Origin of the sequence: Pedobacter jeongneungensis (assembly GCF_000633455.1) — a bacterium.
GTDB classification, from domain to species: Bacteria; Bacteroidota; Bacteroidia; order Sphingobacteriales; family Sphingobacteriaceae; genus Pedobacter; species Pedobacter jeongneungensis_A.
On record NZ_AYMG01000013.1, the window covers coordinates 288,358 to 346,028 of the forward strand.

Genomic DNA, 57,671 nt, shown 5'->3' on the forward strand with positions numbered 1-57,671 from the left:
TGATGCAGATGAATGGCAAAATTTAAAACACCGTCAGTTTACAGTGAAGATAACCGAGTTTCCCGATTATTGTAAACTGGTGAGTATAGTTCCATCCAAAATTGATTTCATAGTAGAAAAATAATGTATAAAGTAGGCATAACAGGGGGCATAGGTAGCGGGAAAACAACTGCCTGCAAGGTTTTTGAAGTATTGGGGATTCCTGTTTTTTATGCCGATACCGTGGCTAAAGAAATTATGACCCAGGATGCTTTATTGATAGCAGGTGTTAAAGCCGCTTTTGGTAACGAAAGTTATTTTGAAGACGGAAAACTAAATAATAAACATATTGCCGGCATTGTATTTAATAATGAGCAGGCACTTGCGCAATTGAATGCCCTGGTGCATCCGGCCGTTTTCAGGGCCTTTGATGCCTGGGAAGCAACTATTCCTTCAACAGTTTCTTATACGCTAAAAGAAGCTGCAATATTGTTCGAAAGCGGTTCTTATAAACTTTGTGATACTACAATTTTGGTTACTGCCCCTTACGAAATTAAATTAAAGCGTTTAATGCAACGCGATGGTGTTACAGAAGAGCAAGTAAAAGCCCGCATGGATAAACAGCTCAGCGATGAAGAAAAGACAAAAATGGCCAATCATTTTATCGTTAACGATGAACAGCAGTCTATCATAGAGCAGGTTTTAGCTTTACACCAGCAATTACTTAAGTCGGCAGAAGCATTTAAAAACACCAATGTTTAATCTACTTTAATCATACTATCCTTAAATCCTTTCATCCTGATCATGATTTTAGAAGATTTTATTACCATTACCCCAACAGGTTTATATTGTATTTACGGCGATTTTTACCTCGATCCGCAACAACCTGTTAAAGAAGCTGTGGTTTCTCATGCTCATGGCGACCATGCCATTGGGGGAAGCCAGAATGTATATTGTACGGCTGCTACAGCAAGCTTCATGATGCACCGATACCGCAAATTTGCTGCTGTCGATTTTTTTACCAAAAGCTATCACGAAATTTTTAAAATAAAGGATGTATCCATTACTTTTTATGCTGCCGGACATATTTTAGGTTCTGCGCAGGTTTTAATGGAATATAAGGGCATTAAATACCTTTACACAGGTGATTATAAGATAGAACCCGATACAACCTGTGAGCCTTTTGAGTTTATAGAGGCCGATGTATTGATTACAGAGAGTACCTTTGCCGATCCGGAAACTAAACACCCCTCGCCGGTAGATGAAATCAAAAAACTGAACGAAACCAATGCCAATATCATGCTTGGTTCTTATGCCTTAGGTAAAAGTCAACGGATTATTCAACTACTGAACGAACATTGCCCAACTAGGAACATTATGGTTCACTTTAGCATTATGCCTTTTAATAAAATATATGAGGATTATGGCATGAAGCTGGGCAATTATAAGATGTACGACCGTAAAGTGATGAAAAACAACCACGAAAACCAGGTATATATTGTTCCGCCTATGGTATTTCACAGCTATCATAAAGCAATTAATGTGGTGCGTGCTTTTGCTTCTGGGTGGAAAAACCTTCAACAGCAAAACGGAATATCACTTTATATTTCTGATCATGCAGATTGGGATGCGATTTTAGAAACTGTCGAAAAAGTAAAACCTAAACAGGTATGGACTTTGCACGGTGATGGCAAGCAGCTTAAAGATTATTTTAAAGGTAAACTGGAGGTTAGAATATTAAATTAGAGAAGGATAGAATGGTTGATTGCATAAACTGAAACATTCACTCATTCGAAATTCAATCATTCAAAATTAACAATGAAAGAAGGGGAAGATTTTTATTTTAATGAAGATGGATTGATGGTTTTTACCGAAGCTTATCACCTAAAACGTGGTTATTGTTGCAAAAATAAGTGCAAGCACTGTCCATGGGGATATGGAAAGAAGAAAGAAAAGAAGTAATTTAGTTAATGGTTGGCAGTTTTTGGTTCCCAATTTTTAACTTAAATAATCATTTTCCACTGTTATAGAGAACATGCTCATAAATATCGCTTAAGGCTACATCAAATCCCATAGAAACTAAAGTTAAGGTATCAGAAATCTCTTTGTGCTGATTAAGTACCCAATTCTTTTCTTCATTAATATAATAAGCCTCCACCGAAACCGATTCCGAATCGATCATAATGTACTCTTTTAACAAAGGAATATCTTTATATAGGTTAAATTTTTTGCCTCTATCATAGTTTTTGGTTGAAGGCGAAAGAATTTCGATGATTACAGTTGGTAAAATAAAGGTTTCTTCATCAATATCAATATGTTTTATGTCGTTACAGTAGATAGAGATATCCGGATAGGTGAATAAGCTATTCTCTGGAATGTTCATTCGCATATCACTCCCAAAAATGCGGCACAACTTCCCTTTTAACTTATTGCCAACTGCCAGAAAAATATTGGAAAACAAAATGTTATGATTATAACTAGCACCCGACATCGCAAATATCTCACCTTGGTAATATTCATGTTTAACTGTAGCTTCTTTTTCCATCTCCAGATATTCTTCCACGGTGTAACGTCTTTTTTGATAGGCTACTGCTGGTTCATTTACAATTTCGTCCATATACGAATTTACCTTATTTTTTATAGAGCCTTTAAAATTTAAACGATTAAACGTTTAAAAAGGATGTGTGTTAACTTGTTGTTAAACAGGTGTTTTAACAATTAAAATAAAGTTAAGATCTCCGATTTCAAAAGGTAACATGCTCATAAATATCGCTTAAGGCTATATCGAATCCCATCGAAACAAAGGTTAATGCCTCAGAAAACTCTTTATATTGATTGAGCGCCCAATTCTTTTCTTCATTAATATAGTAAGCCTCCACAGAAACCGATTCCGAATCGATCATAATGTATTCTTTTAACGAAGGAATATCTTTATACAGGTTAAATTTCTTGCCTTTATCGTAGTTTTTCGTTGATGGAGATAAGATTTCGATAATTATTGTGGGTTGCAGAATAGTATCATCATCTTCATTTAAATGTTTGATTTCGTCACGGTATATTGAAATATCCGGATAAGTAAACAAAGTATTTTCTGGGATATTCATCCTCATATCACTTCCAAAAGGAATACATTTCGAACCTTTTAGTTTGTGAAAAAGAAGTCCGAAAACATTTGAAAATATGAGATTATGGTTAAAGCCAGCACCCGACATGGCGAATACCTCACCCTGAAAATATTCATGCTTTTCTGTTGATGCCTTTTCCATTTCCAGATACTCCTCAACAGTGTAACGTCTTTTTTGATAGGCTACTGCTGGTTCATTTACAATTTCGTCCATATACCAATTTACCTTATTTTTTATAAAGCCTTTAAAATTTAAACGATTAAACGTTTAAAACGGATGTTGTGTTAACTTTTTGTTAAACAGGTGTTTGAATTTGTGTTGTATCAATTAAAATAAAGTTAAGATCTCCGATTTCAAAAGGTAACATAGTAATAAATATCGCTTAAAGCTATATCGAATCCCATTGAAACAAAGGTTAATGCCTCAGAAAGCTCTTTATGTTGATTGAGCGCCCAATTCTTTTCTTCGTTGATATAATAAGCCTCCACCAAAACCGATTCCGATTCGATCATAATGTATTCTTTTAACGAAGGAATATCTTTATAAAGGTTAAATTTCTTCCCTTTATCATAATTTTTGGTTGAAGGAGAAAGAATTTCGATAATTATAGTCGGTAAGATTGAAGTATCATCATCAAATTCGCTATGTATTAGACCATTGCAATAGATGGATATGTCAGGATACGTGAATAATGTATTCTCTGGAATGTTCATCCGTTTATTACTTCCATAAGGTCTGCAGGGTTTACTTTTCAGTTTGGTACATATTTCTCCAAAAACATTGCTAAAAATCTCATTATGATTATCACCGGCACCCGACATTGCAAGTACCTCACCCTGGAAATATTCATGTTTAACTGTTGATGCCTTTTCCATTTCCAGGTATTCCTCAACAGTGTAATGCCTTTTTTGATAAGCTACAGCGGGTTCATTCACAATTTCGTCCATATACGAATTTACCTAATTTTTTATAGTAGCTGTAAAATTTAAACGATTAAACGTTTAAAACGGCTAGCAGGTGAATTTTTTGAAATGGTTACGAATGGTTAATCGGTTAACTGTTTAAATCGGTTAATCGACATGTTACTAACTGAAAACTGTCAACCGGTATTGACCAACTGAGAACCGAAAACTACCAACTGACTTAGTGTCCGGCAAAGAATCCGATCAACGCCACGCCAATTCCCAATAAAACGGCAATCATTTTACGCGTATTGATTTTATGGTCTGCGCTCGATTCGAATAGGATAGTGGTAGAAATATGTAAGAAAATACCGATTACAATGCCCATAATCTTATTAAAATAGGCATCTAAACCACCAATGGTTCCGTTGCTTAAACCTACGCTTACGTAAAAGCCCAATGGCGCCATTACCGCAAATAAAATGAGGTAAAGTATAATGCTGCCTTTCTTAAAGTGGTTTTGCATTAATATACTCGCTAATGCAAAAGCGGCAGGAATATGGTGTAATGAAATTCCAAAAATCAATTCATTATGCTGCTCTTTTGCCAGTGGCATTCCTTCTAGAAAAGCATGTAAACACAAACTGATCATAATACCAAAAGGGAAAACATGCCCATCATGATGTTTATGGATATGCCCATGTTCTACACCTTCTGAGAATTGCTCTAAGAAAATTTGAAATAAGAATCCAATGAGTATAAACACCCCGATTTGCCATTTATCTGGCCCGCTGTAAGCATCTGGAATCAAATGCAGAACCGTTATTGCAAATAAATAAGCCCCGCTGAAAGATAAAATCAGTTTGAGGAGTTTAGATTTATCACTTTTTACCAGAAAGATAGCTGTTCCACCTAAAAAGGCACAAAAAAAGAGCACACAGAGTTTCCAGATTTCCATAGGTTAAAAATCAGGTTGTAATTTTTTAAATATTCTTGAACAGATTATCCCGATGGTAATGCCCAGCAAAGCGCCAGTAGTTACATCAACAGGATAATGTACGCCTACATAAACCTGCGCGAAACTGATGATGAACGCCCAAAATATGCCAATGGGTAAAATAGGCTTCCATCTGCTGTAAAAAATGCAAATTAAAAACACGGCTATCGCAAAGTGATTGGTGGCATGAGCCGATGGAAAACTCAAGCCACTGCCGCAGGGCACCCGGTGGATAATATCGTTGGCCAGGCTCATATCGTTGCACGGCCTCACTCTCTGTACCCAGGGTTTTACTACCCTTGATGCAATTAAATCGCCCATGGCAAAGGTAAAAAGCAACATGCCGATAATGTAATAACCTTGTTTTTTGTACTGTTTGATGCAAAAAATAACAATAAACAGATAAAGCGGCGACCAAAAGAAACGGTTGCGCATTAAAGGCATTAACCAGTCAAAAAAGCTGTTTGAAAGTCCGCGGTGGATTTTCAGGAACAATTCTACATCAAATTGCTGTATGCTTTCTATCATGCTTTTTTACAGATTAAAATTAATCGGTCGGAAGTAGAATGATCAAAATCTTCCAGAGCGTAGCTACCAAAGGTTTTTTCGATCCGCATTCCTGCTTTGGTAAGCATGCGCTGAAAATCGTCGAAACTAAATGCCTGCACCCGTTCTTCGAAATTATATACCTTATGTTGATCTTCAAAATTTATCTTTTTGATGATTTTTCCATCAACAACATTTTTGGTGATGTTAAAGGTGATGCCATCGAGCGATTTTACTTCACAGGAATTTAAGTTGCGTATAATTTTTTCAGTGTTGAAATAATCCAGTACCAAAATACCATCTGCAGTTAAACATTTCCTAAAGGTTTTAAGTACATTTACATGGTCTTTTTCCGTATCAAAATAACCGAAACTGGTAAACAGGTTTAAGGCCACATCAAAATAGTTGATGTAAAACAGGCGGCGCATATCGTGCACCAGAAAATGTAGTTTACTGTTTTCGAACTGTTTGGCGTATTTGATACTCTGTTCAGAAAGGTCAATCCCGGTAACATCAAAGCCTTTTTTGTTCAGGTAAATGGAGTGCCGGCCTTTTCCACAAGCAATATCAAGCATTTTCGCTTCGGCTTTTGGATGAAGGTAATCCGTCAGTTTATCAATGAAGAATTCGGCTTCAGCATCATTTCGTTGTTGATAGAGAATATGATAATATGGCGAATTAAACCAATATTGAAACCACTTGCGCTGCATATAAAAGCCGTTTGTATCTTAAAAAGATGCAAATATAAGGTTTTACAACCGCTAGTAAAGTCAGAATATGCTTTTATGCAATAAAGTTGCAAGAATATTATGATTTGGGTTTTTATACCATTATAAATGAACACTAAAACCGAACAATATTTTCGAAGTAAAACAGACGTTTGATTGTAATCACCTTGCTAATTTCTACCAAATACATCGTGTACCTAGATATAAAAACAATGTAAATTTGCACCGCAAAACGTTGCTGAATAGCGGCTATCTTGTTTTTTTTGTTATTTTTGAGCCTCAAATAAATTATACACGGTGACTTTAATAAAATCGATTTCAGGAATACGCGGAACCATAGGCGGAAGGGCTGGCGACGGCTTAACCCCATTTGATATTGTGAAATTTACAGCGGCCTTTGGTAGCTGGGTAGTACAAAAAACAGGTAATAAACGTATCGTTCTAGGTCGCGATGCCCGTATTTCGGGAGAAATGGTGAATAACCTTGTTATTGGAACTTTACAGGGCTTAGGCATTGAAGTAATCGACCTGGGATTATCAACCACGCCAACTGTAGAGGTTGCAGTACCAGATGAAAATGCAGGTGGCGGGATCATTTTAACGGCGAGCCATAACCCAAAACAATGGAATGCTCTAAAATTATTAAACGCCAGTGGCGAATTTATTAGCGATGCAGACGGTAAAGAGGTTTTAGATTTAGCTGAAAGTGCCGATTTTGATTTTGCTGATGTAGATAAATTAGGAAAAGTAATTAAAAACGACTCTTACCTTCAAAAACATATCGATAAAGTTTTGGCATTACCATTGGTTGATGTTGAAGCGATTAAAAAAGCCGATTTTAAAGTGGTTATCGACTGTGTAAATTCTACAGGAGGTATTTTTATTCCTGCTTTATTAAAAGCTTTAGGCGTAAATAAAGTGGTTGAATTATATTGTACACCCGACGGACATTTTCCACATAATCCTGAGCCGCTACCAGAAAATTTAACAGAGATATCGAAAGAGGTTCAAAAACAGAATGCCGATTTAGGTATCGTGGTGGACCCTGATGTTGATCGTTTATGTTTTGTAAATGAAGATGGCAGCATGTTTGGCGAAGAATATACGTTGGTTGCTGTTGCTGATTATGTATTAAAAAATACACCAGGAAATACCGTTTCAAACCTTTCGTCAACACGTGCTTTACGTGATGTAACGGAGAAAGCAGGATCAGAATACAATGCATCAGCCGTGGGCGAGGTAAATGTGGTAAACAAAATGAAGGCTACAAATGCCATTATTGGTGGTGAAGGAAATGGTGGAATCATTTACCCTGAATCACATTATGGCAGAGATGCTTTAGTAGGTATTGCTTTGTTTTTAACGCATTTGGCTAAATTTGGCAAATCGATTTCCGTATTAAGGGCCAGTTATCCTCAATACCACATTTCTAAGAACAAAATTACGCTTACACCAGAAATGGATATCGATAATTTGTTGAAACAGGTAGAAGAGAAATACAAAAATCAACCCTACAGTACCATCGATGGCTTGAAAATAGAATTTGATAAAACTTGGGTACATTTACGCCGTTCGAACACTGAACCGATCATCAGGATTTACAGTGAGGCCGAAAATGAAACCATTGCCGAGAATTTGGCAAACAAGATCATTTCTGACATTAAAGAAATATTACACCTTTAATTCTAAAAAAATTAAAGAATAAAATAGCGGCCAGGATTTACCAAAACTAAATCCCGGCCATTTTAAAAGAAGATGTTGATGAGCAGACATCTTTGCAACACAAAACTTATAAATATTCATAGAAATGAAAAGGGTCTATTTAGATAATGCGGCCACAACGCCTTTAGATGCGGCAGTAATTGCAGAAATGACAAATGTGATGGAAAATTATTTCGGTAATCCATCTGCCATTCATGCGCTCGGTCGCGAAGTGCGTACGCTTGTGGAGAAAGCCCGTAAAACCGTTTCAGGCTTATTAAATGCATCACCTTCTGAAATATTCTTTACTTCTGGTGGTACCGAGGCCGATAATACGGCTATCCGTTGCGGCATTGCCGCTTATGGTATTAAACATGCCATTACCTCAAAAATTGAACATCACGCGGTTGAGCATACTTTAAATACGATGCTTAAAAACGGCGAGATCGATAAATTGAGTTTCGTTAATATTGATGGGAAAGGCAATGTTGATTACAATCATTTAGAAGAACTCCTTCAAAATAACGAGCGTACTTTTGTATCGTTAATGCATGCCAATAACGAATTGGGTACCTTAACCGATATGATTAAAGTGGGTGATATCTGCGAGAAATATAATGCCATTTATCATGCAGATACAGTGCAAACGATGGGGCATTACCCACACAATGTAAGGGAGCTTAAAGCACATTTCATTGTTTGTGCTGCACATAAACTTCACGGACCAAAAGGTGTTGGCTTTTTATACGTAAACAGCAATATCAAAATTCCGCCAATGATTTATGGTGGTGCACAGGAGCGCAACATGCGTGGCGGTACCGAAAATGTGTACGGTATTGTTGGTTTGGCTAAAGCTTTAGAAATAGCTTACGCAGAAATGAACGAGCACCAAACGCATATTCAGGGCTTAAAAGATTATTTAAAAGCACAATTAATTACCGAAATACCAGGTATTGGCTTTAATGGCGAAACGGATGCTGCTAAAAGCCTTTACACCGTACTAAATGTTTCTTTCCCTGAAATGGACATGGCCGATATGTTATTGTTCAACCTGGATATCAATGGTATCTGCGCTTCGGGCGGTAGTGCCTGTTCTTCAGGTTCAAATATTGGTTCGCACGTATTAAATGGTATTAATGCAGACCCAAACCGTCCATCGGTGCGTTTTTCATTTAGTAAATATACCACTAAAGAAGAGCTCGATTACGTAATCGAAAAAGTTAAAATGGTAGTAAAGCAAAATGCGTTAGTATAAAAAATATCATTAACCAAATAGGAGAGTCCCGGTGTAAATCGGGACTTTTTTGTTCGGATACTGCCGATAGAAAAATAATCCATTGATTTTTTAGAAAGCAGGGTCTGCATTTCATTTTAATATTAGCCCTGCTTTTCGCTCATACGACTGCAGGCCTTAATCGCTTGGCCGGTATCCGCTTCAATCAGGTTTACACACAATAAGCAGTTGCTGCTATTTAAGGTTGTATGATGCAAGAAAAGAATTCATATTTATAAACAAATTCTCTGCTCCCTGCAACCCCAAATCGTATTACTGGCTGCGCCACCTAAACCTAATCGTAGTGTTTCCGACTTTACGTCGGGAAGAAACGAAGAGCAGGACTATATTTCCCCAAATGCCATTACAACTGATTTCAAAAAAAAACATCACTTTTTAAATTTTTCGCATATTATCACCTGAAAACCAAAAAAATAACTTGCAAAACTCAAAAATTAAACTTATATTTAATCAAACATAAGGCAATCCATGCCATTTTACCTGTTGTTCCAGAACGAAACCTTATCAAACACCCCATGGTATAAGGTTAAGCAAATTTTAAAATAGCTTTTTATTATTATTAAAATTGTTAACCCTGAAAGCCCGATAGGTTTTCAATAATCTATATCATCATGGAAACGAACCGCAACACTCAAAATCTGGAAAACGCAAAACTGGAAGAAAAATTAAGCGAAGAAAGGAAACACATTTACAAATTTATCTTCAATCCGTTTTCTTTCGAATCTTCAAACCATTTCAATAAAATCCATAAAAGGAGGTTTCATTCTTTTGGCTGTATCCATGAGTTAGGAAAACTACCAGGGGCGATGTTGTAAAATCTGGTCTTGAAACACTGTCATTTCGGTTTTGAATTTATTGCATCAATCAATATGACAGAAGAGTCCTAACGCAGATAAGCGCCAAAATTGCGAGGAGGGCTTTTTCAGCCGACGAAGCAATCTTTCTTGCCAGGATCACAAGCAGAAAAGATTGCTTCGTCGTTCCTTCTCGCAATGACGACACTTTTTATTGAAACTCTGCAATGAATAATCCTTTAGTTCCTTGGGTGATATATGAACAATCATGAAATTTGCTTTTGCCAAATCCCATTCCCCAAACAACTATTAAAAACAATCTTATTTTTTGCTTGTTGCTATAGTAAATCAATTTACAATTACTATGGAAACGAATAAAGAAAAAGGTAAAGTTGTTGAGAACGATTTACTGGATAAAACTGCCGAAGATATTAAAGAAGATAGGACTCTAGATGAAAATAAATCGTCGAAAGTAACTACTAATCTGTTTAACAAAGATAAAGACAGGAAGAATAATTCCTTTGGTCCGGGGCATGAGCCAGGTACCACACCAGGTTCTGGTATATAATTTGTTTTTTCAGAATCTAAATTATTAAATTTAAACCACAGCATTCGCTGTGGTTTTTTTAGCTTATCCCAAAATGGAAAGAAGAAATTTTATCAAAAATTCAGCATTGGCCATGGCCCTGCTTTCGATTTATAAAACTGATGTTTTTGCACAGCAAGATATGTTCCGTGCTTATAATTTTAAACCGCTTCGCAATGATGTGGGGATATTTACCGAGCAGGGTGGAACCATTGGCTGGTTAAATTCTAGCAATGGTTTTGTGGTGGTAGATGCGCAGTTCCCGACTACGGCACCACATGTAATTGAAGAATTGAAAAAACTGAGCGAAAAACCTTTCAAATATTTGATCAACACACATCACCATGGCGATCACACCGCCGGGAATATTTCTTTTAAAGGATTGGCAGAAAAAGTGGTTGCACATCAAAATTCACTGGTAAACCAGAAAAGAGGTGCAGAGAAAGCAAATAATTTAGATAAACAGCTTTTACCTGATACCACTTTTGGTACAAAATGGGCTGCAAAAGTTGGCAACGAAAATATCAAAGCTTATTACTATGGCTCGGGCCACACCAATGGCGATGCCGTTTATCACTTTGAACATGCCAATATTGTGCATGTGGGCGATTTAGTATTCAACCGTAAATTTCCTTATATCGATAGGGAAAATGGCGCACACATTGGCAATTGGATTACGGCATTGGATAAAATCATCAACCAGTTTGATAATGATACCTTATTTATCTGGGGACATAGCCTTGATCCGGAAAAAGTAACCGGAAATAAAGCCGATGTTAAAGCTTATCAAAATTATCTTCAAAACCTGTTAACCTTTGTAGGCGGGGAAATTAAAGCAGGAAAAAGCAAAGAGGATATCTTAAAGGCAACCACTATCCCGAATGCCCCTGAATGGCAGGGAGAGGGTATCCAAAGAAGTTTAACAGCAGCTTATGATGAGTTGAAAGGAGCTTAACCTCCCCAACCCCTCCTGAATTAGGAGGGGAGCTGGATTTCGTTTTGAAATGATAAATGGGTAAATTTTGTGTCTTCTGTGTTTTCGTGGCAATCCTTAACTCCGCTACCATAAGCAGAATCCATTAGCACGGCCGTCATCCGATAGCTATCGGATCCCGCGCAGGCGGGAATCTTAAAGCGCTTGCATTACGATTCCCAATCGACCCGATAGCTATCGGGTTGGGAATGACGATCTCGCGCAGCCTACCATTTTGCCAAAAAGATCTGCCTTTTATATTGATTTTATGAAATAATTAACCCTCAGGATGACTATCCTAATATTTAGTGTTCCCGCAGCAAAGCCCTCCAAATTTTTTTTCAATTTATAAACGTTCTATATTTAAAATAATCCTTTCAACGTCATTGAATTACCGTAGGCTTTAGTGTTTAACAACTATATTTGTTACAATTCAAAATCTACAGCCCATGGATGATTTTATAGCAGCCCGTTCGCAGATGGCCTTATCGTTAGGCTTTCACATTATTTTTTCCTGTATCGGCATGGTGATGCCTTTCTTTATGGCCGTATCACATTATAAATGGCTTAAAACAGACGATGAGGTATATAAAAATCTTACCAAGGCCTGGAGCAAAGGGGTAGCGATATTTTTTGCCACAGGTGCGGTATCGGGTACAATGCTATCGTTCGAGCTGGGCCTGCTCTGGCCAAAATTTATGGATCATGCCGGACCGATATTTGGAATGCCGTTTTCCTTAGAAGGGACAGCCTTTTTTATCGAAGCAATCGCCCTTGGCTTTTTCCTTTATGGCTGGAACAAATTGAATAAGTGGTTCCACTGGTTTACAGGAATGGTAGTGGGTGTGAGTGGACTTGCTTCCGGTATACTGGTAGTAGCCGCCAATGCCTGGATGAACAGTCCGGCGGGTTTTGATTTTGTAAATGGACAATACCTCAATATCGATCCGATACAGGCCATGTTTAATAAAGCTTGGTTTAGTCAGGCTTTGCACATGTGTTTGGCCGCATTTACCGCCACAGGTTTTGCTGTGGCTGGTGTACACGCTTTAATGATCTTACGAAACAGAAATGCAGGATTCCATTTAAAAGCTTTTAAAATTGCTGCTATATTTGCCTGTATTGGTGCTTTATTGCAACCTTTAAGTGGAGATATCTCTGCGAAAGACGTTGCAAAACGTCAGCCAGCTAAATTGGCTGCTATGGAAGCGCTATACAAAACTGAAAAACCAGCACCGCTTTTGATTGGTGGTATCGTAAACGAAAAAGATAAAACGGTAAAAGGCGCAATCAAAATTCCTGGCGCTTTAAGTTTTCTGGCACATGGCGATTTCAAAGCAGAAGTTAAAGGCTTGGATCAGATCCCGGAAAATGAACATCCACCAGTCGCTATAACACATTACGCTTTCCAGATTATGGTGGGGATAGGTACACTATTACTTTTGGTAGCGTTAACCTATTTTTTCATCCTTTTTAAAAAGAAACCTTTAACTGAAAAACGTTGGTTGTTAAAACTATTTGTTTTTGCTATTCCGCTTGGTTATCTCGCTTTGGAGGCAGGTTGGGTGGTTACAGAGGTTGGCAGGCAGCCATGGATTATTTATGGCGTTATGCGTACTAAAGATGCGGTAACACCGATGCCTGGCATTGCTTACTCCTTTTATATCTTCTCGGCAATTTATGTGTCGTTGAGCGTTATCGTAACCTTTTTACTTTACCGGCAGATTAAAATGGTACCTCTATTATACAATAAAACAGGAGCCAACAACAATTAACTACAGATTGACTTATAATCGGTGAAATCAAAACATCGGTGTAATCATTTTCAGATATGAAAGAAGTTGTAATTACATTTTTATGCATGGCCATTCTGCTCTACTTTTTATTGGGTGGGGCCGATTTTGGCGCAGGAATTATAGAACTGTTTACTTCAACAAAAAACAGGAGCAAAACCCGTAAAACCATGTATCAGGCCATTGGTCCGGTTTGGGAAGCCAACCACATGTGGCTAATTATTGCCATTGTTATCCTTTTTGTAGGTTTTCCGCACATTTATACCACCATGTCGGTGTATCTGCATATCCCACTGGCCATTATGCTTATTGGGATTATTGCCCGCGGTACTGCTTTTGTATTCCGCCATTATGATGCCGTTAAAGATGATATGCAGTGGTTATACAACCGGATTTTCAGGTATTCGAGTTTTGTTACCGCTTTATTCTTAGGCATCATTGCCGGAAGCCTGATTTCGGGCCATATTGACACACAGGCGACTGATTTTTATACTGCCTATATATCGGGCTGGTTAAACTGGTTTTCTATCGCTGTGGGCTTTTTTACCGTTGCGCTTTGTGGCTTCCTGGCGGCGATTTATCTTATTGGCGAAACGAATGAATACCATGATAAACGCCGTTTCATTAAAAAGGCCGAATTTATGAATATCGCTGCGGTAGTTTTTGGTGCCATGGTATTTATTGCTGCCCAACGGGATAAGATTCCGTTGATCGATTGGGTTTTCAAGAGTACAGTGGGTTTATCAGCCATTGTTCTGGCGAGTTTATCTCTTATTTTATTATGGTACTTGTTGATTAAAGGTAAAACAAAGATTTTACGCGTTTTAGCGGGCTTCCAGGTAACGATGATCCTTCTGGCGATTAGTTATGCCCACTTTCCAAACTTTATCCGTTTAAAAAGCGGAAATGCGATTTCGCTGTTAGAAACCATTGGACCAGAGAAGACCATTTACAGTTTGGGTTTAGCCCTTTTATTGGGAAGTATATTGATTTTACCTTTTTTAGGGTATTTGTTTTACAAGTTTCAGAAGAAAGAGGAGTAATGCCGCATTTTGTCATGCTAAGGTACGAAGCATCTGCAACCAATGAAACAGATGCTTCGTGTCTCAGCATGACAGCATATCTAGGGTTGCTGCCAGAAAAAAGAGCACCTGTTTCCAAATGCTCTTTTATAAATCAATTCAAAATTCTTAGCTACAAACCACCTTTTCTATTCGATTTGGTTTGAACTGGCCAGGTTGAAGGCTTACCAGTACGTTCGTTTACAGGTAAATCGATTGCTTTTTCGGTTGAGGTTTTTTCAGGATCTTCTGATGCCATGTAAACCATAATGGCAGCTAAAATTACATTACTTCTAATTTCGTCGAAAACTAGTTTATCGTAACTGTCGCGGTTGGTATGCCAGGTGTATGTGCCGTAATCCCAACTGGTAGAACTTAATGAATAACCTAATGCCCCGGCAGCTACAAATGAAGCAAAATCTGATCCCCCTGCACCCGGTGTTCCAGGGAAACTGGTTTTGATCTGATTTTTAATCGTATCGGGTACTGCAGCCAACCAACGGGTGATATAATCTTTTGATTTTGCAAAACCCTGTCCGCCAATGTTAACCACACGACCTGTTCCGTTATCCTGGTTAAACAAAGCCTGAAGGTTATTCACAATCTCCGGATGATCTTCTACAAATGCACGCGATCCGTTTAAGCCCTGTTCTTCACTTCCCCAATGGCCAACCAAAATGGTGCGTTTTGGGTTAGGATAAATTTTCTTTAAAATGCGCATGGCTTCCATCATTAAGATGGTACCAGAACCATTATCAGTAGCACCGCTTGCGCCATCCCAGGAATCGAAATGCGCTGAAAGCATCACATATTCGTTTGGTTTTTGTGTTCCTTTAATTTCAGCGATGGTATTAAAAGTAGGTACTGCACCTAATTTTTTAGAATCTGCTTCGATTTTCAGTTTAGGTTTATCTCCATTTAGTGCCAAACGGTAAACTAAACCATAATCTTCAACCGATAAATCTAAAGTTGGCACCTTTGTAGTGTTTGCACCAAAAATTTTATCTACACCAAAACCCTGCGACCAATTATTGATTACTACAGCCACTGCGCCAGCGTTTTCTAAAGCTACAGGAAGTGTTTTCGCGGTTAAACCTGTCTTGGCCAGACTAGCTGCCCATGCTTTTGCTGCTTCGGCTTTTTCTTTTTTAAATTTTTCGAAAAGATCTTTCGTAGCAAATTCTTCCCAGTTTTTTTCTGGTCGTCCAGAGAGTTGATTCATCGAAATCAGCACGATTTTACCTTTTACGTTCGGTAACCATTTCTGAAAAGATACTGAATCGGTAATTTCCGGAAGGATAATCGCTTCTGCATTAATGGCTTTGCCATTGGTTGACGGACTCCAGGCCAGTTGTGTGCCTTCTAAAGTGCGTACCCGCGGACTTACTAAATCGATATGGGTAATGCCTCTTTCCCAGCCGGCCCATTCGCCCCATTTTTCATTTTTGGCAGAAATGCCCCAGTCGCTATATTTTTTAATTGCCCAATCGTTCGCCTGTTTCATTTGTGGCGAGCCAACCAAACGCGGACCAACAACATCTAAAAGTTCGTGTGCGAGTTTCTCTAATTGAGAGTTTTCGTTTACTTCTTTAACGATATTGTCGATTATTTTTTTGTCTTGTGCAAAAACACTGGCCGAAGCGCACAGGAATAGTGCAGAAAATAGTAGTTTTTTATTCATAATTAGTTAGGGTTGATTATTTGATGCGCTAATTTATGGAATAAGGGGTAGGATTGAGGGATGTTAATGGAAATGTTGCACTGAGCGTGTTTGAATTATATTAATTTATTTTTTTGATGCTCATATTTTTCCATATTTTATGCAAAATTTGTAAATGATGAAAAAAACGGTCTCTTTGTTATTGTTACTGCTAGTTGGGCAATTTACCTTTTCTCAACAGAATGTTATTGCCAATGCCAAGCGTACAGCCCAGTTGATGATAGATGATTATTTGAAAAAAAAATACGAAAACTATGTCGATTTTTTGTACCCTACAGAAATTAAATATAGAGGTGGCAAAGATAAATTTGTAAGCTTGTTAAAAGCTAACGATGAAAGTGATAAACTATTTAACTTAAAAAGGGTTAGTCAAAAAATAATAAGTACTTCAAAAGTTTATCAGGCCGGAAAAGAGCTTCATTGCGCTATTTCTGTGGAAAACAAAAGCCGTAGCGATATGGGCACAACGATTTTAAGGACAACGTTACTTGCCATCAGCGCTGATCAAGGTAAAAGCTGGAAATTTATTACCACTGGAGATAAAACCCCTACTCAAGTGCATAAAATGGTGCCTAAATTTAATGAAGATCTGATGTGGGATGCAGGCTCTTTTAAGACATTGAAAAAATAGTATGAAAACTGTTAAATAAACTGAAAGGTCAGATGGTAACATCTGACCTCACTATCATAACTTCTCCTTGTTTTCCGTGCATCCGTGGCTATACAATTCTAAAAACTAATCTTCTGTATTTTATCATGAAACGGTAAATACTCAGCAAGTGCAGCCGATCCGTACCAGTTGTATAATTCTGGTTCTAACAATTTGGCTTTAATTGCCGGGTCGCTTTCCAATAACTGTTTGGCTTCTTCGATCGATTTCGTATTTAAAATGAAAATGCCACGGTAATTTTTATCGTTTTTACCCATCGGTCCGGCAACTACAAGTTTTTGCATCTCGACCATTTTGCCCATATTTGCCATGTGGCCTGCAAATAAACTATCGGTTTTTGCTTTGGTTTCAATGGTATTTGAGCCTGATTTTAAGATCACGAGCACATACATCTTCATTCCATAATTATCGGCACCGAGTTTTTTGGCCAAAGCTTCATCATAAGGTACTTTAGGTTTTTTCTCTTGTGCCTGAACAGCAATAATAGCGGTGATGAGGAAAGAGAGTAATAATAACTTTTTCATCTTATTTTTAGTTTGGTTAAACTAAAAATAAGAAAAATTGTGATATTCCCCTCCTTTGGAGGGGTGCCCGCAGGGCGGGGTGGTTATAACACTCGCCAGGAACTGCCATACCAAAGAATTACAGGCCTGCGGAATATAAACCTGATTGCAGTGAAAAGCCCGGAGTGTAACGAGGACTTGAAACGAAAAGCAGGACTGAATTAACCGAAGTTCTCCAAGCCCTGCTTTTCTTATTATCGTTTACTGGTTCATTTGTCATTTGTTTATTGGTCGATTTGCACTAATGAACCAATGCCTAATGAACTATTGAACCAATTTAATTATTCATCATTTTGATAAAAGCACCCAATTTTGCCTTCATTGCCCTTCTATCAACGATAAAATCAAGGAAACCATGCTCCAGAACGAATTCGGAAGTTTGGAAACCTTTCGGTAAATCTTTTTTAATGGTTTCTTTAATTACCCTCGGACCAGCAAAACCGATTAATGCGCCTGGTTCGGCAATATTGATGTCGCCAAGCATGGCATAAGATGCGGTTACACCACCAGTAGTTGGATCGGTTAATAAAGAAATGTATGGAACTTTAGCCTGAGCTAATAAAGCCAGTTTAGCCGATGTTTTAGCCATTTGCATCAATGAAAATGCGGCTTCCATCATCCTTGCGCCACCTGATTTTGAGATCATCAGGAAAGGAACTTTATGTTTGATACTGTAATCGATTGAACGTGCAATTTTTTCGCCCACAACCGAGCCCATAGAACCGCCGATGAAAGCGAAATCCATACAGGCAATAACCAGATCCTGACCTTCAATTTTACCAACACCTGCACGGATAGCGTCTTTTAAGCCTGTTTTAGCCTGACTTTCTTTAATTCTATCGGTATAAGGTTTGTTATCGTTAAAGTTTAAGGGATCGCCTGATGTTAAATTAGGGAAAAGTTCTTTGAACTCGTTATTATCAAATAAAACCTCGAAATATTCTTTTGAGCCTACTCTCAGGTGGTAATCGCAGTAGTGGCAAACGTATTTGTTTTCCTGAAGTTCTGCCTGATGTAGCGGTTTCTTACAATTTGGACATTTATTCCACAAACCATCTGGTGCTTCTTTTTTCTCTTCAGTTGTGGTAATGATACCTTTATTCTCTCTTTTGAACCAAGCCATATAATTTTTTAAAGAATTGGATTGCAAAGAAACGAAAAATAAAATAAAGTCGAACCTTATTTAGATGTAAAAATAGTCAATGGTTAGTTGGTTGATAGTTGATTGCCAATTGTAAAGGTAATTGGAAACTCATATTTGCTTATGGCCAACTGCGAATTGAAAACTGTAGTGTGTCTTTTTTACACTAAGGATAATGTGTTTTTTACACTAAATAGGCCTTATTTTGCTGTTAGGCAAATAATTCTGTTGTTACAAAAGCTTGTAATGTTATTTTTTTTTATAACTTCGGACTTAATAAAATTAACAAGAAATGAGTTTAAAAGGCTACAAAGGCGTAATTTACGGAGATGCCGTTCAAGAATTGTTTGAGCAGGCTAAAAAACATCAGTTTGCTTTACCAGCAGTAAACGTAACCGGTACCAATACGGTTAACGCGGTATTGGAAACTGCAAAGGCAGTAAATTCGCCTGTTATGATTCAGTTATCAAATGGAGGTGCACAGTTTTATGCTGGTAAATCGTTAGATAATGAGAAATTGCAAGCATGTATCTTAGGAGCTGTATCGGCTGCTAAACATGTACATTTATTGGCAGAGCATTATGGTGTTGCCGTGGTTTTACATACCGACCACGCCGCTAAAAAATTATTGCCTTGGATTGATGGACTTTTAGACCACGGTGAAAAATTCTTCGCTGAAACCGGAAAACCTTTGTTTTCATCACACATGCTTGATTTATCGGAAGAGCCGATTGAAGAAAACATGGAAATTTCTGCAAAATATTTAGCGCGCATGGCTAAAATGAACATGACTATCGAAATCGAGCTTGGTGTAACTGGTGGTGAAGAAGATGGCGTGGATAACAGCGATGTAGACAGCTCTAAATTATATACTCAACCTAGCGAAGTGGCTTATGCTTACGAAGAATTAAGCAAAGTTTCTCCTCGTTTTACCGTTGCTGCTGCATTTGGTAACGTACATGGTGTTTATAAACCAGGTAATGTAAAATTGCAACCTGTAATTTTGAAAAATTCTCAGGATTTCATCAAAGAAAAATTCAATTTAACTGCTGAAAAACCAATTAACTTCGTTTTTCATGGTGGTTCTGGTTCTTCTCAGGAAGAAATCAGAGAAGCAATTTCTTACGGTGCAATTAAAATGAATATTGATACCGATATGCAATGGGCATTTTGGGAAGGTATTTTAGAATATTATAAAAAGAATGAGGCTTATCTTCAAGGTCAGATCGGTAACCCTGATGGTGATGATAAACCAAACAAAAAATACTACGATCCACGCGTATGGTTGCGTAAAGGTGAAGAAACTTTTGTGAAGCGTTTAACTACTGCTTTCGAAGATCTGAACTGTATTAACGTTAACGATAAGCTTTAACGGAGTTGAAATGTTTTAAGGTTGGAATGTTGCAACGTTGAACTTTTCAACCTTACAATTGCAAAGCAAAAGCGCCATGGGTTTAAAAACTTATGGCGTTTTTGTTTGTTTTATGGTTATATTTAAGCAAACAAATTGTGATGGCAAAATCTAAAAATGAAACCAGGAAAAATAATTTTTTCGAGAAATTCGCGAATGCGGCAACCAAGTTTACAGGCAGTTCTGTTGCATTTATTGCTGCAACCGCTATTGTAATTATTTGGGCAGTAACCGGACCTTTGTTTAATTATTCTGAAACCTGGCAGTTAGTGATTAACACAGGCACTACCATTATTACTTTTTTAATGGTTTTCCTGATTCAGAAAGCGCAGAATAAAGATGGAAAGGCCATTCAGTTAAAACTGAATGAACTGATTGCAGCACAGCAGGGGGCAAGTAACCGGATGGTAGATATTGAAGACCTGAGTGAAAAGGAACTGGATCAGTTACATAAATTTTACGTTACGATTGCCACACTTGCCAAAAAAGAGGCCGATATTCATTGTTCGCATTCGATAGATGTAGCCAAAGAGCTAAATGAATTGAAATTAAAATCGAATAAACACTTTAAACACCACGATAATGAGTCTACTAGTTCAAAAAGTTAACCACCCAGAAGATTTAGATAAAGTATTTGCTATACGTAAAATTGTATTTGTAGACGAACAGAATTGTCCGCCGGAGCTGGAGTGGGAGCATGAAGATGAATCCACACATTTCCTTGCCACCAATAACGGACAGCCTTGCGGTGCCTGCAGATGGCGTAAAACCGATGCTGGCTATAAGCTGGAGCGTTTCGCTGTTTTAAAAGATTTTAGGGGACAGGGTGTAGGTCGCGCATTAATTGCCGAAGCTTTATCTGACCTACCTGAAGATGCACATTATATTTACTTAAACTCGCAACTGGATGCCATGAGTCTGTATGCCAAATTTGGTTTTGTAGCTGAAGGAGATCAGTTTGAAGAAGCTGGTATACAGCATTTTAAAATGGTGAAGAAGGTTTAATTAGGTAATTGTAATACATTTTGTTTGAATCTATATTTCAAATATTTTGATAAAACTTTTTATAATTAGTTTTGCTGAAAATCTACTAAATGGAAATTAATATCAGGGCGGCTCAACAAGAGGAAATAGAGGTGTTATTTGAATTTGAAAAGGGAATTATTGAAGCCGAGCGCCCTTTTGATACCACTTTAAAAGATGGAAAAATTCATTATTATGATTTATCAGAACTAATAAAATCACCCGAATCGGAAGTTGTTATTGCGGTAGCCAATGGCCAGATTGTTGGCTCGGGATACGCTAAGGTTAAAATTGCAGAACCGTATTTAAAACATACTCAATTTGCATATCTGGGTTTTATGTATGTAAACCCGAATTTCGAGGCAAAGACATCAATAAAATGATATTAAAAGCATTAATAAATTGGGCAAAAACCAAAGGCCTTTCAGAAATTAGACTTGAGGTTTATGATGAAAACATTGCAGCAAAAAAAGCATATTTAAAGGCAGGGTTTAAGCCTAATTTATTGGAAATGAGAATGGAAGTTTAAATTGTCAATGAAATATCTTCCCCGATAATGCCATCGCCTCATTCCATTTACCTATATTTAAATTGAGGTTTTCGCCTTTTGCATTCAAATAGTCAATAACATCTTCAGTAGCGATGTTTCCTGTTAAATCATCAGCGGCCATAGGACAGCCGCCAAAGCCTTTTAAGGCTGAATCAATGCGTTTAACACCGGAAAGATATGCGGCTTCAATCTTTTCGAACCGCTCAGCAGGAGTGGAGTGTAAATGGATCCCAATTTCTGTATTGCTAAACCTTGCAATCAATTTAGGTAATATACTTTCAATTTTTTCTGGCGTAGAGACACCAACAGTATCAGCTAAAGATAAAACTTCTACGCCTTTGTCAACCAGAACATCAGCCCACTTTTCTATAATTTCATAATTCCATTCATCACCATACGGGTTTCCAAAGCCCATGGATAGATAAACAACGGCTTTTTTATTGTTTTTTGCACAAACTGAAAGCATTTCTTCAACCGTATTTAATGATTGTGAGATACTCGAATTGGTATTACGCTGCTGGAACGTCTCAGAGATCGAAAAAGGAAAACCTAAGTAATCAACCGCTTTGTGTTTAACTGCATCTTCTACGCCCCTTAAATTAGCTACAATAGCCAACAACTTAGTGGAAGTGTTACTTAAATCTAATTGTGCTAAAACTTCGGCTGTATCGGCCATTTGTGGAATAGCTTTAGGCGAAACAAAACTGCCAAAATCAAGGGTATCAAATCCTACCCCGAGCAAAAGAGTTAAATACTCGGCTTTAAGTTCAGTAGGAACAAAATCGTGTAATCCCTGCATCGCATCGCGTGGACATTCTACTAATTTGAATTTATTATGGCTCATATTTTTGGTTTAACCGCAAAGTGCGCAAAGTTTTTCGCAAAGAAAAGAAAGTATATTGTTTTATTGCTTGATGGCTTTATTGTTGATAGTTCATGGTGAAATGGTTAATGGCCATGATGTTTAACTAATTTGGCGCAGTTCAGTTAACAAATAATGTACTTTCTCAATTGGCAGTTTGAAAACAATTTAACAATAGATCAATCTAACAATTAGCACACCCGCTAAACATTTCGCATCAGTTAACCGATTTAAACAATTAACCAGTTAACCATTAGGGAATGAACTAATGAATCTCCGTCGGAATTTCCTCCCTGTAATCCACACTTCGGTCTTTTGCAAAGGTTCTGATAATTAAACGCGTTCCACGGTCGTAGCTGAAATAACTCCAAAGCCAGTTTACAAAAACAATAATTTTATTACGGAAGCCAACTAAGGTCATTAAGTGCACAAACATCCAGGTAAACCAAGCGAAAACACCTTGGAAACGGATTTTACCGATATCTACGACAGCTTTATTTCTGCCAACTGTAGCCATTGAGCCTTTATCAAAGTATTTAAATTTCTCTAAAGGTTTATTTTCTTTAATGTTGATCAGGTTTTTGGCCAGATGATGCCCTTGCTGGATTGCAGCTGGCGCAACCCCAGGGTGACCGTTTGGTGTTTCTTCATCAATAATGGCGGCTACGTCGCCAATTGCATAAATATTCTGATAACCTGCTACCAAATTCTGGGTATCGGTTTTTAATCTTCCTCCACGCACCACTTCAGCTTTATCTAAACCTGCTAAAACTTCACCTTTAACACCGGCACTCCAGATTACTGTTGAACTTAGAATCGCTGGTTTATCCTGTAAAGTAAGGGTATGGCCATCATAACCGAGCACCCTGGTTTCATTCATCACCTGAACGCCCATATCGGTAAGGAAATCTTTGGCTTTTTTCTGTGCCTGTGGCGACATTACACCCAATAATTCAGGAGAATTTTCGACCAGATAGATATTCACCTTACTTAAATCCATTTCCGGATAATCGTTTGGGATAACATGCTTTTTAAGCTCTGCAATGGCCCCCGAAGTTTCAACACCTGTTGGGCCGCCACCTACTACCACGAAGTTTAATAGTGCACTTTTTTTATCTGCATCTTTTTCAATCAGCGATTTTTCGAAATTCTGTAAAATCAAACTCCTTAAATCCAACGCTTCGGGGATCGATTTCATCGGCATTGAGTTGGCCTCGATTTCTTTATTGCCGAAGAAATTACTGGTAGAGCCAGTGGCAATAACCAAATAATCGTAATTAACCCTGCCTACATCTGTTTGTAAACAATTTTCTGCCGCATTTACTTCGGTAACTTTGGTTACCCGGAAAATGAGATTCTTTTGTCCTTTAAAAATCTTACGTAGGGGAAAGGCGATAGAATCGGCTTCTAAACCACCCGTGGCTACCTGATAAAGTAATGGTTGAAAAGTATGATAGTTATGTTTATCGAGCATAACCACCTGAAAAGGTTTGTTTTTTAAACGTTTAGCTAACTCAATCCCACCAAATCCGCCACCAACAATAACTACTCTAGGGTATTCGCTTTTAGGAAGTTGTAAATCCATTCTGTATCGGTTTATCTATTGCAATGTAACAAAAAGATGGCCAAAAGGTTTAAAAATTGAGGTTTTGGCCACTATTTCAGCTGATTAATTAATATATAACGCTGGTATGACGAAGGTTGGTTTTTGGAGGTGTTGAGCAGCTAATCGATGTTAAATAAACCTGATAGAAATGGAAATCCTTTTTAATTTGCAGCAACCCCAACATCTTGTCATGCTGAGGCACGAAGCATCTGCAACCGATGAAACAGATGCTTCGTGCCTCAGTATGACAGTGCCAACTAAAAAGATTGGAATGTATAGCAGGACTGTCGAAACCGAAAAACCTCAGGATTTGCTTTTCAAAACCTCACCCTGTTAAGGTTAGAAAGTTGGCTAGGTTATGGTTGGACAATTCGCTAAACGCAGTATTAACGTAACGGTTAAAACCACAATCTCTTATTTTCCTCTCCTCAAGGAGAGGAATGCATTTCAGAAAAAATTCCGGTAAACTTTGAAAAGGAGAGGCACAAAAAAAGCGCCCCGATAAATCGAAGCGCTTATATATTTTAAGATTTTTGGATCTTATTTTTTCTCAGCTGAACTACCCAAATCGATTACGATAGGAGTAGAGATACATAATGATGAATATGTACCGATGATACGGCCGATTAACAAGGCGAAGATGAATCCGCGGATGCTATCACCACCGAAAATAAAGATTACCAATAATACGAAGAATACCGTTAATGAAGTTAAAATGGTACGGCTTAAGGTACTGTTTAACGCGAAGTTGATTAAGTTGTTACGCTCTTCGCCATGTAAATCTTCTTTACCAGCTTCTTTTAGTTTCTCACGGATACGGTCGAACACAACAACGGTTTCTGTCATGGTGTAACCCATTACCGTTAAAATTGCTGCGATAAAATCCTGACCGATTTCTAATGAGAATGGCATAATACCATCTAAAATAGTGTAGAAAGATAATACCATTAACACATCATGGAATAATGCGATTACCGCACCTAAACCATACTGCCATTTTTTGAATCGTACAACGATGTAGATAAACATGAACAAACATGAGATCAATACTGCGTAGAAAGCACCGTTTACGATATCGCTGGCGATAATAGGCGTTACTTTTTGTGAGCTTACGATTTCAAATTTAGAACCTGCTAAACCTTTGTTTAAAGCATCTTCTACAACTTTATCAGTTTTAATGTCCTGATCTTCGATGTGGAAAGTAGTGGTGATTTTTACCTGACTGTCTTCGCCTGCAGTTTTAACCTCTGGGGTTTCGTTACCGAAAACCGGGGTTAATTTCGATTTTAAATCTTCAGTGTTAACTGCTTTATCGAAGTGAACCAAATAAGTTCTACCACCTTTAAAATCAACACCCAGGTTTAAACCACCGTTTTTGAAGTACATACCAATACCAGCAACAATAATGATGGTAGAAATGATGTAGTAAATTTTACGACGGCCAACAAAGTTGAATGCTAAGTTTTTAAATGCATTACGGGTTAAGCTGTTATCGAAGTTGATTTCGATTTTACGTGTTAATAACGATTCGAAAACTACTCTTGAAATGGCTACAGCAGCAAATAATGATGAAAGGATACCAATACATAATGTAGTGGCGAAACCTTGAACCGGACCGCTACCAAAAGCATAAAGGATAGCTCCTAAGATGAATAAGGTAACGTTTGAGTCGATAATAGATGGCATTGCATGTTTGAAACCTTCTTTAATGGCAGCGCCAATGCTTTTGCCGTGTGCAAGTTCTTCACGTACACGTTCAAAAATCAGGATGTTTGCATCAACCGATAAACCGATGGTTAACACGATACCGGCGATACCAGGTAAAGTTAACACAGCACCTAATGATACCAGGATACCGATTACGAAGAATAAGTTGATTAACAATGCAAAGTTAGCAACCCAACCAGCACGGTGATAATACAACGCCATGAAGATTAAGATTACAATAAACGCGATTACGAAAGAGATTAAACCATCGTGAATAGCTTGTGCACCTAAAGTAGGACCAACAATATAGCTACCAGCAATACGTGCAGGAGCAGGTAATTTACCAGCTTTTAAAATGTTTGATAAATCTTTGGTATCTGCCTGTGTAAAGTTACCAGTGATTGACGATACACCACCAGCAATTTCGTTCTGTACCGTAGGAGCAGAATAAACCTGGTTATCTAATACAATAGCAATAGATTTTTTATTGTTTGGATCAGCAGCAGCTTCAGCAGTAATTTTTTTCCATTTAGCAGAACCTTCGCTGGTCATGTACATGGTTACTTCTGGTTTACCTTTCTGATCAAAGTCAGCACGCGAATCGCTGATTGCTTCACCACCTAAATCTGGTTTTCCATCAGCACTTACCACTTTAATGGCATACAATTCGAAAATTTTCGAACCTTCTCTTGGTTTAACACTCCACATAAATTTCATCGTAGATGGAATAGATGCAGCAACTTCAGGAAGTCTTAAATATGAGTTTACTTTAGCAGTATCTTTTTGTAACGACATACCAACAACTGCACCTGGCATTAATTGTTGTTGTCCGTTTTGTCCTTGGTAAATTGGAAGGTTAAGAACAGCATATAATGGGTTAGATTTTACTAACTCAGCCCTAACCGCTGTAGAATCTTTTTTACCTAAACCAGCAAGTTTACCGCCTTTAGCTGTACTATCTTTAGTAGCAGCTTTTTCTAAGCCAGCTAATTTACCGCCAGCTGCAGGAGCAGCAGTTGTATCTTTAGTTGCAGGAGCATCAGCTTTTAATGTTGCTGCTAAAGTTTTATTGATGTTTTCTAACAAAGGTGCAACTTCCTGTACCTGGTATACCTGCCAGAACTGTAATTCTGCAGAACCTTGTAAAAGTTTAGCAATACGCTCTTTATCCTGCACACCTGGCATTTCGATTAAGATGCGGTTACTGCCTTCTTGTTTTTGCATGTTCGGACTTACTACCCCGAAACCATCAATACGCGAACGTAATACAGTAAACGAACGATCGATAGCGCTGGTTGCTTCTTTTTCTAAGAAAGATTCAACATCGCCATTGCTTGCGTTTGGTTTTAATTGCGAAGCATTATCCTGATTTGAAAAATAATCAGCAAGTTTTACACCCGGACTTAATTTTTCAAATTCGTTAACGAAAATCTTGATGTAGTCTTTACCGCCAGCGTTTAACTGGATCTGTGCGTTTTGAACTGCTTTGTTGAAGTTGGCATCAGTAGGGTTGCCCGCTAATGATTTAACCAGTTCAGCTAACGATATCTCCATCGTTACGTTCATTCCGCCTTTTAAGTCTAAACCCAAATTGATTTCTTTGGCTTTTACTTCTTGATAAGTAAACCCAACAACTGGATAAACTTTCTCGGTACTCATCGAATCTAAGTAAGCCTTTTCTTTGGCTAAGTCACCTTTCGCATAGTTTTTTGCGTCTTTTTCTACCTTGGATGCTACCAAAGTAAAAGAAAGTGCATACGCACAAACGATAGCCAATACTATCGCTATAAACTTAATAAAACCTTTTCCTTGCATTGTTTGTTTAAAATAATTTGTCTTTCGCTGTTTTTTAACAAGTCGGCAAATCTAATTAAATTTTTAAATTATAGAACCCCTTAATTGATAAATTATTAACATTAATTTTTATCAGGCAATAATCATATAAGAATCCATCCATTGAATTCATTTCATAATCCTGAATTTAGGTTGAAATTGATTTGGAATGCAATTGTAGCATCTTTCCCTCTGTGAGCTCTAAGGTATACTTTAGAATTTTTTATTGAAAAGCAATACCTGCGTTTCTTAGGTTCCGATAGTCCCGCTGTCCGTTTTATCCCGATGAAGAATCGGGATGCCCACTACCATCGGGTTTAGCTGGCAAGGGAAGAATCGGAATTAGCTTATAAAATAAATTATTCTCGTTCTTTGCGGTTAATTTGAGCTAAATTCGCGCTAAAACCTCAAAAGTATAATCGTATATATTCTTCTCGTCTGCTTTATGGGATTCGCTACTGATTACTTTCCATTCATTCCGGTCAATTTCTGGGAAAAATGTATCAGCGTCAAAATGGTGGTGTATGGTAGTTAAATATAATGTGTCCGTTTTTGGTAAGGCTTGCCTATAAATTTCGGCGCCACCAACAATAAATACCGGTTTTCCTTCGGTTTTGGTAAGCGCTAAGGCCTCATCCAGACTATTTACCACTTCAACACCCTCAATTTTTAATTCGTTATCCCTGGTAATTACAATGTTTCTTCGGTTGGGCAATGGCCTGCCAACAGAATCGAAGGTTTTTCGCCCCATAATAACTGTATGGCCAGACGTAGTTTGTTTAAAAAACTTTAAATCGGCAGGCATGTGCCATAAAAGCTGGTTGTTTTTGCCAATTGCGTAATTTTCGCCAATAGCTACGGCTATTGAAAGCGAAGGGCTTTTTGGTTCATTGGTCATTAGTCATTTGTTTATTGGTGTTTCGCAGGGCGTATTAAGCAAAGTTTGTTAGGCCAGATTCCGACATGCATAAACGACGAGTTAAAATTTATTTAGATTTTTGCCGATATACTTAATGTAAGCATTCAGTTTTAAGTGCATAGTTTGTAGTTCGGCATAAAGTTCTGAGTAACAATCTTCAGATATTAAATTCCTGTTTTTTGATTTCCTAAGAAATGATTTTACTTCCAAGATCGAGCCCCGGCTATAGTAACAAAAGTTTTTATTCTCTTTAAAATGATAACGGCCATATCCTTCGGCAATGTTTGCACTGATAGAATCAGCCGCCCGGCATATTTGTTTTCCTATGGTATCTTTTGCGAAATAATCCCATCCCATAACGATATCCCAGATTTTATCAGAAATCAGTTCTGAAAGATTATAGACTTCTAAATCCTCTAATTTATAATTCATTTTTTTCAATTTAAGTGAATTTATATATCGGGATGATTTATAAAAATCAGATGTTCTATTCTGCACCCAAACAAATGAACCAATGGCTAATGACCAATGAACAAATATTATACTGCTACAATGCCTTTAATATGTGGATGTGCTTCGTAATTCTCCAATGTAAAATCTTCAAATTTAAAATCAAAGATGCTTTTTACATCAGGATTGATTTTCATAGTTGGAAGCGGTTTAGGCTCACGGCTTAATTGTAAGTTGGCCTGTTCGATATGGTTATTGTATAAATGGGCATCACCAAGGGTATGGATAAAATCTCTGGCCTGTAAACCGCAAACCTGTGCCACCATCATGGTAAGTAAGGCATAAGAGGCAATATTGAAAGGGACGCCCAGAAAAATATCGGCACTGCGCTGATATAACTGGCAACTTAATTTTCCATCAGCAACATAAAACTGAAAAAAAGCATGACAAGGGGGCAAGGCCATATTTTCGATTTCTGCAACATTCCATGCTGAAACAATAATTCTTCGCGAATCAGGATTGTTTTTGATCGTGTTGATAATATTCGTAATCTGATCAATGTGCTGTCCATCAGGCGTAGGCCAGCTTCTCCATTGCGAGCCGTAAACTGGTCCGAGGTTACCATTTTCATCCGCCCATTCGTCCCAGATACGTACACCATTATCTTTAAGGTATTTAATATTGGTATCGCCGGTTAAAAACCAGATCAGTTCGTGGATGATAGATTTTAAATGCAGTTTCTTTGTGGTCACCATCGGAAACCCCTCCTGAAGGTTAAAACGCATCTGATAACCAAAAACGCTTATTGTTCCCGTACCGGTACGGTCGTGCTTTTGAGCGCCATGATCAAGCACGTGCTGCATTAAATCTAAATATTGTTTCATACACCCCAAACCCCTTGAGGGGCTTTTAAATTGTAAATAATTAATAAAATACAAATATCTAAAATTTATCAGGTGTTGTAAATCATTTTAATGTTTAATTGTTAACATAGGTTGGGGAATTATGGCGTGCCATCCGGATGTTTAATTCCGGCGTGTAGTCACGGCGTGAAGCCGCGACCTACATAAAATTTGTATGTTTGCACCATGACCGTATTTGGTTTTGGGGGGAATCTCAAATCTCAAATCTCAAATCTCATACCTGTATGTTATCTTTTCCCAACGCAAAAATAAACTTAGGCTTAAATATCACCGAAAAACGTGCTGATGGTTACCACAACCTTGAAACCATTTTTTATCCCATCAATATTAAAGATGCGGTCGAAATTACCGATGCAGAGGTAACATCGTGTAAAATTCATGGAATCGATATTCCAGGCGATGAGAATGATAATCTTTGTGTTAAAGCTTATCAATTGGTGAAAAAGGATTTTGATATCCCTGCACAGCAGATCAATTTGTTAAAAAACATTCCGGTAGGGGCAGGATTGGGTGGGGGGTCAGCAGATTGTGCTTTTCTGATCAAGTTGCTGAATGAGAAGTTCAGTTTAGGTTTGTCGGTTGATAAAATGGAAGATTACGCCCGCCAGCTAGGTGCCGATTGTGCTTTTTTTATCGAGAACAAACCTGTTTATGCATTTAACAAGGGTGATGAATTTGAAAAGTACGAAGTAGATTTGTCAGCATGGTTTAAAGTTTTGGTAAAACCGCCTGTACATGTTAGCACAGCTGATGCTTATGCGCATGTAAAACCTCAAAAACCTTTGCAATCGTTAAAAGAAATCATACATTTGCATCCAACAACATGGAAATATAAGGTTATTAACGATTTCGAACTATCCGTTTTCGCTAAATATCCCCAAATTCGTCAAATAAAAACCAGTTTATACGATGCAGGCGCAACATTCGCTTTAATGAGTGGCAGCGGTTCGTCGGTTTTTGCATTGTTTAGCCATCCGGTTAAATTGCCAGAACTGGAAAAAAACAACTTAGTATTTTATGGCATTTAAGCTGAGCGTATGGCGCATAGCGTTTGAATAGCAGATAAAGGTTGAAAGTTGAAAGGTTGAAGGTTGAGAGCGTTTAAAATGTCTCATATCTCAAATCTGATATCTCGAGACTATACAGATAAATAAAATTTAAATAAAGGTGGAAGATTTAAGGCATTTGCAATGTCTCAAATCTGACATCTCGATACTATACAAAATGAATATAAATCTAATCCGCAAAAGCGGTAAATTTAATTTTGAAGCAGAAAACGAAAGCGGTTTTACCGTAGAGTTGGATGCAAAGGCTGCCATTGGTGGCGAAGGCAAAGGTTTCAGACCGATGGAGATGTTATTGATTGGTTTAGGTGGCTGCAGTGGGATTGACATGGTAAATGTATTAACCAAACAGAAGGAACCACTTGATGATGTTAAAATCGCCATAAACGCAACTCGTAAAGAAGAAGAAATGCCGCCGATTTTTGACGTAATCAACATTCATTTCGATCTTTTTGGCGACTTAAGCGTGCCAAAGGTAGAGCGTGCATTACAAATGACTTTCGATAAATATTGCTCGGTATCTAATATTTTAGGCCGGTCTGCAACAATTAACTTTACTTATAAAATAAATAAGGCGTAGGTGGAGGTTTAAGGTGTAGGGTTTAAGGTTGAGGGGCTAAATCTCATATCTAATGTCTGACATCTCAAATCTCATTCTAACATCTCACATCTCAAATCTAACAATACAATGAAATCCGAAAATTTTGAAACCATAGCTATACGCACTCAAACAGAACGCAGCTTGCATAAAGAGCATTCATCGCCAATTTACCTTACTTCGAGTTATAAGTTCGAAGATGCTGAAGAAATGCGTGCTTTGTTTGCTAACGAAAAAGAGGGGAACGTTTATAGCCGTTATTCAAATCCAAATACCTCAGAGTTTATTGATAAAATGTGCCTTTTGGAAGGTGCTGAAGATGGTTTTGCAACAGCTACTGGTATGGCGGCCATTTTTACCACATTTGGTGCTTTCTTAAAAAATGGCGACCATCTGGTTTCGAGCCGTTCGGTTTTTGGTTCAACGCATCAATTGTTGACCAATGTTTTTTCTAACTGGGGCGTAACTTTTGATTATGCAGATTTAGATAAACCACAGGACTGGGAAGCGCTGATCAAACCAAACACCAAAATGATTTTTGTGGAGACGCCATCTAATCCGGGTATCGATATCATCGATCTGGAATTTTTGGGCGATCTGGCTAAAAAACACAACTTATTATTGGTGGTTGATAATTGTTTTGCTACGCCATATTTACAACGTCCGATTGAACTTGGTGCACACATCTCTATTCATTCGGCTACCAAGTACATTGATGGACAAGGTCGTGTGTTGGGTGGCATTATTTTAGGTACAAAAGAGTTAATTGCTGATGTTATTGGTTTTGCCCGTCACAGTGGACCAGCACTTTCACCTTTTAATGCCTGGATTTTATCTAAAAGCTTAGAAACTTTAGCTATCCGTATGGATCGCCATTGTGAAAATGCCTTAAAAGTGGCCGAATATTTAGAAAAACACCCAAAAATCAAACTGGTGAAATATCCGTTTTTGCCATCGCACCCCCAGTATGAAATTGCCAAAAAGCAAATGAAACAGGGTGGAGGTATTGTAACCATTGTGGTTGATGGCGGTATAGATGCGGCACGTAAATTTATGGACCGCTTAGAGATGTTCTCTATTTCTGCAAACCTTGCCGATACACGTTCAATTGCTACACATCCTGCAACCAGCACGCATAGTAAACTAACCGAAGAGCAAAGAAATGAAGTGGGTATTGAACAGGGATCTATTCGTTTATCAATCGGTTTAGAGCATATCAACGATATTTTGGCTGATATTGAGCAGGCGTTGGCGTAATCTGCAATCAAAATATATAAAAAAGGGAGGTGTATTATACATAAGGTTGTCATCCTGAGCCTGTCGAAGGATCTATCATAGCGTTTCGACAAGCTCAACGTGACAAGTTTTAAGAGATACAAGGCTTATGATATAACCTCCTTTTTATTCTAACTATTCCTATTCGTATTTAGAAAAATCAACAGCGAATATGCAACGGTTAACCTGACTGCCATTATTAGCACCAGCGTTGGGTTCGAATTCTGTTAAACTCCATAAATATCCATATTGTGCTTCAAGATATAACGATTCGGAGCCATAAGGCCACCTGTATCGAACGGTATTGGTATCTCCATCGGTATACCTTGCCAAACGGGCGGTAGATCCATACGATTCGCTGGGTGATCCGGTGCAGGAAAGCCAGGTTCTGTTGCCTTTTCTGAAAACGCCCTGTATACCATGGGCATGATCGGACGCAAACAGACTGTTTTTAGGGATTACAGTTTGTATACCGGAGTTTTGCAATTCACCAGAGGCATTGATCGGAAATCCGAATATTTTGGGTACAATTGAGGCATCAGCACTGCCAGCATAATATTGGCCCGTCCATAGCTGGTTGTTTTCGTAATTTACCTGTACGGTAGAAAACGGACTAGCATCATTGATTTTATAATAACCTATCTGTGGGAGGATATACCTGTAATTAAAAGCATAAAGGTTGCCACTGGCATCTTTGCCACATTTATTTTCGGTTCCGGTTCCAGCGCTTACTTCGATAATTTTATCTAAATCGAATACCCTTAAGCCTAAACTTGTGCTGCTTAAATAAATTTTGCCATTAAAATAAGCGATTCCACCTGCATGTACATTTAATGGTGCATAAGAGCCATATTGTGCATAATCTAACGTTCCGGTTGGAAGGGTAGGTTGTACCAGTAAAATGTGCCTGTAAGTCAAGTAAGTGGCTGAACTTGGACTGATGTCGATAAGGCTTATCCTCGATCCTTTGCTCTCTGCCGCATCTTTGGCATACCAGCTCACCAGCAAATAACGTACACCATTCCTGGAGAAACCAGCGATACCCTGTGGGCGCCAAATAGAAGTGGTTTCATCATCTTCATTCCATCTGATACCCCTAACCCTGTTTTCTTCGGGCACGTTAAAGCCGTATACCTCAGTGTAAGAACTCCCGCCAATCGCCTGGCGGTTTTTATCCAGCTGTGTTGGGTTTAGAAAAGTAAAACCGGTGTTAATATAAGCAGAAGTATTGGTATAGGCATTTACATTTACAGCCGCGCTTACTGCTGAGGTAGCCATCAGCATATTTTTGTTTTGAACCGTTGCGCTGCCCTGTTCTTCAGTTATAGTGTTCTTTTTGCAGGAAAATGCGAACAGGCAGGAGGCTAATAGCATCCAGGTGATGTTTTTTTGCATGAGTTTATAAGGTTGATTGTTCTGGTTAAATTGGAGCAAGTTTAATGTGTAGATATAAACTTAAAGCTGAAACCGTGTTAAGGATTGGTTATGTTTAGTGCTGTGGCTGATTTAAGTTATATACCTGTCGATTAATGTTGAAAGGGGCTTCGATGCCATTTAAAAGTACCTCCGAAGACCAATTTGCTGTTCCGAAGTACAAAAATGTACTTCGGAAGTAGAAAGAATAGGCTCGGAGGTACAAAAAGGTACTTCGGAAGTAGAAAGAATAGGCTCGGAGGTACAAAAAGGTACTTCGGAAGTAGAAAGAATGGGCTCGGAGGTACAAAAAGGTACTTCGGAAGTAGAAAGAATAAGCGCTGAGGTATTAAAAGGTACCTCGAAAGCAGAAAAAATAGGTTTCGTTCAATAAACAGGATCATTTGAGATAAATCCGTAGTGAAGCGGAGCAAAAAAACTAAATTCGAATCATGAACGACATTGAATTTATCCTTTCCGAACTGCAATCCATCAGTGAACCCGATTACCTAAAGAAAATGGCTTATTTTGGGATCGATATTTCAAAAGCTTTTGGTATTCGTGTGCCCAATATCCGTAAGCTGGGGAAACAGATCGGTAAAAATCAGGAGCTATCTTTACTGCTCTGGGAAACCGGATTTCACGAAGCCCGTCTTTTAGCCACATTCATCGGCGATTATAAACAAGTAACAGAAATGCAAATAAACGCGTGGACGAAAGATTTTATTTCATGGTATATATGTGATCAGGCTTGCGGAAATCTTTTCGTTAAAACGCCTTATTTTAAGTCAAAGATTTTTGAATTTGCAGCGGCTGAAGCTGAATTTATAAAACGTACCGGTTTTGTGTTGATGGCCGAGGCTGCCGTTCACCTTAAAAAAGAACCAGATATAACTTTTCTGGGTTTTCTTCCGGTAATTGAAAGAGAAGCTTATGATAACCGCAATTTTGTTAAAAAGGCAATCAACTGGGCGTTGAGGCAAATCGGCAAGCGTAATGCTTTCCTGCATCGGCAGGCCCTCCAAACTGCAAATAATATTTTGGCCCAAAACAATAAAAAAGCAAATTGGATAGCTTTAGATGCGCTGAGAGAATTAAACAGCGATGCGGTACTAGCAAAAGTTAATTCTTAGTCAAATCAAACACTTACCGCTCTACGCCTTCCGCTTAACGCTCTCTCACTTCTTACCCTACATCAATGCACAGTGAGCCTTACTGTATTAACTTTGTATCATAAATAAGAAAGGAAATTTATGTCACAGTTCATTTTGCACAAAGAAAACACCCGCGGTCATGCTAATCATGGCTGGTTAAATGCACATCACTCATTCAGTTTTGCAAACTATTACAATCCTGAAAGGATGCACTTCGGGGTTTTGAGGGTTTTAAATGATGACTTGATTGATGGTGGAATGGGCTTTGGTAGCCATCCACATGATAACATGGAAATTATTACCATTCCATTGGCCGGTGCAATTGCACACAAAGATAGTATGGGGAATTCGGCAGTAATTAAAAATGGAGAAATCCAGGTAATGAGTGCCGGAACAGGAGTTAGCCACAGCGAGTTTAACGCAAATGCAGGCGAGCAATTGAATTTATTGCAGATCTGGTTGTTCCCGAACAAGAAAAATGTTACGCCACGTTATGATCAACAGACTTTAGATGTTGCTGCCCGTCACAATAACTTTCAACAGATCTTATCGCCAAATGCAGATGATGCCGGCGTTTGGATCCATCAGGATGCCTGGTTTTCGTTAGGCAATTTTGATGAAGGTTTTGAAACCGAGTACAAAATCAAAAAAGCTGGTAATGGTGTGTATGCATTCGTAATTAGTGGAGAAGTAACCATTAACGGACAAGTGCTTAGTAAAAGAGATGGATTAGGGGTGTGGGATACCGATAGCATCAGTTTTAAAGCCAATACTGCAGGAGCAGAAGTTTTATTAATGGATATTCCAATGGAATTGAACTAAAATAATTTAACCAAACCCCGAAGGTTTTAGAACCTCGGGGTTTTATTTATTTAAAGAATATGCAAACTACCATACTTTATATCGGCAGGGATACTGAAATAACCGTTGTAATGAACCGCCTGTTAAATGCCAGACCAGAATGGAAAGGGATCTGTGTATGCACGGATGATGAAGCCATTGAGATTTGCCAAACACATGAAATAGATTTGGTATTGCTGGGAAACGGCATTGATGCAATATGTGAAAAAGCATTAAGAGCAAAACTGACCGGGCTTAAACCAAACTTGAAAATTATCCAGCACTATGGCGGGGGAAGTGGGCTCCTTTATGGCGAAATAATGTCGGCACTAAATTAAGTAAAGAAATATTTTTTGCACTTTGCTATTACTCCCTCAAATAGCAGCAGTTGCCAATCCACCTAAACGGGATTGCAGCGATATCCTTTTAAAATTAACACTTGCTTCCGTTTTGCATGTCATGCTGAGGTACGAAGCATCCGTGACAAATGAAACAGATGCTTCGTGCCTCAGCATGACAGGAGTATTTTAAAAGATTTAGCGGAAAGCCCGGCTAACAATTGACCGGAGTGCAGGTTTTGCTTTTCAAAATATTTTTATTGAACCTTACTAAAGTTAGCCGTACGCAAAGGCTGTGCTTCAAAAAAAAAACTTGATGGTCTGTGAGACACAGACCAAGGGATCTAACTAATGTAATCTCTATCCTCGTCGCTTAAGGTATTTTTCTTTTCTACCGTAGGTTGATTCCTTTCGATCTCATCATCGTAACTGCTTATTGTTTTCCGCGGACGGCCTACCACGAAGCCGATGATAAAACCAATGATGATGCAGATGCCGATAACCAAAAGTTTAGATACCGGAACCGTGGCTACCAGAAAATCAAAATCTACAGGTTCGGTATTTACCATCAAAAATATGGTCAGCAATGCGGTCAAAATAATAATCGAAATTGTTTTTGCGCTCATGGTTTTAAAAGCTATAATTAAATGAAAACTCTAATATCGGATTTTGATTGTAAATCTGGTTGACAAAAACCAATCTCGCCCCTAAATCTACAACAGGTTGATAGCGCAAAAGGTTTACGCTCGTGTTCAATTCTACGCCATAAGTTTTTGGATCGTTAAAGGTTGTGCCCTTGCCAATGTTCTCATAGTGACAAAATAAACCTGCCCTAAAATTCCTCACATAAGCCAGCGGACCCAACTCCCAATCAGGGAAAGCAAATGGAAAACGGTAATTAAAAAGTAAGTTGTTCTGCAGTTTGCTTTTTGCCAAGATATTGTTGTATCCATACACGGTTGCAATTTCGGTGGCATACTGGTTTACCCCACTTGCTTTTTGGTAATTGAAACTCGCCAGGAAGGAATGGTTTTTAGCAAGCCCCGGGAAATATAGAAAACTTTCGAGCGCTAAAATTTCGCCCCCTAAATTTTTGTCGAAGGGTTGGTGATCGTAACTTACCCTGAACACCTGTGCCCACTTTGGTGCAATGTCTCTTTCGGTAGTACGCACGCTGTGGTTGAAAGTGAAATTGTACTCCATGGGGAATTTTAGTTCGCGGATAAAATTGGTTGGCATGTTTTCGGGCATGTACCTTTGCGTAAAACTCGTTGCCGCATTTAGCGTAAAAGCATAGTTCTCATTACGGGCATTGAACGATAACGGAAGCGATGCATTAAGCTTGATATAGTTCTCCCGCCAGTCGCCTTGCTGTACCACATTTTTAGCCCTGTAGAACGTTCTTTTTGGGCGGTTGCGGTATAACACACTAAATACCGGATAGAGCGCCTTATAGCTGATGTCTGCGGTGTACTCGAAACGTTTTAAATCGCGATGGTATTTTGCGCCCGAGTAAAAGTCCATCGTGTTAAGCAGGTTGTTTGATTGCAACTCCAAACCAAAAACATATTCATTATCAATTACCGGAATGATGCTGTGAATGCTGAAAAGATTTAAGGCCTGATGGTAGCGTTTAGATTGGTAAGTGCTATCCGGTATTTTGTCGAAAACATTCCCAACGTTTTCCTGCTTTTCTGCTGCGGCTGAAAAATCAACAAAGTTATTTTCGCCAACAGGTTTTTCGGTGATGCTGGTTTCGGCAATTTCGTAACCGTTGATTTTATAATCATTAAAAATGATTTTCCCTTCACTGGTTTCAGTAGGGTTAAAGGCACCATATTTAGATGCGCTAAGTGCTGTGATTTTTTTCGAACCGGGATCAACCCCGTAAATATTATCGATGCCATTAAAGTGTGCATTGAAGACAATTTTATCGTTAATAAAAACCGGGCGACTGAGTTGTTGTCTGCTGTTTGAAATCAATGCAGATTTTTTTTCTCCGTCAATCAACCATAAACTTTTTCCTTTTTCCGTTACGCCAATATAAGCAATCTTATTTCCGGTTTTATCGAAGGCTGGTGTTTGCAGGATTTCGTTTTCCGGATTTGGATAGGTCTTTAAAATTTTTCCTGAAGCGGCATCTAGCTCTACCAGGTTGAACTGATTGTTGAGTTCAACTTTGGCTGCAATAATTTTCTTTCCATCCTCAGAAAGGCTAGGGGAGAAGAGCCTGCTTTTGCTACTTAATTTATTGAATTGTTTTGTCTTTAAATTGTAAGAGCAGATTACGCTATAACTCTGCTGTTTGTATCTCGGATCGTAACGGATTTCATCCCAAACAAGCAGGTCGTTTTTTAAGCTGAACCAGGGCTGTTCCTGATAACCGATTCCGAATAATTTTTGCTCTGATTTATCTTTGTTAATGATAACAAAATAACGGGCATCAGTCTTGCTTTCTTTGAGTGCTAAAATCTGGTTTTTATTGATTCTGACTGGTAAGAAATAATTGGTAGCTAAGGATGATTTTTTATTTAAACTTTCATAGTTTTCTGAAGCAGATTTTTCTTCCTGTATCTTCCATTTTTCGGCAAGCTTATTTTGGGTGGCTAGAAAATATTGTCGCGTATTTTCTCCGGTATATTTTTTTAAGCTTTTCGAAAAGGGGTAAGGCCTCACTGGTCTTTTTCTAATGTCGCTAAGTAAACTGTCGGAAATGAACTGACCATATTTTTCCTTCATGTCGGCAACCATCAAATACCCGGTTTGGTAGTAACCTGGAGTCACGTCTTTGTTTGATCCAAAATAGGCTTTGCTGTAGGTGAATTTTTTGCCTTCTAAAATTGAAGCCCGGTAAGGCATGGTCCAATTCGGCTGCCGACCGCGACCCGAGTAGGTCAGCGCAGTTTCATTAACTACTGCATCACCTTCGAAAAACCAGGTAGGTATGCCTGCCCCAAAGTAGGCAAAGTAAACCAGCTCTGGGAATGGGTGTGCTTGTGTTCCTGTCAGTTTGTCAAACTGTGCAACGTGCCTAAGTTCGTGCACGGCGAGGTTGTTCAGCCAATCCTGACTGTCGAAAAATTGGGGTGGTGTGGCATAGAATTCCGACTTCTTCGGCCCCAGCTGAACAAAGCCGTTTGCTACCGTTCCGCGGTTCTGTAAGAGGAGTGGGATAGAAGTTTTTTGTTGCCTTAAACCCAACCCAATTTTGGTGTAGATGAAGGGTAGGGTATTGGCCATTCTTTGGGCCTCTTTCTCCAGTTCTTCAGGATAGATGATTTTAAAGCCTCCTGATGAAATGTAGTTCCATTTTACACTAAGTGGGTTTTGTGCAGTGCTGAAAATTTGACCAAAAACAGATGGTGAAATAAAACTTAAAGTAATTGCACTTAAGTACTTGATAATTAGTTTTTTGTTTGATTTATTTAAATTCATCTAAAATCTTTGCTAAAATATTTAGTTTTTTAAATTTTATAGGTATTCTTAAAAGTGAATTTTTAATTTATATTAAATAACTTAAATTACTGATTTTTAAATATTAATGTAATTTATATAAATTCATTAATTGTTCGTTTTATTATAATTTTTAACCTGATTTTACGTCTGGTTTAAGCAATTGCTTATATTTTTTATTGACTCAGCTTTATTGATTTAATTTACACTTATTAATCGATTTTCTCTGAAAATTTTTGCGGCTTTTTAAATTTTAGCATGAATTTTGGAATGAGGTCTCAGTCCTGAAAATCGAACTTGAAGCGTATGGATTTTGGCATCGTTCTCTATGAATTGTATGAGTTGGAAATTACCTGGAATATTTGATTGCATCGTGAAAAATCCCTGCTGCAAAATGGATTTAATCGCAGTCTGAAATTTGATTTTTAAAGCCCTTAACGTTGTAAATTTATACTGCCGAATTTTTAAATTGATGCAGATTCAAAATTCTGTTTTATTGGGGTGATGATATTTTTATGACAAAATGTCTTTAATTTTTATCGCTTAATTCAGACTGGTTTTTTCATCATAAGGCCTGGATTTAATTTTCACAATTTGTGATTTCCTAATCCAGATGGTTTCTGATGTTATTGTTTAGTGTTTAAAAACTCAGTTTTTATGGGTTAAACCAGGGTTTTAGCATTAAAATTCTCCTCTGAATTTTACTTCAGGTGACCATATTTGTATGTTTTTTTAATGTTTTTAGGGCTTAAATCTCCAGTTTTATGACTGGATAATGCGATTTCCTTGCGATATTATAGGGTAAACAGCTTTTAGACATCTTTTTTTGAAAAATTTATTTTTAGGTTAAAATGGCTTCTATTGTGATTTAAAGGCGGTTTTTATTTGGTTTTGCTATTGTTTTCTTAAACAAGCGAATTGGTCAAATTTTAATGCTTTTTAAGCTGTTTAGCCTAAACTTGAGTGAATAATGAGGTCTGTTTTTCTACGTATTTACTAATTATCATGTCTACATAACCTCATTCTTTTTAGTCTGAAATGGGAAGTTTTCTATGGTACTCATAAGCTGATTGAATGCGTTAACATTCGAGTATTGCTTTAATCATGTGTGTTTATTTTACGAAATTTTATAATGTTAATCCTTTTTTTCGGAAAGTGTAAGCTGGGTTTTTGGCTGGATTTTATTCCGATTTTATATTGGTATAATTAGTTATTTTTGAAGCCGTTTTCATGAAATTTTAATCTTAATTAATTAGGCTTTTTAATAGTAGTTATTTTGGATTTTCGTCTAATTTTTTTTAGCATTTTTTATGCTGTTCTATCACTCTTTTTTTGTGCTGTTTTTAATCTTTAACAGATGTTTTTTTTGATATGCTTTTTAGCTTGAATTATTTGTTGTTTTGGCTAATTTATTATGTCAAGAATTGTTAGGATTTACTCTTGTTTGTCTGTCGGTCTTGATACTGCTTTAGGGTTTTGAATTATGTTATATCAGAGGTGTGGGCATGTCCTCTTGTTTTAATTTTTTATGATAAGTAAAATGCAGTTTAATGTTTTTGATTAGGATGCTTATTTAGCTTTTGGAGGTACCTCAATTTTCTGTAGATGCCTCAAGTTTATTGGCAGTAAATTCCAATCTGCATAGGTAAATTAGTGAGAAAATAATTAATTTATTTTAGCTTATATTTAATGCTTTTGGCTTCGCTTAATGTGGTAGTGGTGTGGAGACGTGAGTTTAGGTAATACAGTAAATTCGTATTAGGTGTTGTGTGATATTGTCATTTCAATCGTGATGCGACGAAATAGGGAAATCTATCAAAATGGACTCCTCTCTCCAGAAAATTTGTGATTGCAATTTGTCACGATGACGACCCATTTTGATGGGGACTGTAAGTGGTAGTGGAGTAAAGATTAGTTGAGGTTACAAATGCTTAATGAAGTGAAATTAATATAAGTAGATCTCTCTCCCGAATATTCGGGACTGCGCTACAGTCGAGATGACGCTGTTTATTTTATTAGTTATTCTGTGTAGTAGATCTCTCCACTTCGTGTTGCTCCGGTCGAGATGATGACCGTTCTAGTCGAAAGATTTCTATTTCTCTACGCTTCATGAAATCATTATTTGATCGATATGAAAGCTATTTCATTATGCTAAAATATTGCGATGTATGGACTTACTTTCTACAGCTTATTCTTCCTCTTTTTATAGATCGGATATAAAAATATCGAACCTAAAATGATTGTCGCGCCGATATAAAAACCACCAGTCATCTGTTCTTTATTTCGAAAGAAAACAAAGGCTAATAAGATTCCATATACAGGTTCTAAGTTTGTAATAAGTGCTACCCTGAATGCCGATAATGTACGCATAACTGAAACACCTGCAACGTAAGCAACCGATGTACAGAGCGTACCCAGAAGCGCTAAATAGAACCAGTTTTTTGCACTCAGATTAAAGTGTGTGTGTAGCAAAGTTCCATCATATAAGCGGTATATGGTGATCCAGAAAAGCGCACCAACCAGCTCGTAAAAACCAATAATCGAAGGCTCACTTTTTTGCACCAGCGTTGAATTGATGGTAGAGAAAAGACTTGATGCCACTGCTGCCAACAATCCAAAAATGATCCCCAAAGTATATTGACCTTCGAATTTAAAGATCATATATATGCCTAAAATAATCAATAAACCAATCAGTATATCGCCCATTTGGATCGGTTGTTTTTTAATCAACGGCTCTAAAATCGCGGTGAATAAAGTGAAAGAAGAAAGGCATACCAAGGTAACTGAAACTGTTGAAACCTTGATGGCATGAAAGAAAAATATCCAATGAATGGCGACAATTCCGCCGGTTAAAAAGAATTGCAAAAACTGTTTTCTTGTAACCCTGATATTCTTTTTTGTGATGAGGAACCAGGCGAAAAGAGTTGTCGATGCAATCAATACCCGGTACCAAACCATGGGCACGGCATCGATCGAAATTACTTTTCCAAGCACGCCTGTAAAGCCCCAAACAAATACAGTAAGATGAAGAATGAGTAGATTCTTTTTGGTAGCTTCCATTGCTATTTTGGTGCTTTCCTCAACAGGTAAAAGCCTAGCAGCCCAAAGAAGAGCGTAGGCATAATAACAGCTGCAAACGGAGGTAATCCACCTTTGGTAGAGAACATCTGTGTAAACTGATTAAACACGATATAAGCGAAGCTAATAAAGATTCCGATGCCTAATGATACGCCGACACCTCCACGAACTTTACGTGATGACAATGCCACACCGATAAGCGTTAATACGAAGGCCGAAAGTGGGTGCAGGTAGCGTTTATATTTTTCAAATTGAAGATCGTTCATTACACCTGTTCCACGGATTTTTTCTTTTCTGATTTTCTCCGTTAATTCTTTTGTGGTTAAATTTTGTACTATATTATCGTAGGCGGAAAAATCATCCGGACGCATATCCAGGATGGTATCTTTTAGTTTTCCATTGCCGTAAATCATCGTTTCTTTAAGGCCATCAATCTTACGGATCGAGTAATTGGTTAGTTGCCATTTACGCTTAAGCGAATCCCATTTAATATTCTCGGCAACGATTTTTTTAGTCAAAATATCACCGTTAAAATTGTCAAGAGAAAAGCGATAGCCCGAATTCGTTTTATTGTCAAAGTTATCAATGTAGATGTAAGTTTTGTCATCCAGTTTCATGTGGATATTCGACTTTGTGGAAGGGTCGTTACGTTTTACGTAGGTATTTTCGAAACTATTTTTTAGGGTATTGGTATAAGGAAGGATATATAAATTAGATACCAGGTTAGCGGAGAAAATGATCGTAGCAGATACCAGGTAAGGAAATAAAAAGCGGTTAAAACTTACACCGCCACTTAAAATCGGAACAATTTCCGTTTGATCGGCCATCTTCGCCGTAAAGAAAATTACCGCGATGAAGTTAATCAATGGCGAAAGCATATTTACATAAAAAGGGATAGAGCCAGCGTAATATTTAGAGAGAATCCCCCAAAAACTCAGTCCGCTTTTCATAAAATCATCCATCTTTTCAGATAGATCGAACACCACAATAATGATTACGAAAATGGCGAGGGTATATATAAATGTACCCAGGTATTTACCGATAATGTACTGATCGATGATTTTTATCCTTCCTTTTAACAGACTCATTTTATAGCTTATTGCCTAATATTTTAACCATTTTGTTTTTCCACTCGTAAAATTCACCAGCAATAATCTTTTCTCTGGCCTGTTTTACTAACCAAAGATAGAAATGTAGATTATGTAAGGTAGCAATTTGTGCGCCAAGCATCTCTTTACTGTGTACCAAATGCCTTAAATAAGCTTTACTGGTTACCTGATCAGCGTGTAGATCGCTCTCTGCATCTAATGGAGAAAAATCGTTCTCCCATTTCTTGTTTCTGATGTTGATGATCCCGTTTCTGGTAAAAAGCATGCCATTCCGTGCATTTCTTGTAGGCATTACACAATCAAACATATCAACACCTAATGCAATATTTTCTAATATATTGATCGGTGTACCTACACCCATTAAATAACGTGGTTTTTCGACTGGTAATATATCGCATACCACTTCTGTCATCGCATACATTTCTTCTGCAGGTTCACCAACCGATAAACCGCCTATGGCATTGCCTTCGCGGCCCATGCTGGCAATAAATTCTGCAGATTTAATACGTAAATCTTTATACACCGAACCCTGAACAATAGGGAATAATGTTTGGTCGAAACCATATTTAGGCTCTGTCGTATCAAAACGTTCACAGCAGCGTTTTAACCAACGGTGTGTCATTTTTATCGATTGCGCCGCATAAGTATAGTCGCAAGGGTAAGGGGTGCACTCATCAAAAGCCATAATGATATCGGCACCGATAGTGCGCTGGATATCCATTGCGTATTCAGGAGTGAAAAGGTGTTTTGAGCCATCAATGTGTGAGTGGAAAGTAACGCCTTCTTCCTTAATTTTACGAACTTTACTTAAAGAATATACCTGGTAACCACCGCTATCGGTTAAAATTGGACGATCCCAACCAATAAATTTATGTAATCCACCTGCTTGTTCCAGGGTTTCTAAACCTGGTCTTAAATAAAGGTGGTAAGTATTACCCAGAATGATTTTTGCGTCGATATCATCTTTAAGCTCGCGCTGATGTACGGCTTTTACCGTTCCGGCAGTGCCCACAGGCATAAAAATAGGGGTTTGTATTTCGCCATGGGCTGTTGTTACCGTCCCGGCCCTGGCTTTTGAAAGTGGATCGTTAGCCTGTAAACTAAATTTCATAATGTGTTTTTTCTCGTCAAAAATCTGCCAAAAATAGCAAAAATTGAGGGCATTATTTTGTTTAATTTTTTATCCACATAAAAGTGTTTTACAGATTAAAAATGAGAAATTTGCGCCTATTTATTTTACCATCGTGATATTAACCCCGCTTGAAATTATCCTGCTCTCGATATTGGCTTTTTGCCTTTTGGTTCAGCTCTATTATGTCCTTTTTGTTCATTTAAAACTGGCCAGGGTTGGGATTGAAGAGGTACCCTTATCGGCGCGTAAACCGATAAGTGTGATTGTATGTGCCCGGAATGAAATTGTAAATCTAGAGCAATATCTTCCTTCATTATTTAGTCAAAACTACCCTGAATTTGAGGTAGTGGTGGTTAATGATCGCTCCTGGGATGGTACAGAGGAGTTTTTAGAGCAACAAGAGAAAAAATATTCCAATCTCAAAGTTGTAAAGATTTTAGATAATGATAAGTTTATTGCAGGCAAAAAATTCGCAGTAACCATGGGCATAAAGGCTGCCAAATACGATTGGTTGGTTTTTACCGATGCCGATTGTACACCTGCTTCTGAGCAATGGCTGATGGACATGCAACAGCCGGCTGATGAAAATACTGAAATTGTATTGGGTTATTCTCCTTATATGAAAAAAAGAAGCCTTTTAAATGCGCTCATCCGGTTTGAAACCTTTTTTACTGCGGTAAATTACCTTTCTTTCGCTTTAAAAGGCATGCCGTACATGGGTGTTGGACGTAATATGGCTTACAAAAAATCGCTTTTTTTTAAAAATAAAGGCTTCGCAGCGCACATGCATATCCCATCTGGTGACGATGATTTATTTGTAAATGCACATGCAACTAAATACAATACCGAAATTCGTTTACATCGTGACAGTCATGTTTGGAGCGAACCCAATAAGACCTGGAGGGGTTATCTAAGACAGAAAAAGCGCCATTTTGGTGCTGGTAAACTGTATAAATCAAAGCATAAATTTATTTTGAGCCTTCAGATCGTGTTTCAGTTTTTGTTTTATGCTTTTTTTGCTGCATGTATGTTTTTTAGTCGTGAGGCACAATATGTAGCCTTGGGGATTCTCGTATTAAGCATCATTATTAGGTGTTTTATCTATCCAAAATTGCTGAAACGATTAAACTATGGCGATTTGCGTTGGTGGTTCCCGATTTTAGATATACTTTTGTTTGTATTTTTAACGCTGAACGGATTTTTAGCCCTATTTGGTAAGAAAAAAGTAAACTGGAAATAATTCAATAATCCTTTAGAAATTACAATATGCTTGATGTAAAACCCGATATCATTTTAAAATATTTTCCTGATTTAAGTGAAAAGCAGATTGCCCAATTTTCGCAACTGTTCGAATTATATAGCTTTTGGAATGCACAGATCAATGTAATTTCTAGAAAAGATATTGAAGAATTATATGAACGCCATGTATTGCACTCGTTAGGAATAGCAAAGGTTTGTACGTTTAAAGCCGGCGAATCGGTTTTAGATGTAGGTACCGGTGGCGGTTTTCCAGGTATTCCACTCGCAATTTTATTCCCTGAAACGCAATTCTATCTGGTAGATTCTATTGGAAAAAAAATCAAAGTGGTAAAAGAAGTGGCTTCGGCACTTGGACTGGATAATTTAAAAGCCGATCATTTGAGGGCAGAACAGGTTAAAGAAAAATTTAATTTTGTGGTGTCTAGGGCGGTTACCCGTTTAGGCGAATTTTATCCATGGATACAGGGAAAATTTAAAAAAGATTCATTAAATGCCATTCCAAATGGGATTTTATATCTAAAAGGTGGCGATTTGGCTGATGAGATTAAGGAATCAAAACTGAAAGCAGAATTATATCCGCTTTCAGCTTATTTTGAGGAAGATTTCTTTGAGACCAAGTATGTTGTTTACGTGCCGCAGTAATTATTTTATTCTTATATAGCCATTTTTACCTCCAATTAACTTTCCTCCTTTTCTAAAAAGGAAGGTGTAAGAGTAATTTCCATTAGGAACGTCTTTGGCATTCCAGTTATTCTGGTAATCTGAAGTTTTAAATATAGCTTTATTAAATGATGAGTTTAAAACGGTAAGTTCTGCTGTTGCACCTTCGGGGATTTCAACCATTAACTTTTCGTTTTTACTTCTATCCAGGTTATCCTGATGTATTGTTTCTACCGCTATTGGCCTATTTTGTTGTCCTGCCTTTGCTGAATTGTTTTCTTTTATATTAATTTCCTTTATATCACTATCAGATTTGGCACCCATCGCCTTTTCATAAGATTTAAGGGTTGCTTCTTTTAAGGTTCGGTCGGCCTGCAATGTGGTGCCGGTTTCAGGGAATTTGTTTTTAGTGTTAGTTGGGAGTGCTTGAGCTGTTTTGGTTCCCAATGAGGCTTTGTAAGCTTTATTGTTTACTTTTTGGAATTTCTTCTGCCTGGTTGTATCTTCTCTAATCGGAGGTGGTGGTGGCAAAACTACAATTTTTTGAGACGAATTACTAAGTAACTTTACTTTAGGTGGAGTAGCTATAATTTCAGGGTTTGAACTGAAGATCTCTATAGCACCAAGAGCCCCTTTTTTACCATATTTTGTTTCTGCGGTTGTTTCATTTAACCTAATCATATATTCTATATTTTTTACGCCTCCATTAGTACCTGCTTTTAATTCTTTACCATTTAACAATATTAACTTTCTTGTATATGTAGTTAATTTTTTCGTTTTGGGATCGGTGCGCAAGGCTAAATATAATTCATTAGGATTAGGGACATGTATACCATCGTTGGTGTCGAATGGTTTTTTAACAGTATCCTGTTTTACAGATTGCTTACTTAATGAAGAGCCAAGTTCTACAAATCCGTAATCTTTCGTAAATGCCATCGTAGAAATGCATAATATCCCTGCAGTTATTGGCAATACAAATAGCAGTTTGAGCCTTGCCCAACGTGCTGATCTTTTTTGATTAAGCATACTAATTCGTTTTTTTAAAATTGATGAACTAAATATTTGGTTAGTGAGGATTAAATTTTGGATACCTGTTGAGTTTTGGATAAGAAACATCGCATAATGGTACTTTTCTACATCATACCTAGTTGTCTCTTCATCAGCTAAATACTCGTGGATCAGCTTGATGTCTTTCTTCAAGAGATAAGAAATGGGGTTAAACCAATTGATAATCTGAATCATTTCGAATAAAAGCACATCCAAACTATGTTTTTGTTTAATATGAACTAGTTCGTGCTTCAAAATGGTGCTCTTCTCTGGTAATTGGGGATCAATGAAAAGCATGTTAAAAAATGAGAAAGCAATTTTAGAATCCTTCAAATCGATCATTTTTACTCCATTTTCGAGTACAACTGATGGCAGTTTAAGCATTTTGATAATTTTAGATAAACTGAAAACCATTTTAAACAGGAAAGCAACGGTAACTAAAATGTAAATTGCTATGATAGCATTGTTAATGTTTAAAATACTAGGCTGATAATTATCTGGAGGCAAATTACCTGTAGCCACAACCTGATTAATTACAATGGTTGGTTCTATTGTAATCTGCGCGGTGAATGGCTCCTTTAAAAACCCCAATTGAAAAAATGGAAGCAAGAAAGCCAGTATCGAACTGAAAATCAGGTAGTATCTGTTTAATTCGTAAAAAGTTTCCCTGTGGAGAAATAATCTATAAAATCCATAAAACAGGACAAGGTATAGATTTGCTTCGAGTAAATAATATAGCCAGCTCATCATCTGTCTTTTTTAAGTTTTTCTGCCAATTGAATAATTTCGTTTAGCTCTTCGGTACTCATACTTTTTTCTTTAACCAGAAAGGAAACCAGGCTCTCATAAGAGTTTTCAAAGTAATTGTTCATTACCTTGTCGAAGGCAAAACGTTTATAATCAGTTTCTTTGATGATAGGGAAGTAGATGTGCGTATTGCCAATGGCTTTATGATCAACAAAACCTTTTCCCTCCAAAACCCTGATTACGGTAGAAACTGTATTGTAAGCGGGTTTGGGTTCATTCATTTTTTCAATAACGTCTTTTACCAGGGCTTCGCCCATTTCCCAAAGGATTAACATTACCTGTTCCTCTGCTTTTGTGAGTTCTTTTATCATAGCAACTATTTTTGTAGTTCGGATATATGAAGTTACTACTATAAAAGTAGTTTACAAACTATTTTTATAGTTTTATTTTTAATTAACTGATAATCAGTATTATAATTTTTGTTTTTAAAAATAGAATGCATAAAAAAACCTGCCAGATAGAGCAGGTTTCTATTTATTTTATAATTTTTTAGAATCTTTCTGATTTTCTTGGATTGTCCATCATCCTCATTTTATCTTTTAATAACAGCTGTAAGCCTGTTTGTTTATCGATGTTTTTAACCACATCTAATACGGCACTTGCGGCGTTACTGAAAAATGGTTTGGTAATGGTCGAATATTCGTCGGTGGCTTTGTGATAATCTTTGTGGTCTTCAACACCAAAGTATAAAAAGGGGATATTTTTAGCATTAAATGCACCCTGATCGCTTTGGTTGGTCCAATCGTCATGGCCTTGCTTTGGGTCGTCATGACCGAAAAGTACTTTGATATTGGTTTTTGTAGTATCTACGTATTTTTTTAAATCAGGATATTTGAATGTTCCGCATACATATAACTCACCTTTATCACTGTGGCTGATCATATCCATATTGAGGTCGATTGCAATGGTATTGATGTTCACAGGTGGATTGCCCACAAATGCTTTTGCACCTTGTAAACCCATTTCCTCTGCATCAAAAGAGGCGAAAATAATGGTGTTATTTGGCTTGTTCTTCGCAAAGTATGCCGCAATTTTCAACAAACCTGCCGTTCCTGATGCATTATCGTCGGCACCATTAAAAACTTCATCTTTTACCACGCCTAAATGGTCGTAATGCGCTGATACCACAATAACATTGGTGCTTTTACCTGGAATGTATCCAATAATGTTGGTTCCGTTAACTTTTGCACCATTTCTACCATTAAAAGTGAATTCCTGTGCATAGTTTACATGTTGTGGGTAAGATTTCAAGCCTAGTTTTTGAAAACGTTCAATAATATAAGCCCTGGCCATTTCTGCTCCTTTTGTGCCTGTTTTCCGGCCCTGATAAGCGTCTGATGATAGTACTTCTACATCTTTTAATAATTGGGTATCTAATTTGCCGGAATCGGTAGCGCCAGTTTGATTTTTTACTGATGAACAGCAGCTTAGCATCATGGCCAAGGGTAGGATATATAGAATTTTCATGATTTTATTTGATGATCGTCATGCCTCGCAATGACGTATTGTTTAAATTTTCCTAAAGATATTAATTATTGGGATATAGAAATGAAAACGCCGTTTAGTTTACTGTATTGCGTTTCTAAATCTTATGGAAATGGAATTTTTTTTTATTTGCAGCAACCCTGAATATACTTTCATGCTGAGGCACGAAGCATCTGTTTCATAGGTTGTAGGTGCTTCGTACCTCAGCATGACAAAAAATATAAAAATTATCGATTGACTTAAACGATAGATTTGTTTGCTTTAGACCTATAAGGTATCAAAAACCTTATAGGTCTGTAAGTACTTACGCTGCTACTTCCCTTAAATCGACTGCTACCACCCTCGAAACGCCTTGTTCTACCATAGTTACACCATAAATAATATCGGTACTGGCAATGGTACGTTTATTATGCGATACAATGATAAACTGTGATTGATCGGAGAATTTGCGGATAATATTATTGAATTTATCGATGTTGGTATCATCCAATGGGGCATCAACCTCGTCGAAAATACAGAAAGGTGCAGGTTTTAGCAGGTAAAGTGAAAATAATAGGGCTGTAGCTGTTAACGTTTTTTCTCCACCAGATAATTGATTGATGGATAAAGGTCTTTTACCTTTCGGACGGGCCACAATGTCGATATCAGCTTCTAAAGGATTATTGATATCTGATAAAATAAGGTCACAGCTATCTTCTTCGTTAAATAAAGAGCGGAAAACCACGATAAAATGTTCCCGCGCCTGTGTAAAGGCCTGCATAAATTTATCTTTTGCGGTATCGTCTATTTCTTTAATGGTTTGTAAAAGATCAGTTTTGGCAGCATTAAGGTCTTTTTTCTGGTTTTGAATAAAAGTATAACGCTCTTCCATTTCTTTAAAAGCCTCCATAGCCATAGAGTTGATGGCCCCGAATTCATCCAACTGACGCTTCATTTTTTCTACTTTCTGACGCAGTTCGAATTCGCTTTCCAGCGCTTCAATTTCAGTCTCAGTTTCTAAGAGATCATTAATATCAATATTAAATTCGACAGCTAAACGCTCTTTTAAGGCATTTAAATCGATTTTTAAAGCATTCTTTTTATCCTTGATTTCGGTTAACAGAAAATCTGTTTCTTCGCGATTTTTACGGATATTGGTCAGGTCGTTCTCCACTTCGGTGATACTTCCTTTACTCGTAAAATAAGCTTGTTCGGCTTCCGCAAGGCCTTTTTCCATTTCTTCACGTTGTTGATACATCTCTAAAAGGGTATCATCGTTAAGATCAGTATGTTGTAAGGTTGCGGTAATTTGAGTTAATGCCTCTTGTAATTCCTTATCGTTTTGGGCAATGCGTTTGTTCAGCGCTTCTTCCTGTACGAAACGGTAATCTAAATCTTTTTCTAAGCCCGATAATTTATTCTGTTGCTGGTGGAAACGGATATTGTCCTGATTATATTTACCCGCGCTTTCATTTACCTGGTCGGCAATTTCCTGATAGTTAAGCTGTTGCTCTTGTAAATTAACGTGTGCTTCCTGCTGGTTTTTTTGCAATTGAACCAAAGCAGGTAATTTTTCCGATAAAGCCTTTTCAATCGATACGATCTTTTGGGCGATATCGGTTTTGCGGTTTTCGCTGGTGGTAATAAACTCCTGGTATTGATCGCGGCGGGTCTGTACAGAAATGTGTTCGTTGTTTAAACGGTTCATTTCCTGTTGTAAAGCGTTAATCTGATTAAGTTTTGAAGCCTCTTTTAAGTTAAATATATTATCTGTTTCTGCTTTTATGGCTGCATTATACTGATTGATCAGTGATTCTGAAGCTTTAATTTCTTTGGCCAGATTTTCTAAATTCTTGGCACGACCAATCCTTTTACCTTCAAACAATCCTACAGAACCGCCTGCCAGGGTAAATTTGGTTTGGGCATATTTTCCATTTTTGGCCAAAATGGTTAAACTATCTGTTGGTGTTTCTTTAAAAAGATTTTCCTGCTCGGCTATAGCGATATACACATTTTGTAAAAGCAGGTTGCAGAGGTGCTGGTATTTTTTGTCGACTTCAATAACCGATAATGCGGAAATGAGGCCTTCATGTGTGCCAATAACAGGGTTTTTATCGGGAACATTCTCTAAAATAAAGAAATTCGCCCTTCCACGGCTCGCGTCTGTTAAAAGATTAATGGCCTGAACGGCATCGGCATATTTCTCTACTACGTAATGGTTCATTACCGGTTCAAGGTAATTTTCTATGGCAATACGGTAATCCTCATTACAGAATAAAATATCAGAAAGGAGTAAAGCGCTTTTGGCAAAGGCATTGTTTTTCTTTAAAAAACGGATTGATTCCGGAAAACCTTCTAGGCTATCAACAAGCGATTTAGTCAGGTTATACTCGTTCTGTTTGGCATCTTTTTTACGGTTTTCGGCCGTTAATTTTTCCTTGTTCGAACTTAAGTTGCTTTCTGAAGCCGCTAATTTTTCCTTTAAAACCTCTTCAGCTTCCGTCAGGTTTTTAATATTGGCCTGTTTTTCCCTTACCTGTATATCCAACTCGGCCAAAGCATGGTCAAATGCTTTTAATTCTAAGGTTTTGGTTTCGGTATCATCAACATTTCTATTACTTTCCTGTACCAGCGCATCTTTCTGGATATTTAGGATATCGATTTCCTTTTGCGATTGATATACGGTGTTCTGCAGCTCATTAACCGATTTGATCAGGTTATCAATTCTGTTTTTTTCGGTTTGCTGTTGTTCACGAAGGGTATCGAGTGTAGATTTTAAGCTCTTTAAATCAGATTCCAGGCGGTTAAAAACCTCTGTTTCTGTTACCACTTCCTCATTTAAACGTTTAATGTTATATTTAATGTGGTTAACCTGATTTTTATCTTTTTCAAGTTCGCCAGATAAACGTGTTTCTTTTTCCTGTAAAAAACGCATCTGTTCGTTTTTTACTTTTTTCTCGCTTTCGTAAGCCCGAATTTTAGAAACAAACTCGTTCGTAGCCTTTTGTTGTATCGAAAGATTTTTCTCCTGACTGATGCTGCCCAGTTTTAGCTTTTGCAGTTCGGCTTCGCCAGTATCTATTTTAGTATTTAGTTCCGTCCGGTTTACCTGCTGGTTTTGCTCCAGGATTTCTAAAGCATTTAAGTCGGTACGAAAGAAAGCAATACGGTGAGTAGCTAATTGAACGCTCAATTCGCGGTACTGCTCTTTTAATTTGTAATAACGTTCGGCCTTACGGGCCTGATTTTCTAAAGTTTTAAGGTTTTTTTCGATTTCAAAAAGTAAATCTTCAACCCGTTCTAAATCGGTTTCTGTATCTTTTAACTTGTTGAAAGTCTGTTTTTTACGTAATTTGTATTTCGAAATTCCAGAGGCTTCCTCAAATAAGGAACGGCGGCTATGTTCTTTATTGGTAATGATCTCATCAACCATTTTCAGCTCGATGATCGAATAACTATCTGAGCCGATTCCAGTATCCAAAAACAGGTCGGTAATGTCTTTTAACCTGCACTGAACATCATTTAAACGATATTCACTATCACCGTTTCTATAAAGTTTACGGGTTACGGTAACCTGCGAGTATGCGGTAGGAAGAATGTTTTTGGTATTATCAAAGCTTAATGAAACCTCGGCAAGCTGTGCCTGTTTACGGTTTTTTGTCCCATTGAAAATGATGTTTTCCATCTTTTCAGAACGTAAGGCTTTGGTGCTCTGCTCACCCAAAACCCAGCGCATGGCATCAATTACATTAGATTTTCCGCAACCATTAGGTCCAACAATAGCCGTAACACCCTCATTAAAATTGATGGTCACTTTATCGCCAAAGCTCTTAAAACCTTTAATTTCTAACCTGGTAAGTTGCATGGTTTGTTTTCGGAAGAACCGACCTCAATATTAAGTATAATTTTGTGTTTTTTCAAGTGGTTTTAACCGCAAAGGTTGCAGAGAGAAAGAGCAAAGGACGCAAAGTTGAAAGGATAGATCCTTTCAACATCCATATAACATTTTCGATAATTAACCACGAAGGCACAAAAACACAAAGTATATTACATTTCTTCGTGACTTGGTGCCTTTGTGGTAAAAAACTTATTTAACAATCATCAGTTTCGCAAACTTAAGCAGTAACTGTTTGTTGCCTAAGCCCTGGAAGAATACAGTTGCCTTAACATCTGGTAATGTTCCTTCTAAGCTGATGATTTTTCCGAAACCGAATTTTTCGTGTTCTACTTCCATACCGCCTTGAAATTCATGGGGCTGCGATGGAGTGAAGCCTGGTGTCGGGATGTGTGCTTTAGCTAATAACGTAGTGGTTTTTGGTCGCGCTGGTGGGGCAGAGGCAGTTGCGCCAGCCGCTGGTTTTGGTTTGCTGAAGAAATCGCGTGGCTGCGAAGTCCATGTTTTGCGCTCATCATCAAAATTACCATCAAAAGAATTCGATTTAGCAGGTTTTACATCCAGCTCTAAAAACTTAGGGTTAATTTCATTAATGAAACGGCTTGGTTCGCAATTGGTTAGCGTTCCCCAGCGGTAACGAGAGGTTGCATAAGTAATGGTTAATTTTATTTCTGCACGCGTAATGGCCACATAAAATAATCGACGTTCCTCTTCCAGGTCAGAGCGGGAGTTAACCGACATTTGAGAAGGGAAAAGGTTCTCTTCCAAACCTACAATAAACACGTTTTTAAACTCCAAACCTTTGGCAGAGTGGATCGTCATTAACGAAACGGTATCCTTGTTTTTATCGCCATCCTTATCGTCATTGGTTAACAGGGCAACATCCTGCATAAAAATATCAAGCCCTTTTTCTTCTATATCTTCGCGTTCGGCAAATTCTTTTATACCATTTAATAACTCCTGGATATTCTCGTAACGCGCACGTCCTTCAACGCTGTCATCCGTATAAAGCTCTTTTAAAATACCTGTATGCTGTGCAATGAATAAGGCAGAATCGTAAGCATCAAGTTTTTTAGCTTCAGCCTGAAAACTCTGCACCATCATTGAAAAATCGTTTAGCTGATTGGCCAAACGTCCATCCACATATTCGTGTGCGTTCGAAATTACATCCCACATGGTTTTTCCATTCTGGTCTGCCGCAACAATTATTTTATCAATAGAAGTATCGCCAATGCCACGCTTAGGGTAATTAATAACCCGTTTAATGGCTTCTTCATCTTTCGGGTTAAAGGTTAAACGGAAATAAGCAATTAAATCTTTAATCTCCTTGCGTTGGTAAAAAGAGGTGCCGCCATAAATTTTGTAAGGGATATTCAGTTTGCGCAAACCTTCCTCCATCGCCCTGCTTTGTGCATTGGTACGGTAAAGAATGGCAAAATCGTGGTAAGTATATCCTTTTAAACTGCGTTCCTGGATAATCGATTCGGCAACCAGTTTACCTTCTTCGTTGTCGGTAAAAGCACGCGCAACCTTAATCCTGTCACCCTCAACATTTTCAGAAAATACATTTTTTTCCAATTGGTTTTTGTTGTTGGCAATAATACTGCTTGCAGCATCAACAATATTTTGGGTAGAACGATAATTCTGTTCTAATTTATAAACCTTTAAATCAGGATAATCGCGTTCGAAATTTAAAATGTTCTGGATATTTGCTCCACGGAAAGCATAAATACTTTGTGCATCGTCACCCACTACACAGATGTTTTGATAAGCAGCTGCCAGTTTTTTTACAATGGTATATTGTGAAAAGTTGGTATCCTGGTACTCATCTACCATCAGGTATCTAAATTTCTGCTGATATTTATTTAAAACTTCCGGATGTTCTTTTAACAGGATATTGGTTTTAAACAACAAATCGTCAAAATCCATTGCGCCAGCCCTGAAACAACGTTTGGCATATTGTTCATAAATTTGCCCAATAAGTGGTCGTTTATTTTGGATGTCTTCTGCCTGGATCTGGTCATTGGATTGATATTCACCCCAGGAGATCAAATTGTTTTTTGCAGATGAAATTCTACCAAAAACGAAATTTACTGCATAAAGTTTATCATCTAGCTGCATTTCTTTTAAAATGGCACGCAGTACACTTTTGCTATCGTCGGTATCGTAAATGGTAAAATTGTTCGGATAACCGATTTTTTCGGCCTCAACACGCAAAATTTTCGCAAAAACGGAGTGGAAAGTACCCATCCAGATGTTTTTTGCCTCTGCGCCAACCACTTTACTAATACGCTCGCGCATATCCTTACTCGCTTTGTTGGTAAAGGTTAAAACCAGAATGTTAAACGGATCGGTACCGGTTTGAATCAGGTGGGCTACACGAAATGTAATTACCCTGGTTTTGCCCGAACCTGCACCCGCAACAATCATTACCGGTCCTTTTGTGTTCTCTACTGCTGATCTTTGTTGTGGGTTTAATCCTTCTAAATAATTCAAATCGGCTCCTGTTTTTTTGAGGTTCAAAAATAACAATTATTGGGGCTTTTTGCCAAAGTTGTTAGTAATTAGTTAGGTGTTGTGAATTGAATTTTATTTTAAGTGATTTTGAGAAAAGCCACAGCAGTATTTCATTAGATTCGTTAGTCCTTTGCTTTGCTCATACGCCTGCAGGCTTTGCCCACCAGGCCGGTATCCGCTTCGCCATGGTTTATTTTAAATGGGTTTGTGCTACTATTTAGGGTTTAAAACCCATAGCTTTATTCTATCGCTCAGATTGGCAGGTTTTTTAATTAAATAATGTAGTACGCTGTCAGAATTACACCCTAATGATTTGGGTATAGAATTTGATATGCTTTGGTTATGGAAGAGAAAAATATAAATAAAGATATTGAGTTTTCTGATATCCCGGATGGGGCAAATACAGATATTTATGCCAATTTAAAAGAGAAACTAGAAAGTGTTGAGCAGTTTCCAGGTGTTTACAACTTTAAATTTATTATCACCGGCGGACTGGATAAAATACAAGACTTACGTGCCATTTTACCTGATGATGAATTTATTGAGCAAGCTTCAAAAACGGGGAAATATGTTTCGATTACAGTAAAAAAAACAATGCAAAATGCTGATGAGGTGATTGCTGTTTATAAGCAAGTAGGAAACATTAAAGGAATTATGACACTCTAGGTTATACCTCGTGTAAAACAATTTTTGCAAAATTAATTTGTATG

General features: G+C 37.7%; 52 protein-coding genes (1 of these 52 running past the window's edge). 26 read left to right on the forward strand and 26 right to left on the reverse strand.

The features are described 5' to 3' along the window. The 4 genes from U859_RS0113300 to U859_RS31990 form a co-directional block, all read left to right on the forward strand. A protein-coding gene (locus tag U859_RS0113300; protein WP_025143853.1) for a CdaR family protein crosses the window boundary here: on the forward strand, positions 1-124 show its final stretch. The gene continues 824 nt to the left of window position 1, outside the view; 124 of the gene's 948 nt are visible here — the last part of the coding sequence; the start codon falls outside the window, past its left edge; the stop codon is at positions 122-124. Beyond that, positions 124-741 carry a dephospho-CoA kinase gene (gene coaE / locus U859_RS0113305; RefSeq protein ID WP_025143854.1) on the forward strand — a complete coding sequence of 206 codons (618 nt, stop codon included), beginning with the start codon at positions 124-126 and terminating at the stop codon, positions 739-741. Before U859_RS0113300 ends, coaE begins: the two co-directional genes overlap by 1 nt. 42 nt (positions 742-783) lie before the next feature. Further along, complete coding sequence (locus U859_RS0113310; RefSeq protein WP_025143855.1) at positions 784-1,725, forward strand: exonuclease; 942 nt, start codon at positions 784-786, stop codon at positions 1,723-1,725. Between the two features lie 72 nt (positions 1,726-1,797). Then, entirely contained in the window at positions 1,798-1,941 is a 144-nt protein-coding gene (locus U859_RS31990) for a DUF5522 domain-containing protein (RefSeq protein ID WP_162799929.1), read from the forward strand. Between the two features lie 49 nt (positions 1,942-1,990). Here U859_RS31990 and U859_RS0113315 read toward each other — a convergent pair whose 3' ends face one another. From U859_RS0113315 to U859_RS0113340, 6 genes are all read right to left on the reverse strand, one after another. Then, on the reverse strand, positions 1,991-2,596 hold the full coding sequence (locus U859_RS0113315) for a Uma2 family endonuclease (protein WP_025143856.1): 606 nt from the start codon (positions 2,594-2,596) through the stop codon (positions 1,991-1,993). Positions 2,597-2,723: 127 nt separating this feature from the next. Beyond that, complete coding sequence (locus tag U859_RS0113320; RefSeq protein ID WP_025143857.1) at positions 2,724-3,317, reverse strand: Uma2 family endonuclease; 594 nt, start codon at positions 3,315-3,317, stop codon at positions 2,724-2,726. A gap of 140 nt (positions 3,318-3,457) precedes the next feature. Continuing rightward, positions 3,458-4,051: a Uma2 family endonuclease gene (locus U859_RS0113325; RefSeq protein WP_025143858.1), complete on the reverse strand. Its 594-nt coding sequence runs from the start codon at positions 4,049-4,051 to the stop codon at positions 3,458-3,460. 196 nt (positions 4,052-4,247) lie between these two features. Next, positions 4,248-4,964 (reverse strand): ZIP family metal transporter, encoded by a 717-nt coding sequence (locus U859_RS0113330; RefSeq protein WP_025143859.1) that lies wholly within the window; start codon positions 4,962-4,964, stop codon positions 4,248-4,250. 3 nt (positions 4,965-4,967) lie between these two features. Continuing rightward, positions 4,968-5,531 (reverse strand): phosphatase PAP2 family protein, encoded by a 564-nt coding sequence (locus tag U859_RS0113335; protein WP_025143860.1) that lies wholly within the window; start codon positions 5,529-5,531, stop codon positions 4,968-4,970. Then, positions 5,528-6,259: a class I SAM-dependent methyltransferase gene (locus tag U859_RS0113340; protein ID WP_025143861.1), complete on the reverse strand. Its 732-nt coding sequence runs from the start codon at positions 6,257-6,259 to the stop codon at positions 5,528-5,530. Before U859_RS0113340 ends, U859_RS0113335 begins: the two co-directional genes overlap by 4 nt. A 315-nt stretch (positions 6,260-6,574) precedes the next feature. Between U859_RS0113340 and glmM the strand changes: the two genes are divergently transcribed. The 7 genes from glmM (at position 6,575) to U859_RS0113375 (ending at position 14,461) form a co-directional block, all read left to right on the forward strand. Continuing rightward, positions 6,575-7,960, forward strand: a complete 1,386-nt coding sequence (gene glmM, locus U859_RS0113345; RefSeq protein ID WP_025143862.1) for a phosphoglucosamine mutase — start codon at positions 6,575-6,577, stop codon at positions 7,958-7,960. Between the two features lie 124 nt (positions 7,961-8,084). Continuing rightward, complete coding sequence (locus tag U859_RS0113350) at positions 8,085-9,233, forward strand: cysteine desulfurase family protein (protein WP_025143863.1); 1,149 nt, start codon at positions 8,085-8,087, stop codon at positions 9,231-9,233. A gap of 650 nt (positions 9,234-9,883) precedes the next feature. Next, the gene (locus U859_RS0113355; RefSeq protein ID WP_025143864.1) at positions 9,884-10,087 is read left to right on the forward strand and encodes a hypothetical protein; all 204 of its coding nucleotides are present in this window, start codon (positions 9,884-9,886) and stop codon (positions 10,085-10,087) included. A gap of 343 nt (positions 10,088-10,430) precedes the next feature. After that, complete coding sequence (locus U859_RS0113360; protein ID WP_025143865.1) at positions 10,431-10,634, forward strand: hypothetical protein; 204 nt, start codon at positions 10,431-10,433, stop codon at positions 10,632-10,634. A 73-nt stretch (positions 10,635-10,707) separates the two neighbouring features. Beyond that, a complete protein-coding gene (locus U859_RS0113365) occupies positions 10,708-11,607 on the forward strand; it encodes an MBL fold metallo-hydrolase (protein WP_025143866.1) in 900 nt (299 codons plus the stop codon). 467 nt (positions 11,608-12,074) lie between these two features. Further along, on the forward strand, positions 12,075-13,400 hold the full coding sequence (locus tag U859_RS0113370; protein ID WP_025143867.1) for a cytochrome ubiquinol oxidase subunit I: 1,326 nt from the start codon (positions 12,075-12,077) through the stop codon (positions 13,398-13,400). A 56-nt stretch (positions 13,401-13,456) separates the two neighbouring features. Then, a complete protein-coding gene (locus U859_RS0113375; protein WP_025143868.1) occupies positions 13,457-14,461 on the forward strand; it encodes a cytochrome d ubiquinol oxidase subunit II in 1,005 nt (334 codons plus the stop codon). A 151-nt stretch (positions 14,462-14,612) separates the two neighbouring features. Here U859_RS0113375 and U859_RS0113380 read toward each other — a convergent pair whose 3' ends face one another. Next, positions 14,613-16,160 carry a M20/M25/M40 family metallo-hydrolase gene (locus tag U859_RS0113380; RefSeq protein WP_025143869.1) on the reverse strand — a complete coding sequence of 516 codons (1,548 nt, stop codon included), beginning with the start codon at positions 16,158-16,160 and terminating at the stop codon, positions 14,613-14,615. A 154-nt stretch (positions 16,161-16,314) separates the two neighbouring features. Between U859_RS0113380 and U859_RS0113385 the strand changes: the two genes are divergently transcribed. Beyond that, complete coding sequence (locus U859_RS0113385; RefSeq protein ID WP_162799930.1) at positions 16,315-16,830, forward strand: hypothetical protein; 516 nt, start codon at positions 16,315-16,317, stop codon at positions 16,828-16,830. A gap of 98 nt (positions 16,831-16,928) precedes the next feature. On the opposite strand, the gene U859_RS0113390 is transcribed toward U859_RS0113385, so the two are convergent. Together U859_RS0113390 and accD are read right to left on the reverse strand one after the other, a co-directional pair. After that, positions 16,929-17,393, reverse strand: coding sequence for a YciI family protein (locus U859_RS0113390; RefSeq protein WP_025143871.1), 465 nt, complete (start codon positions 17,391-17,393; stop codon positions 16,929-16,931). A 316-nt stretch (positions 17,394-17,709) separates the two neighbouring features. After that, a complete protein-coding gene (accD, locus tag U859_RS0113395) occupies positions 17,710-18,555 on the reverse strand; it encodes an acetyl-CoA carboxylase, carboxyltransferase subunit beta (RefSeq protein ID WP_025143872.1) in 846 nt (281 codons plus the stop codon). Positions 18,556-18,865: 310 nt separating this feature from the next. On the opposite strand from accD, the gene fbaA reads away from it, so the two are divergent. The 5 genes from fbaA to U859_RS32205 all read left to right on the forward strand — a co-directional run bounded on the left by fbaA (position 18,866) and on the right by U859_RS32205 (position 21,536). Then, on the forward strand, positions 18,866-19,945 hold the full coding sequence (gene fbaA, locus U859_RS0113400) for a class II fructose-bisphosphate aldolase (RefSeq protein WP_025143873.1): 1,080 nt from the start codon (positions 18,866-18,868) through the stop codon (positions 19,943-19,945). Between the two features lie 140 nt (positions 19,946-20,085). Next, the gene (locus U859_RS0113405) at positions 20,086-20,592 is read left to right on the forward strand and encodes a low affinity iron permease family protein (RefSeq protein ID WP_037505465.1); all 507 of its coding nucleotides are present in this window, start codon (positions 20,086-20,088) and stop codon (positions 20,590-20,592) included. After that, positions 20,567-20,989 (forward strand): GNAT family N-acetyltransferase, encoded by a 423-nt coding sequence (locus U859_RS0113410; RefSeq protein ID WP_025143875.1) that lies wholly within the window; start codon positions 20,567-20,569, stop codon positions 20,987-20,989. The genes U859_RS0113405 and U859_RS0113410 overlap by 26 nt, the downstream gene beginning before the upstream one ends. Before the next feature lie 89 nt (positions 20,990-21,078). Next, the gene (locus U859_RS32200) at positions 21,079-21,390 is read left to right on the forward strand and encodes a hypothetical protein (protein WP_205314395.1); all 312 of its coding nucleotides are present in this window, start codon (positions 21,079-21,081) and stop codon (positions 21,388-21,390) included. After that, positions 21,387-21,536, forward strand: a complete 150-nt coding sequence (locus tag U859_RS32205; protein ID WP_240183051.1) for a GNAT family N-acetyltransferase — start codon at positions 21,387-21,389, stop codon at positions 21,534-21,536. The genes U859_RS32200 and U859_RS32205 overlap by 4 nt, the downstream gene beginning before the upstream one ends. A gap of 4 nt (positions 21,537-21,540) precedes the next feature. On the opposite strand, the gene U859_RS0113420 is transcribed toward U859_RS32205, so the two are convergent. The 6 genes from U859_RS0113420 to U859_RS0113450 all read right to left on the reverse strand — a co-directional run bounded on the left by U859_RS0113420 (position 21,541) and on the right by U859_RS0113450 (position 29,818). After that, on the reverse strand, positions 21,541-22,401 hold the full coding sequence (locus tag U859_RS0113420; protein ID WP_025143876.1) for a hydroxymethylglutaryl-CoA lyase: 861 nt from the start codon (positions 22,399-22,401) through the stop codon (positions 21,541-21,543). Between the two features lie 283 nt (positions 22,402-22,684). Beyond that, positions 22,685-24,004: an NAD(P)/FAD-dependent oxidoreductase gene (locus U859_RS0113425; protein ID WP_025143877.1), complete on the reverse strand. Its 1,320-nt coding sequence runs from the start codon at positions 24,002-24,004 to the stop codon at positions 22,685-22,687. Between the two features lie 561 nt (positions 24,005-24,565). Continuing rightward, positions 24,566-27,547 (reverse strand): protein translocase subunit SecDF, encoded by a 2,982-nt coding sequence (gene secDF, locus U859_RS0113435; protein ID WP_025143878.1) that lies wholly within the window; start codon positions 27,545-27,547, stop codon positions 24,566-24,568. 406 nt (positions 27,548-27,953) lie between these two features. Further along, a complete protein-coding gene (locus U859_RS0113440; protein WP_025143879.1) occupies positions 27,954-28,463 on the reverse strand; it encodes a dihydrofolate reductase in 510 nt (169 codons plus the stop codon). Between the two features lie 81 nt (positions 28,464-28,544). Next, entirely contained in the window at positions 28,545-28,916 is a 372-nt protein-coding gene (locus tag U859_RS0113445; protein WP_029985751.1) for a four helix bundle protein, read from the reverse strand. 107 nt (positions 28,917-29,023) lie between these two features. After that, positions 29,024-29,818, reverse strand: coding sequence for a thymidylate synthase (locus U859_RS0113450; protein ID WP_025143881.1), 795 nt, complete (start codon positions 29,816-29,818; stop codon positions 29,024-29,026). Between the two features lie 263 nt (positions 29,819-30,081). Between U859_RS0113450 and ispE the strand changes: the two genes are divergently transcribed. From ispE to U859_RS0113465, 3 genes are all read left to right on the forward strand, one after another. Beyond that, positions 30,082-30,885, forward strand: a complete 804-nt coding sequence (gene ispE, locus U859_RS0113455) for a 4-(cytidine 5'-diphospho)-2-C-methyl-D-erythritol kinase (RefSeq protein ID WP_025143882.1) — start codon at positions 30,082-30,084, stop codon at positions 30,883-30,885. Positions 30,886-31,081: 196 nt separating this feature from the next. Then, on the forward strand, positions 31,082-31,501 hold the full coding sequence (locus U859_RS0113460) for an OsmC family protein (protein ID WP_025143883.1): 420 nt from the start codon (positions 31,082-31,084) through the stop codon (positions 31,499-31,501). A gap of 108 nt (positions 31,502-31,609) precedes the next feature. After that, positions 31,610-32,776 carry a trans-sulfuration enzyme family protein gene (locus tag U859_RS0113465; RefSeq protein ID WP_025143884.1) on the forward strand — a complete coding sequence of 389 codons (1,167 nt, stop codon included), beginning with the start codon at positions 31,610-31,612 and terminating at the stop codon, positions 32,774-32,776. A 159-nt stretch (positions 32,777-32,935) separates the two neighbouring features. Here U859_RS0113465 and U859_RS0113470 read toward each other — a convergent pair whose 3' ends face one another. Continuing rightward, entirely contained in the window at positions 32,936-34,189 is a 1,254-nt protein-coding gene (locus U859_RS0113470; RefSeq protein ID WP_025143885.1) for a hypothetical protein, read from the reverse strand. A gap of 470 nt (positions 34,190-34,659) precedes the next feature. Between U859_RS0113470 and U859_RS0113480 the strand changes: the two genes are divergently transcribed. The 3 genes from U859_RS0113480 (at position 34,660) to U859_RS0113490 (ending at position 36,539) form a co-directional block, all read left to right on the forward strand. Further along, on the forward strand, positions 34,660-35,340 hold the full coding sequence (locus U859_RS0113480; RefSeq protein WP_025143886.1) for a DNA alkylation repair protein: 681 nt from the start codon (positions 34,660-34,662) through the stop codon (positions 35,338-35,340). A 120-nt stretch (positions 35,341-35,460) separates the two neighbouring features. Continuing rightward, on the forward strand, positions 35,461-36,183 hold the full coding sequence (locus U859_RS0113485) for a pirin family protein (protein ID WP_025143887.1): 723 nt from the start codon (positions 35,461-35,463) through the stop codon (positions 36,181-36,183). 59 nt (positions 36,184-36,242) lie between these two features. Beyond that, positions 36,243-36,539, forward strand: a complete 297-nt coding sequence (locus U859_RS0113490; RefSeq protein ID WP_025143888.1) for a hypothetical protein — start codon at positions 36,243-36,245, stop codon at positions 36,537-36,539. 344 nt (positions 36,540-36,883) lie between these two features. On the opposite strand, the gene U859_RS0113495 is transcribed toward U859_RS0113490, so the two are convergent. The 5 genes from U859_RS0113495 to tgt form a co-directional block, all read right to left on the reverse strand. Then, positions 36,884-37,165, reverse strand: a complete 282-nt coding sequence (locus U859_RS0113495; RefSeq protein ID WP_025143889.1) for a lipopolysaccharide assembly protein LapA domain-containing protein — start codon at positions 37,163-37,165, stop codon at positions 36,884-36,886. Between the two features lie 4 nt (positions 37,166-37,169). Next, the gene (locus U859_RS0113500) at positions 37,170-39,974 is read right to left on the reverse strand and encodes a hypothetical protein (RefSeq protein ID WP_025143890.1); all 2,805 of its coding nucleotides are present in this window, start codon (positions 39,972-39,974) and stop codon (positions 37,170-37,172) included. Between the two features lie 2,199 nt (positions 39,975-42,173). Further along, complete coding sequence (locus tag U859_RS0113505; RefSeq protein WP_025143891.1) at positions 42,174-43,052, reverse strand: DMT family transporter; 879 nt, start codon at positions 43,050-43,052, stop codon at positions 42,174-42,176. Between the two features lie 2 nt (positions 43,053-43,054). Next, the gene (locus U859_RS0113510; RefSeq protein ID WP_025143892.1) at positions 43,055-44,158 is read right to left on the reverse strand and encodes an LptF/LptG family permease; all 1,104 of its coding nucleotides are present in this window, start codon (positions 44,156-44,158) and stop codon (positions 43,055-43,057) included. Position 44,159: 1 nt separating this feature from the next. After that, positions 44,160-45,290, reverse strand: a complete 1,131-nt coding sequence (tgt, locus tag U859_RS0113515; protein ID WP_025143893.1) for a tRNA guanosine(34) transglycosylase Tgt — start codon at positions 45,288-45,290, stop codon at positions 44,160-44,162. A 43-nt stretch (positions 45,291-45,333) separates the two neighbouring features. Between tgt and U859_RS0113520 the strand changes: the two genes are divergently transcribed. Further along, a complete protein-coding gene (locus U859_RS0113520; RefSeq protein WP_316931571.1) occupies positions 45,334-46,551 on the forward strand; it encodes a glycosyltransferase in 1,218 nt (405 codons plus the stop codon). A 26-nt stretch (positions 46,552-46,577) separates the two neighbouring features. Continuing rightward, positions 46,578-47,213 (forward strand): 16S rRNA (guanine(527)-N(7))-methyltransferase RsmG, encoded by a 636-nt coding sequence (rsmG, locus tag U859_RS0113525; protein ID WP_025143895.1) that lies wholly within the window; start codon positions 46,578-46,580, stop codon positions 47,211-47,213. Here the strand turns inward: rsmG and U859_RS0113530 are convergent, their stop codons facing one another. The 5 genes from U859_RS0113530 to U859_RS0113550 all read right to left on the reverse strand — a co-directional run bounded on the left by U859_RS0113530 (position 47,214) and on the right by U859_RS0113550 (position 56,940). Continuing rightward, on the reverse strand, positions 47,214-48,611 hold the full coding sequence (locus U859_RS0113530; RefSeq protein WP_162799931.1) for a M56 family metallopeptidase: 1,398 nt from the start codon (positions 48,609-48,611) through the stop codon (positions 47,214-47,216). Between the two features lie 413 nt (positions 48,612-49,024). Further along, entirely contained in the window at positions 49,025-49,396 is a 372-nt protein-coding gene (locus U859_RS0113535; protein WP_025143897.1) for a BlaI/MecI/CopY family transcriptional regulator, read from the reverse strand. 178 nt (positions 49,397-49,574) lie between these two features. Continuing rightward, complete coding sequence (locus tag U859_RS0113540) at positions 49,575-50,552, reverse strand: M28 family peptidase (RefSeq protein ID WP_029985753.1); 978 nt, start codon at positions 50,550-50,552, stop codon at positions 49,575-49,577. A 322-nt stretch (positions 50,553-50,874) separates the two neighbouring features. Further along, positions 50,875-54,414 carry a chromosome segregation protein SMC gene (gene smc / locus U859_RS0113545; RefSeq protein WP_025143899.1) on the reverse strand — a complete coding sequence of 1,180 codons (3,540 nt, stop codon included), beginning with the start codon at positions 54,412-54,414 and terminating at the stop codon, positions 50,875-50,877. Between the two features lie 222 nt (positions 54,415-54,636). After that, positions 54,637-56,940, reverse strand: a complete 2,304-nt coding sequence (locus U859_RS0113550; protein WP_025143900.1) for an ATP-dependent helicase — start codon at positions 56,938-56,940, stop codon at positions 54,637-54,639. A gap of 363 nt (positions 56,941-57,303) precedes the next feature. Between U859_RS0113550 and U859_RS0113560 the strand changes: the two genes are divergently transcribed. Next, positions 57,304-57,627, forward strand: a complete 324-nt coding sequence (locus tag U859_RS0113560) for a DUF493 family protein (RefSeq protein WP_025143901.1) — start codon at positions 57,304-57,306, stop codon at positions 57,625-57,627. Positions 57,628-57,671: the final 44 nt, after the last annotated feature.

Excerpts from the sequence above, each read along its gene's own strand:
- coaE (WP_025143854.1), top strand. The coding sequence starts at position 124 with ATGTATAAAGTAGGCATAACAGGGGGCATAGGTAGCGGGAAAACAACT.
- U859_RS0113310 (WP_025143855.1), top strand. The coding sequence starts at position 784 with ATGATTTTAGAAGATTTTATTACCATTACCCCAACAGGTTTATATTGT.
- U859_RS31990 (WP_162799929.1), top strand. The coding sequence starts at position 1,798 with ATGAAAGAAGGGGAAGATTTTTATTTTAATGAAGATGGATTGATGGTT.
- U859_RS0113315 (WP_025143856.1), bottom strand. The coding sequence starts at position 2,596 with ATGGACGAAATTGTAAATGAACCAGCAGTAGCCTATCAAAAAAGACGT.
- U859_RS0113320 (WP_025143857.1), bottom strand. The coding sequence starts at position 3,317 with ATGGACGAAATTGTAAATGAACCAGCAGTAGCCTATCAAAAAAGACGT.
- U859_RS0113325 (WP_025143858.1), bottom strand. The coding sequence starts at position 4,051 with ATGGACGAAATTGTGAATGAACCCGCTGTAGCTTATCAAAAAAGGCAT.
- U859_RS0113330 (WP_025143859.1), bottom strand. The coding sequence starts at position 4,964 with ATGGAAATCTGGAAACTCTGTGTGCTCTTTTTTTGTGCCTTTTTAGGT.
- U859_RS0113335 (WP_025143860.1), bottom strand. The coding sequence starts at position 5,531 with ATGATAGAAAGCATACAGCAATTTGATGTAGAATTGTTCCTGAAAATC.
- U859_RS0113340 (WP_025143861.1), bottom strand. The coding sequence starts at position 6,259 with ATGCAGCGCAAGTGGTTTCAATATTGGTTTAATTCGCCATATTATCAT.
- U859_RS0113350 (WP_025143863.1), top strand. The coding sequence starts at position 8,085 with ATGAAAAGGGTCTATTTAGATAATGCGGCCACAACGCCTTTAGATGCG.
- U859_RS0113355 (WP_025143864.1), top strand. The coding sequence starts at position 9,884 with ATGGAAACGAACCGCAACACTCAAAATCTGGAAAACGCAAAACTGGAA.
- U859_RS0113360 (WP_025143865.1), top strand. The coding sequence starts at position 10,431 with ATGGAAACGAATAAAGAAAAAGGTAAAGTTGTTGAGAACGATTTACTG.
- U859_RS0113365 (WP_025143866.1), top strand. The coding sequence starts at position 10,708 with ATGGAAAGAAGAAATTTTATCAAAAATTCAGCATTGGCCATGGCCCTG.
- U859_RS0113370 (WP_025143867.1), top strand. The coding sequence starts at position 12,075 with ATGGATGATTTTATAGCAGCCCGTTCGCAGATGGCCTTATCGTTAGGC.
- U859_RS0113375 (WP_025143868.1), top strand. The coding sequence starts at position 13,457 with ATGAAAGAAGTTGTAATTACATTTTTATGCATGGCCATTCTGCTCTAC.
- U859_RS0113380 (WP_025143869.1), bottom strand. The coding sequence starts at position 16,160 with ATGAATAAAAAACTACTATTTTCTGCACTATTCCTGTGCGCTTCGGCC.
- U859_RS0113385 (WP_162799930.1), top strand. The coding sequence starts at position 16,315 with ATGATGAAAAAAACGGTCTCTTTGTTATTGTTACTGCTAGTTGGGCAA.
- U859_RS0113390 (WP_025143871.1), bottom strand. The coding sequence starts at position 17,393 with ATGAAAAAGTTATTATTACTCTCTTTCCTCATCACCGCTATTATTGCT.
- accD (WP_025143872.1), bottom strand. The coding sequence starts at position 18,555 with ATGGCTTGGTTCAAAAGAGAGAATAAAGGTATCATTACCACAACTGAA.
- fbaA (WP_025143873.1), top strand. The coding sequence starts at position 18,866 with ATGAGTTTAAAAGGCTACAAAGGCGTAATTTACGGAGATGCCGTTCAA.
- U859_RS0113405 (WP_037505465.1), top strand. The coding sequence starts at position 20,086 with ATGGCAAAATCTAAAAATGAAACCAGGAAAAATAATTTTTTCGAGAAA.
- U859_RS0113410 (WP_025143875.1), top strand. The coding sequence starts at position 20,567 with ATGAGTCTACTAGTTCAAAAAGTTAACCACCCAGAAGATTTAGATAAA.
- U859_RS32200 (WP_205314395.1), top strand. The coding sequence starts at position 21,079 with ATGGAAATTAATATCAGGGCGGCTCAACAAGAGGAAATAGAGGTGTTA.
- U859_RS32205 (WP_240183051.1), top strand. The coding sequence starts at position 21,387 with ATGATATTAAAAGCATTAATAAATTGGGCAAAAACCAAAGGCCTTTCA.
- U859_RS0113420 (WP_025143876.1), bottom strand. The coding sequence starts at position 22,401 with ATGAGCCATAATAAATTCAAATTAGTAGAATGTCCACGCGATGCGATG.
- U859_RS0113425 (WP_025143877.1), bottom strand. The coding sequence starts at position 24,004 with ATGGATTTACAACTTCCTAAAAGCGAATACCCTAGAGTAGTTATTGTT.
- secDF (WP_025143878.1), bottom strand. The coding sequence starts at position 27,547 with ATGCAAGGAAAAGGTTTTATTAAGTTTATAGCGATAGTATTGGCTATC.
- U859_RS0113440 (WP_025143879.1), bottom strand. The coding sequence starts at position 28,463 with ATGACCAATGAACCAAAAAGCCCTTCGCTTTCAATAGCCGTAGCTATT.
- U859_RS0113445 (WP_029985751.1), bottom strand. The coding sequence starts at position 28,916 with ATGAATTATAAATTAGAGGATTTAGAAGTCTATAATCTTTCAGAACTG.
- U859_RS0113450 (WP_025143881.1), bottom strand. The coding sequence starts at position 29,818 with ATGAAACAATATTTAGATTTAATGCAGCACGTGCTTGATCATGGCGCT.
- ispE (WP_025143882.1), top strand. The coding sequence starts at position 30,082 with ATGTTATCTTTTCCCAACGCAAAAATAAACTTAGGCTTAAATATCACC.
- U859_RS0113460 (WP_025143883.1), top strand. The coding sequence starts at position 31,082 with ATGAATATAAATCTAATCCGCAAAAGCGGTAAATTTAATTTTGAAGCA.
- U859_RS0113465 (WP_025143884.1), top strand. The coding sequence starts at position 31,610 with ATGAAATCCGAAAATTTTGAAACCATAGCTATACGCACTCAAACAGAA.
- U859_RS0113470 (WP_025143885.1), bottom strand. The coding sequence starts at position 34,189 with ATGCAAAAAAACATCACCTGGATGCTATTAGCCTCCTGCCTGTTCGCA.
- U859_RS0113480 (WP_025143886.1), top strand. The coding sequence starts at position 34,660 with ATGAACGACATTGAATTTATCCTTTCCGAACTGCAATCCATCAGTGAA.
- U859_RS0113485 (WP_025143887.1), top strand. The coding sequence starts at position 35,461 with ATGTCACAGTTCATTTTGCACAAAGAAAACACCCGCGGTCATGCTAAT.
- U859_RS0113490 (WP_025143888.1), top strand. The coding sequence starts at position 36,243 with ATGCAAACTACCATACTTTATATCGGCAGGGATACTGAAATAACCGTT.
- U859_RS0113495 (WP_025143889.1), bottom strand. The coding sequence starts at position 37,165 with ATGAGCGCAAAAACAATTTCGATTATTATTTTGACCGCATTGCTGACC.
- U859_RS0113500 (WP_025143890.1), bottom strand. The coding sequence starts at position 39,974 with ATGAATTTAAATAAATCAAACAAAAAACTAATTATCAAGTACTTAAGT.
- U859_RS0113505 (WP_025143891.1), bottom strand. The coding sequence starts at position 43,052 with ATGGAAGCTACCAAAAAGAATCTACTCATTCTTCATCTTACTGTATTT.
- U859_RS0113510 (WP_025143892.1), bottom strand. The coding sequence starts at position 44,158 with ATGAGTCTGTTAAAAGGAAGGATAAAAATCATCGATCAGTACATTATC.
- tgt (WP_025143893.1), bottom strand. The coding sequence starts at position 45,290 with ATGAAATTTAGTTTACAGGCTAACGATCCACTTTCAAAAGCCAGGGCC.
- rsmG (WP_025143895.1), top strand. The coding sequence starts at position 46,578 with ATGCTTGATGTAAAACCCGATATCATTTTAAAATATTTTCCTGATTTA.
- U859_RS0113535 (WP_025143897.1), bottom strand. The coding sequence starts at position 49,396 with ATGATAAAAGAACTCACAAAAGCAGAGGAACAGGTAATGTTAATCCTT.
- U859_RS0113540 (WP_029985753.1), bottom strand. The coding sequence starts at position 50,552 with ATGAAAATTCTATATATCCTACCCTTGGCCATGATGCTAAGCTGCTGT.
- smc (WP_025143899.1), bottom strand. The coding sequence starts at position 54,414 with ATGCAACTTACCAGGTTAGAAATTAAAGGTTTTAAGAGCTTTGGCGAT.
- U859_RS0113560 (WP_025143901.1), top strand. The coding sequence starts at position 57,304 with ATGGAAGAGAAAAATATAAATAAAGATATTGAGTTTTCTGATATCCCG.